Below are 57,671 nucleotides of genomic sequence, written 5' to 3'. Positions count from 1 at the left end.
CCGTCCCGGGATCCGCGCACTCCCAATACCGGCGGGCCATCCAGCCGTTTGTTCACGCATGCCCGGCGCGGCGCCACGCCAAACTGGCGAAAAAGTCATGTTCGCGTCAGGGTCTCAACGGGATGCACGCGCCATCATGACGTACCGGACTGCGCTACCGGTCCATCGCCACCCCGCCCGCGTTCGATCCCTGCGGGCACCTCCGTCCCCCGGCGATGGGCTCCGTGACTGGGCGAGCAGACACGGCGCGCAGGCCGATTTCCCGCCCCGGACTTCATGTCCGGGGCGTTTTTGTCTGTGGTTTTCCCAAGAAAATAAGCGTGGATTGTTTCTAAATCGGCAAAAGGTAATTTGAGCCAGACAGGATGTTTTTTCCGGTCACAGACGCTTACATTTAGCGCACCACTCATGGAAACCGCTACGGATTCGCCATCGGGTAGTGACATCCACTGCCACGGACGAACCGCACGAGCTTTAGGAAACGGCAAAATGAAGGCCTCCAAATCCCTGCCTGTGCTCGATCCCGCCGACGTCCACGTCGAAATCCTCGAACGTTCCGATACGCTGCTCGTCGTCCGCTGGGTCGAGCCCGGCCGCTGTCACTACGGTGAACAGCGCTGGCGCCGCCGCTTCGCGCAACGCACCGGCACGTGCGCGCTGTCGCGCCAGGTCATCCAGCGCGGCGACGAAGTCTTCCGCCCGGCCGAACGCCCGGCGCCCGCGAACGCGGCGGCGATGATCTCCGCCGCCGAAGTGCTCGCGCTGGCCGGCGGCAGGTAAATCCTGCCGGCCGCGCATCGCGGCACGCGGTGCCGCACGACGATGCGCGAGCCCTAGAAGCGCCGGTCTAATTCCCCTGCTTGCCTGCCACGACCACGCGCACTATCGTTACACCACTCGATGTAACGATTACGTGCCGCGGCCACCCGGTCGCGCCGATGGAGGCAGACATGCATGCATGGAGCGCGCGCCACGTCCCGGCGCAGGGCGGCAAGGTCGCGGTCGTGACCGGTGCCAACAGCGGGCTCGGCTGGCAACTCGCGGAAACGCTGGCCGCGAAAGGCGCGACCGTCGTGATGGGTTGCCGCGACGCGGCCCGCGCCGCGCAGGCCGCCGATGCGATCCGCCGGCTCCATCCCGATGCCCGCGTCGAAGCCGACGCGCTCGACCTCGCCGATCTCGCCTCGATCGCACGCTTCGCGGCCGATGTGGCCGAACGCCATGGCCGCGTCGATATCCTCTGCAACAACGCCGGCGTGATGTTCCTGCCGCTGCGCCATACGCGCGACGGCTTCGAGATGCAGTTCGGCACCAACCACCTCGGCCATTTCGCGCTGACCGGCCATCTGCTGCCCGCGCTGCGCGCGGCGCGCCGGCCGCGGGTCGTGACGATGTCGAGCGGCCTCAACCGCGGCGGCCGGATCCGCGTCGACGACCTGCGCGCCGAGCGCCGCTACAACCGTTATCTCGCCTATTGCGACAGCAAGCTCGCGAACCTCGTGTTCGCGATCGAACTTCAGCGCCGTTTCGAGCGCGCGGCGTTCGCCGGGATCAGCGTGGCCGCGCACCCGGGCTACGCGGCAACCAACCTGCAGTTCGCGGGCCCGGCGATGGACAGCTCGCCCGCGCGCGCCGCGCTGATGCGGGCCGCGAACCGTTATCTCGCGCAGCCGGCCGACCAGGGGGCGCTGCCCGCGATTCATGCGGCGACCGCGCCCGATCTCGCGGGCGGCGCGTATATCGGGCCGTCCGGCTGGTTCGAGTCGCGCGGGCTGCCGGCGCCCGCGAGCGTGCCACGCGCGGCCCGCGACGCGGGATCGGCGGCGTTGCTGTGGGAGGCCTCGGAAGCCGCGACGGGCGTGCGCTTCCTCAGCTCGGGCGCGCCGGCCGGACGTTCGCCGGGCCGGCCGTTCGACACGGCGGCCGAGGCGCGCTGAAAGGCGTGTCGGCCTCCGCAACATTCTTCATACTTGTTGCACCAACCGATAAGAAAGCCCGTTGAAAGCCTGAGTCGGCGCGCCACTGTTACTGCCCAGGAAACAATCTATCGTCAAAATCAGCGTTTACCCTGAACCTTCCGATGACTAAGATTCGATCAATCGCTTAAGACATGGTGTCAAGAGCGAACTCAATAAAACACCGGAGGTCATCATGAAATCGCTCGTTTCCGCAGTCGTTGCCGCTGCCGCCCTGTCCGCTTCGTTCGGCGCATTCGCCCAAAGCACCGTGACCCGCGCGCAAGTGAAGAACGAACTGGTTCAGCTCGAAAAAGCCGGCTACAAGCCGGGCCTGTCGAGCCCGTACTACCCGAACGACATCCAGAGCGCCGAAGCGCGTGTTCATGGTGCCGACACCAGCGGCTACGGCGCGCAACCGGCTCCGGCCGTCCACTCGGGCGCCCCGGCCGCAACGTCGTCGAACGCTCGCGACTCGATCTTCTTCGGCCAGTAAGCCGATGCGCCCCCGACGGGCGCCGCGCGCAGCGCGATGAAGAAACATCAGGACGAGCCCCCTTGCGGGGCTCGTCCATTTTTATGAAACGCATACCTCCGCCGCCCGGCAGCGGGTGGCTTCGCCCGGGCGCCTCGCGTCCGGGCGCTTTTTCATCCCGCGCGGCAGGTGTGCAGGCAGGATGAAGCCGCGCTTGCCCGTCAGTGCGGTGCAGCCGCGGCGGGCGCCGAACGCGACAGCACGCGCCACCGCGACAGCAATTCGTCGCGATCGACGTAGCAGCCCTGCAGATGCCGGCGGCCGGTCGACGGATCGAACTCGGTGCGCGCATGCAGCACGCGCCGGTTGTCGAACGCCCACATGTCGCCCGCCCGCAGCCGGCGCTGCACGCGAAAGCGCGGCTCGCGCGCAAGCGCGAGGAACCGCCGGTACGCGCGATAGACGGCCGCGACCGAGCCGGCCGGCGCATCGAGCGGCCCGCGCAGGAAGTTCGCGACGCGCACCTCGGTCACGTTGCCGCGTGCATCGAGCCCGATCACCGGCGCCGAGCAGCGATAGTCGCTGTTCGCACTCTTGTTCCAGAACTCGAACGGCGTCGACGCGAGTTGCTCGAAATCGGCCGGATGCTCGCGCCGCAGCGCATCCGCCAGCGCGAAGCCGTCGAGGAACACGCTGTCGCCGCCGGTCGCATCGTTCGCCAGGCAATGCAGGAACTGCACGCCCGGCTGCAGCTCGCGGGTCGGCAGATCGGTATGCGGCGGCAGGTTCAGCGACGTATACGCATTGCTGTCCGGGCGCGGCTTCGATTCGACGTCGAACAGCACACCGAAATTGCTCTCGCGGATCAGGCCGATGCGGCGCGCGATCTCGTCGACGCGGCCACGCTCGGCCGGCACGCCTTCGACAAGCGTCAGCCCGGTGCGCTGCAACGCGGCGAGCCACGCGAGCAATGCACCGTCGTCCTCCATCACGTCGCGCCACGCGAACACGCCGATGGCCGTCGCATCGTCGCCGGCCCACACGTGCCGCCCGTGCGCGGCCTGGCGCTCGGCGCGCGACGCGTCGTCGTACGCATGCGCGCGCAACCATCCCGGCGACCACGCGCTGCGATGTCCGTCGTTCCACTCGACATGCAGCGCGCCGTCGGCTTCGATGTGCACCGCGCGCGCGGCGAGATCCTCGCGCGCGTCGGCGATCTCGAATACCTGTTCACGCGTGACGGCATGCACGCATGCGGAGCACGCGCAGTTGTCGCGCAGCCAGTCGAAATGAAACGGCGATCGTCGCGTGTCGCTCCACTCGACGTCCACCGCTGAGTCGCCAATCGCGACCGCTGCAATGGTCGCGTCGACCGAAAACGTCCGCCAGTCCTCGATACGGTGTTGCGCTGCCTGCATCGTTTCCTCCCGGAAACGCCCGCTACGCGTGTGGTGCGAGCAGAAACCCGCCGACCGTCCGGTGCATCCGCGCCGCCTGCGGGCTCGTTCCGAGCGCGCGCCAGCAGCCGTGCACCAGCCCCTCTCCCATCCAGTAGTGCGCGGCACCGCCGGCCGCGCGAATCCGTTCGACGTACACGCGCGCATCGTCGCGCAGCGGATCGTGTTCGGCGCCGATCGCGAGGACGGGCGGCAGGCCGTCGAAACGCGCAGCCGCGAGCGGCACCGACGCGCGCAACAGCGGATTGCCGTCTCCCAGCGCATCGGACAGGCCGCCGTTCCAGTACAGCGCGCGATAGCGATGGACGTCGTCGAGCGTCAGCATCGGCGCGTGCGCTTCCGTTTCGCGCGCGGGCGATTGCGGTTCGAACCCGAGCATCGGATAGACGAGCGCGATGCCGTCGACACCGCTTTCGCCCGCATCGCGCAACGCGGTGGCCACGGCCGCCGCGAGCATGCCGCCCGCGCTGTCGCCCGCGAGCGTCAGCGGATGCGCGCACGGCCCGAACGGCCAGCGCGCGTCGCGTGCGGCGCGCGTGACGGCCAGGCAATCTTCGAGCGCGGCCGGCGCGCGATGCTCGGGCGCCAGCCGGTAGTCGACCGCGATCACGTCGAGCCCCGTATCGGCCGCCAGTTGCGCGGTGATCAGCGCATGACTGTCGAGCGAGCCGACGACGAAGCCGCCGCCATGAAAGAACAGCACCGTGCCACGCGGCGCGCCCTGCGCGGACGTGTAGCGCCGCAGCGCGATCGCGCGGCCGTCGGGCGCCTGCCAGACGGCGTCCTGCTGCACGATGCCGGCCGGCGGCGCGGCCGGCGTCCACTCGGCCGCGAAGCGGTCGTAGAGGCGGCGCTGCTCGACGGGCGAGCGTACGGCCGCGTCGGCCGGATACCACGCGTCGACGGCAGCGACGAACGCCGCGATTTCCGGTTCGAGCATCGTGTGCGCTCCGCGCTTGAAGGTTCGCGCCCGCTATCGGCGCGGCGGCAGCGCGATCACGCGGCCCGCATACGCGGGTGCCGCGCAATCGCGCTGCAATGCATGCAGCCCGGCCACGCGTGCGGCCACGTCGTCGTCGAACGGCGCCGATTTCGCGCCGTCGCGCGTATCGACGTGCAGCAGCATCTGCTCGCTCGCCGATACCGCGTCGTCGTGCCCGTCCGCGAACAGCTCGAGATACAGGTGCAGCCGCTTCGCGTCATGCGCCAGCACGCGCGCATCGACACGCACCTGCGTGCCCTCCTTGATCTCGTGCAGGTAGTTCACGTGCGCTTCGAGCGTGTAGACCGAGCGGCCCCGCTCGCGACGCGCGGCGTCGTCGAGGCCGATGCGATCCAGCAGCGCATCGGTCGCGAAGCTGAAGATCAGCAGGTAGAACGCATCGCGCAGGTGGCCGTTGTAGTCGACCCATTCGGGCCGCACCACGTCGCGGTATATCGTCAGCGGGGTATCGCCGGTCATCGCCTTCAGTCCTTTAGTCCCTTAGTCCTCGAATCGCATCCCGTGCCGCGCCTTCACCGCGGCGATCGACTTCAGCACCTCGGTGATGCACTCGTCGCGATAGCGTTCGAGTTCCTTGATGCTGCGCGTGCCCTGCTGTTCGGTCGTGCCTTCGACGACGCTGTCGATCAGCGCATCGGTGAGCGTGGGCGCGACCAGCTTCGTCCACGGCAGTTCGAGCGCGGGGCCGAACTGCTGCATGAAGTGTCGCATGCCCGCGTCGCCGCCGGCGAGCGTGTAGGTCAGGAAGGTGCCCATGAACGACCAGCGGATGCCCGCGCCGAAGCGGATCGCGTCGTCGATCTCGCCGGTCGTCGCGACGCCTTCGTTGACGAGGTGCAGCGCCTCGCGCCACAACGCCTCGAGCAGCCGGTCCGCGATGAAGCCCGGCACTTCCTTTCGCACGTGCAACGGCCGCATGCCGAGCTTGCGATAGATCTCCATCGCGCCTTCGACCGCTTCCGGCGACGTGCGCGCGCCGCCGAGCACCTCGACGAGCGGCAGCAGGTAGACGGGATTGAACGGGTGGCCGACCACGCAGCGCTCCGGATGCGTCGCCCGCGCGTAGAAATCCGTCGGAAGCAGCCCGGACGTCGACGACGCGATGATCGCGTCGGGTTTCGCCGCGCGGCTGATCTGCTCGTGCAGTTCGAGCTTCAGCGCCTCGCGCTCGGGCGCGCTTTCCTGGATGAAATCGGCATCGGCGACGCACGCTTCGATCGTCTCCACGAAACGCAGCCGCGCGGGATCGGCGCCGGGCGCGAGGCCGACGCGCTCGAGCGCGGGCCACGCATTCGCGACGTTCGCGCGCAGCCGTTCCTCCGCGCCCGGCGCGGGGTCCCAGACGACCACGTCGAGACCATGCGCGAGCGCGCGGGAAATCCATCCGCTGCCGATCACGCCGGTGCCGATGGCGGCGAACGTCTTGATGTCGGTCTTCACAGCCATGTCAACGCATCCTTCAAATCAGGGGAAATCGGTGGGCGGCCGCGCTGGGCGTGCCGCCGCGTCATGTCGGTCAGTCGGCGCAACCGCTCACGCGAACTCGGCGACCGCTCGGCGTTCGAGCAGACGCTCGCCCCGTGCGGGCAAGCCGAGCTTGCGGCGGCCTTCGGCCGGCGTCAGCACCCGGCCGCCGAGCCGTTCGACGATCTCTCGCGCGCGCTCGACGAGCGTGCCGTTGGTCGCATGCACGCCGCGATCGAGCCAGATGTTGTCTTCGAGGCCGACGCGCACGTGGCCGCCGAGCAGCATCGCCTGCGCGACCATCGGCATCTGCATGCGGCCGATCCCGAAGCCCGCCCAGTGCGCACCCGGCGGCAGGTTGTCGACCATCGCCTTCATCGTGCCCGTATCGGCCGGCGCGCCCCATGGAATGCCGAGGCACAGCTGGAACAGCGGCGGATCGTCGAGCAGCCCTTCCTTCAGCAACTGCTTCGCGAACCACAGATGGCCCGTGTCGAAGATTTCCAGCTCCGGCTTCACGCCGAGTTCCTGGATGCGCTTCGCGCCGGCGCGCAATTGCGCGGGCGTCGACACGTAGATGTAGTCGCCGTCGCCGAAATTCAGCGTGCCGCAGTCGAGCGTGCAGATTTCGGGCAGCAGCTCCTCGACATGCGCGAGGCGCGTGAGGCCGCCGACCAGGTCGGTGCCCTTGCCGAAACGCATCGGGTCCTCGCCCGGGCCGATCTCGAGATCGCCGCCCATGCCGGCCGTCAGGTTGATGATCACGTCGACGTCGGCCGAGCGGATGCGGTCGACCACTTCGCGGTACAGGTTCGGGTCGCGGCTGCCGCGCCCCGTCTGCGGATCGCGCACGTGGCAGTGCGCAACGGTCGCGCCGGCCTTCGCGGCCTCGATCGCGGCGGCCGCGATCTCCTTCGGCGTGACCGGAATCGCCGGATGCTTGCCGACCGTATCGCCCGCGCCGGTGACGGCGCAGGTGATGATGACTTCATGGTTCATGCTGGTTGCCTCGCTTGACTCGGGTTGTGTCGCATTGCGGGTGTTTCGTCAGGGCGCGCGGGCCGTCACAGGCCGAGATACGCCTTCACGGCCGGCAGCCCGTCCTTGCCGTCGAACGTCTTGACGCCCGCGAGCCACGGATCGAGCACCTGCGGGTTCTTCTTCAGGTACGCCTTCGCGGCTTCGGCCGGCTTCGTCTTGTTCATCACCGACTGCATCAGCTGGTTCTCGAGCTGCGTCGAGAAGCGCAGGTTCGTGACGAGCTTGCCCGCGTTCGGGCAGCGCGCGATGAAGTCGGGCGCCGTCAGCGTGTACACGCGCGCTTCGCCGTAGTTCGGGCCGAACGCCGCGTCGCCGCCGGACAGGTAGTTCATGCTCAGCTGGATGTTCATCGGATGCGGTTCCCAGCCGAGGAACACGACCCACTTCTTCTCGCGGATCGCGCGCTCGACCGTCACCAGCATCCCGGCCTCGCTCGATTCGACGAGCTTGAAGCCGCCGAGCCCGTACTGGTTCGTGTCGATCATCTTCTGGATCGTCGCGTTCGCGCTGCTGCCCGGCTCGATCCCGTAGATCTTGCCGTCGAGTTCCGCACGGTGCTTCGCGATGTCCTCGAAGGTCTTCAGGCCGGCCTGGTATTCATAACTCGGCACCGCGAGCGTCGCCTTCGCGCCGGACAGGTTCGGCGGTTCGACGACGTTGATCGACTTGCTGTCGAGGAACGGCTGGAGCTGCTTCTGCTGCACGGGCCACCAGTAGCCGAGCGACACGTCGAGCTGCTTGCTCTTCAGGCCGGCGAACGAGATCGGCACCGACGCGATCGTCGTGGTCGGCTTGTAGCCGAGCGCCTCGAACACGGTCGACGCGAGCGCCGTGGTCGACGTGATGTCGGTCCAGCCGATATCCGCGAAACGCACGGTGCGGCAGGTCGCGGCATCCGTTTCGGCCCATGCCTCATGCGTGAACGCGCCGGTCGCCAGCACGGCCGCGGCAAGCGCGGCAATCTTCGTCGACTTCATGGTTCGGTTCCTCCCTGTTGGACTCGTGGCAGCCGGTGCGCGGGGTGTGCGCCGACCTGCATCGTGGGAGTAAAAGTAACGAGCCATATTGGTCGCGAGAAGACCGGCGGCGACCTGTTCTTGACTGTTTGCGACTATGAGTGGAAACCACTAGGTTTCTTGAAAGGCTTGTTGGACGGGGTTCTTGCGCGTATTGCGGGGGAATTCAGCTTGTCCACATGCGGCGCGCCGCTCAGGGCTCCGCCAGGACGAAACGGAGCGCCGGTGCGGCTTCTGGCGCGGCACGCGCACGCCGCACCGACGAACGGATGTCACGGACGCATGTGAAGCTGGCCCGGCCTCCAGCAGCCGAAAGCGCGTTTCGTATTGCGGAATCCACGCCGATTTCCCGCGCCGCCGCGTTTTCGCCGCTTGAAAACTTGTTTTGCATCGCAAAAACAGCAACGTAACTCATTGAAAAACAACAAAAAATAATGTCTTATGTCTTATATAAGACATCACCAAAAGCTCAACGGGCGGCGTTACTATTTATCCCATGCAGTTCGCTGCGACAGACGTAGCGGGCACGCTCAACCAGTTACTCAAACGCGCTTTGCTCCCAGGAGATTGACATGGCCCAGTATCAAGACGACATCAAGGCAGTTGCCGGTTTGAAGGAAAACCACGGCAGCGCGTGGAATGCGATCAGCCCCGAGTACGCCGCCCGCATGCGTGCCCAGAACAAGTTCAAGACGGGCCTGGACATCGCCAAGTACACCGCGAAGATCATGCGTGCCGACATGGCCGCCTACGACGCCGACCCGTCCAAGTACACGCAGTCGCTGGGTTGCTGGCACGGCTTCATCGGCCAGCAGAAGATGATCTCCATCAAGAAGCACTTCAACAGCACCGAACGCCGCTACCTGTACCTGTCCGGCTGGATGGTCGCCGCGCTGCGCTCCGAGTTCGGCCCGCTGCCGGACCAGTCGATGCACGAAAAGACCTCGGTCAGCGCGCTGATTCGCGAGCTCTACACGTTCCTGCGCCAGGCCGACGCCCGTGAACTGGGCGGCCTGTTCCGCGAACTCGATGCCGCCAAGGACGCTGCCGCGAAGGCCGCGATCCAGGACAAGATCGACAACCACGTCACGCACGTCGTGCCGATCATCGCCGACATCGACGCCGGTTTCGGCAACGCGGAAGCCACGTACCTGCTGGCCAAGCAGTTCATCGAAGCGGGCGCATGCTGTATCCAGATCGAAAACCAGGTGTCCGACGAGAAGCAGTGCGGCCACCAGGACGGCAAGGTCACCGTGCCGCACGAGGACTTCCTGGCCAAGATCCGCGCGATCCGCTACGCGTTCCTGGAACTGGGCGTGGACGACGGCATCATCGTGGCCCGTACCGACTCGCTGGGCGCCGGCCTGACCAAGCAGATCGCCGTGACCAACACGCCGGGCGACCTGGGCGACCAGTACAACGCGTTCCTCGACTGCGAAGAACTGTCGGCCGACCAGCTGGGCAACGGTGACGTGGTCATCAAGCGCGACGGCAAGCTGCTGCGTCCGAAGCGCCTGCCGAGCAACCTGTTCCAGTTCCGCGCCGGCACGGGCGAAGCGCGCTGCGTGCTCGACTGCATCACGTCGCTGCAGAACGGCGCCGACCTGCTGTGGATCGAAACCGAAAAACCGCATATCGCGCAGATCGGCGGCATGGTCAGCGAGATCCGCAAGGTCATCCCGAACGCGAAGCTGGTGTACAACAACAGCCCGTCGTTCAACTGGACGCTGAACTTCCGTCAGCAGGCGTACGACGCGATGAAGGCGGCAGGCAAGGACGTGTCGGCATACGACCGTGCGCAGCTGATGAGCGTGGAGTACGACGAGACGGAACTGGCCACGCTGGCCGACGAGAAGATCCGCACGTTCCAGGCGGACGCATCGCGCGAAGCAGGTATCTTCCACCACCTGATCACGCTGCCGACATACCACACCGCCGCGCTGTCGACCGACAACCTGGCCAAGGAATACTTCGGCGACCAGGGCATGCTGGGCTACGTGGCCGGCGTGCAGCGCAAGGAAATCCGTCAGGGCATCGCCTGCGTGAAGCACCAGAACATGTCCGGCTCGGACATCGGCGACGACCACAAGGAATACTTCAGCGGCGAAGCAGCGCTGAAGGCGGCAGGCAAGGACAACACGATGAACCAGTTCTGATCGTCGCCATACCGGAAGCACGACGCCAGCCCGTTTCGACGGGTTGGCGTTTTTTTTATCCGGCGGGATGACGCACGGGATGCCCTTCAGGCATCGTCCCGTGTGCTTCCCGCTGCGATCACGCGCACGAACGCGTCCGCCAGCGCCGTCGGCTCGACCGGCAGCACCAGCGCGCACGCCGATTTTGCGTCGTCATCCGAGATCGGCACGAAGACGACTCCCTCGATGCCGAGGCTCGCCATCCGTTCCGGCACGATCGCCACGCCCTGCCCGGCCGCGACGAGATTCAGCATCGACGTCTTCGGCGACACGATCCGGGCGGTCGCGGGCACGAATCCCCGTTTCAGGCAAAGGTCGATCACGACGCGCGCCAGCCCGCCCCGCTCCCGATGCACGGCCGATACGAACGGCTCGTGCCGCAGCCGCGAGATCGCGGTGCGCCGGCGGCCCGCCGGCGGGTGATCGGCCGGCACCGCCACGCACAAGCGCTCGGCCGCGAGCTCGACGAAACGGACGCGCGGATCGCGGCGCAGCACCGGCACACGAACGATCCCGATATCGGCGTTGCCGTTCGCGATCTCCAGCACCTGATCCTCGGACGACGCGCGGTCGAGATCGATCCGCGCACCCGGGCACGCGCCCATGAAACGCTCGAGCACCGGCATCAGGCTGCCGACGGGAACGGTGCTCGAATGCAGGAGCCGCAATACGCCCCCCTCACCGCGCGACAACCGTGCGCCCTCCTCGGCCGCGGCAGCCAGGGTCGCCGGAATCGACGCGACACGATCGCGATAGATCGCGCCGGCCGCCGTGAGCCGCACGCCCCTCGGCTCCCGGTCGAACAGCGGGAACCCCAGTTCGTCTTCCAGTTGACCGATCTGCCGGCTCAGCGCCGACTGCGCGACATGGAGCGCGCTCGCGGCCGGCGTGAAGCCGCCGAGATCGGCCACGGTCAGGAAGTACTGAATTTGCTTCAGGGATGGCATGCCGAAACGAGATGGATAAGCGCCCGATTTGATATTTGCGTTATACCGTCGCGCTTCCCAGAATGGAAGCCTGCCGTGCCGGAACCGCCGTCGCGGCCACATCGCCGGAGCCGCCCTCTTCGTGACTACTCTCCTGTCGTATCTGCTGGCCGTCGCCGCCGGCATCAGCGTGGCGTTGCAACAGGTGCTCAACGCCAACCTCCGCGCGCAGCTCGGCTCGCCGTGGTGGGCCGGGTCGGTCAGCTACCTCGTCGGCCTGGCCGCGATGCTCGCCGTCGCGCTCCTGTCCCCGCATCCTCGCCTGAGCGGCACCGTCGCCGATGCGGGGTCGTGGTTCAGCTGGACCGGCGGATTCTTCGGCGCGGTGTTCGTCGGCATCGCGATCCTGATGGTGCCGCGACTAGGCGCCGCGACGACGCTCGCGCTGATCGTCGTCGGGCAGATGACCGGCGCGCTCGTGTTCGACCATTTCGGTGTGCTCGGCATCCAGCAGCATTCGGCCAGCCCGATCCGCCTGGCCGGCGCGGCGTGTCTCATTCTCGGCGTGGTGCTGGTTCGTGCGTGATGCGTTCGTGGCGTTCGTGGCGTTCGCGCGTGCGCTCGGATGTCGTGCTTCGACCCGGCCGGCTGGCCTTGCGCACCGCCTGGCGCCGCATCGAGCGGATGCCTCAGGTCGAGCGCGCCTGCGCCGAACGGGATCGGTGCGTGACTGCAGCCCGCCGCCGGCGCCCGGCCGCGATGCCGCGATCCGGATGGGCCCGCCTGCGGCATGCGCGCGCGGCCGACATGGCGGCAACGCACGCACCCGCCGCTACGCTCATGCGTAGTTCATCATCACCGACTTGCTTTCCGTGTACTGGTCGATCACCGCGCGACCGAGTTCGCGGCCGAAACCCGACTGCTTCATCCCGCCGAACGGCATCGCGTTGTCGAGCAGCGAGTGGCAGTTGACCCACACCGTGCCCGCGGCGATGCGCGGGATCAGCTTGTGAATCGCGGAAAGGTCGTTCGACCAGATGCTCGCGCCGAGGCCGTACGGCGTGTCGTTGGCGAGCTGCACGGCCGTGTCGACGTCGTCGAACGGCATCGCGACGAGCACCGGCCCGAAGATCTCCTCGCGCACGACGCGCATCGCCTGCGTCGTATCGACCAGCACGGTCGGCTCGACGAAGAAGCCCGGGCCCTCGATCGCGCGGCCGCCCGCCGCGGCGCGCGCGCCCTCGCCGAATCCCGAATCGATATAACCGCACACGCGCTCGCGCTGCTTCGCCGAGACGAGCGGGCCGATCTGCGTCGACGGATCCATCCCCGGGCCGATCTTCAGGCTCGAGGCGATCTTCGCGACACGCCCGATCACGTCGTCGAACACCTTCGCGTGGATGTACGCGCGCGACCCGGCTGTGCACACCTGCCCCTGGTTGAAGAAGATCGCGTTCGCCACACCCAGTGCGGCCTTGTCCGGATCGACGTCGGGCAGCACGATCACCGGCGACTTGCCGCCGAGTTCCAGCGACATCCGCGTCATGTTGTCGAGCGCCGCGTGGCCGATCGTCTTGCCCGTCTGCGTCGAGCCCGTGAACGCGATCTTGTCGATGCGCGGATCGCGCGACAGCGCGGCGCCGGCCGTATGACCGTAGCCGGTGACGATATTGACGACGCCGTCCGGGAAACCGGCCGCCTGGATCAGCTCGCCCAGGCGCAACGCACTCAGCGGCGTATCTTCCGCGAGTTTCAACACCACGGTGCAGCCCGTGGCCAGCGCGGGCGCGAGCTTCCACGCCGCCATCAGCAGCGGGAAATTCCACGGAATGATCGCGCCGACCACACCGACCGGCTCCTTGCGCGTGTAGGTGAAGATCTCGCTGTCGGGCATGTACGGCATGCCCGCGTCGATCACGCTGCCTTCGATCTTCGTCGCCCAGCCGGCCATGTAGCGGAAGCACTGCGCGGCCATCGCGACATCGAGCCCCTGCGCCACCATCACGGGCTTGCCGTTGTCGAGCGACTCGATCTCGGCCAGCTCGCGCGCATTCGCTTCGATCAGGTCGGCGAGCGCCAGCAGCAGATGCTCGCGGTCGGTGGTCTTCGCGGTACGCCACGGCCCCGCATCGAATGCGCGCCGCGCGGCCGCGACGGCCCGTTGCACATCGTGCTCGTCCGCTTCGGGCACACGCGCGAGCACGGTGCCGTCGGCCGGATTCACGACGTCGAGCCGGCGGCCCGACGCAGCGTCGCTCCACTCGGCGCCGATCAGCATCTTCTTCGGCTTCGCGAGAAACGCGCGCGTGGCGTCGAGCAGCGGAAAGTTCTGGTTTGTCTCCATCTTCGTTCTTCCTCGATTTCCTGAATGGGTCGGTCAGTAGCGATCCACGACGCCGTCGACCCCGCGTGCCTGCAACGCGCGAACGAGGCCGGCGCGCACGGTCGCGACGTCGGAATAGGCAGGACGGCGGTGCGCGGCGACTTCGGCGGCCGTATAGGGCTTGAAGTCGCGCGGCAGCGCGTCGCGGTTCATGGTCGTGAGTACCCAGTTGAGCACGTCGGCCAGGTCCTGGTCCGACAGTGCCGAGTTCGATGCGCCGGGCACGCGCATCACGTACTCGCGCCCGGCCGGCAGATGCGTGAAATAGCCGAGCGAGTTCGCGAGCGGCGGCACCTTGCCGGCGATACCGCCGCCGGTGGCCGTGTGGCAGCCCATGCAGTTGAGCACCCAGTGCTGCCGCGCGAGCGCCGCGTCGGCCGCGCCTTCCGCATACGCGGGTGCTGCCGTCAGGCCGACGACCGCCCCGGCAAGTATCAGCAGCGACGACAGGTGGCGCGACAGGTTGCCGAGCCATGAAGCCGCCGCGCACCGCGCGCGCGGCGCGACGTCGCAAACGCGGGATGCACGGGCAACCTTCACAGGCCGAGCCCCTTGATGACGACGTCGCGTTGCGCATGAACGGCCGTGCCGTCCATCGCCTTCGCGCGCGCCGCGCGGATGTCGGCCGCCGTGAACGGCTTCGCATCGCCGTGCTGCGCGTTGAGATCGAACACGACGTAGTTGAGCACGTGCGCGATGTCGTCGTCGCTGGCGCTCGCAAACGACGGCATCTTGAAGTTGTAACGCTTGTCGTGCACCTTGATCTCGCCGAACATCCCGTGCAGCAGTGTCGCGACCAGCTGCGCACGCCCCGCCTCGGCCGTCGCATACTTGCCCGGATACTCGGTCAGCGGCGGCGCGAGGCCGTCCTGCCCTTTCCCGCCCGCCTGGTGGCACACCGCGCACTGCGCGTCGAACAGGCTCTTGCCGGCCGGGTAATGCACGGCGTCCTGCGCGCGGGCGGCGCCCGGCAACGCGAAGGCTGCCACGGCCGTCATGCACGCGACTGCGATCTTTCCTGCTTGCGTCACTTTCATTGCTTCGCTGCCCCCAACAGAACCGAAACCGAACAGTGGTAATTCGAATTGCCGTTCGCCATGCACCAGTTGATGTCGTTGTTCAACGACAGCTTGTACAGCGGCTTCTCGCGCTCGTTGCGGTTGCAGAAGCACTTGCCGCACGACGTCTTGCCGCAGCAATCGTTGTACGACACGATGTAGTCCGAACCGTCGTGCGGATTGCGGCAGGTGCCGATCCACGTGATCGGCGAAGGCGTCGTGCCCGGCGGGCAACTGCTCGACGTGCCGCCGCAGCAACTGCACAGCCAGCCGTCGATCGCGCAGTATTTCCAGTAGTCGCAGCTCATCGGGTCGTCGCTCGCTCCCGAGGCGGCGGCACCGGATGCGCCCGACGCCGCATCGGCCGCATACGCGGTGCGATCGACGGGCAGCAGCGGCAGCATCGCCGATCCCACCAGCACCTTGCCGAGCTTCGCCATCGCGCTGCGCCGCGAACTGTGCTGCGCGACGCCGCGCGCCGACCGCTCGAACCATGAATCAAACAGGCCCATGTCGTTGTTCTCCCTTGACGTTGAAAGAGGGTCGGCCGGTCATGCGTGCTGCGCGTGCGCGTCGTGGCTGTGATCGCCGTGCACGAACTGCTGCAGCGATGCGACGCCGCGCTCCTTCGCTTCGAACAGGCTCTCGAGATGCTCGCGCGTATTGACGAGGCCCTTCGCACGCACCGTGCCGGTTTCGTCGAGCAGCACCGCATACGGCAGCTTGCCGATCTGGTACGCGAGGCCGAGCTCCTGCGACAGCACGTACGGGAAACGCCCGAGGTCATGCTTGCGCGCGAAGCGCGTGTGTTCGTCGATATCGCCGTCGCTCGCGAGCACGATGTTCACCGGCGTCGATTCGCTCGCCTGCAGCGACGGCAGCAGCGGCAACAGCTTCTTGCAGACGGGGCACGTCGGCGACAGGAAGAACAGCAGCGTCGCCTTGCCCGACGCATCGATGCCGCCGACCTTCACCTGCGAGCCGCGAATGTCGGTCAGTTCGAACGCCGGCGCGATCGCGCCGACCGCCGGCCCCTTGTCGATCATCAATGCACCGGCCGGCATGATGCGTTCGTACAGGATGCCGATCTGGCGCACGAGCGCGAGACAGATCGCGCCGAGCGCGAGGACGGCCACCCACAGCAGGGCGGTGGAAACGGTGAGAGCGGTTTGCATCATGAATTCCTCAGGTGGGAAAGGCGCGGTACGTTGACGAGCAGCACGTCGACGGTGAGCAGCGCGCAGACGATCAGCAGCACGGAGAAGAACAGCGTCAGGTAGTCGAACCACACGACCGCGCGCGCGCCCGGCTCGACGAGCGCGGTCGCGGCCAGCGCGGCGAGCAGCAGCGCGCGACCGACGTGCAGCCAGCCGATGCCGCGCGGCGCATCCGCTCGCGCGGCCGCGAAGCCGGAACAGCCGCAGTCGATGTCGGTGTGGCCGCGCAGGAGATTGATCGCGATCGCCGCCGCGAAGGCGACGAGCAGCGCGATCAGGCCGATCGCGCCGGCCGTGCGCGTATCGGGAAACAGCAGTGCCGCCGCGCCGACGGCTTCTGCGGACGGAATCGCGAACGCGACGGGCGCGGTCAGCGCGTCGGGCAGCAGCCGGTAGCCGGCGAGTGCCTGGCTGAACGCGGCGGGCCGGCGCATCTTCGCGAAGGCGCCGAGCAGCACGACGACGGCAGCGCCGGCCTGCGCGCTGGTGGCAAGTACGGGATCGAGCGTCATCGCGGCCTCACGGGTTGACGAGCAGCGACGACGTATTGCCGATCTGCTTCTCGACGTGCTGCAGCTTGCCCGTGCGCGCATCCATCACGACGAGGTCGGAGGTCGCCGTCAGCCCGTAGAACAGCGGCTTGTCGTCCTCGCTGACCTGGATCGACACGAGAGGATCGATCTTCTGCTGCGCGAGATCCCAGCGCGCGACACGCTGCTTCGACTTCAGGTCGACCACCCACACCTGCGTGCCGGGGTCCTTGTGCGAGCCGTCGGTACCCTTGTGCATCAGCACGTAGTAGCGGTTCTGCTTCGCCTGCACGGCCGTCTGCTGCATGCCGCCCGGGCGCCAGCCTTCGGCGCGCTCGGCGTCCGTCAGCAGCGGCCACGGCTTGCCGAACACGGGCTTGTCGCCGCTGAAATCCGCGCTGCGCACGTTGCCGCCGTAGGTCGTAAACAGGTAGTCGCCCTTGTAGCGCGACGCGTTCACGTACGCCGGATCCTTGTCGACGTCGATGAACGCATCCGACATCGTGCGCTTCGTTTCCTTGCCGTTCGCGTCGAGCGCGACGGTCAGCGCCTTGCCGCTTTCACACAGCGCCGTGAAGCGGTCGTTGCCCGACGGATACGCGAGCACGCAGGCCGCCGTGTCGATCTCCGACAGCACCTTCTTCGAGACCGCGTCGATCACCGTCACCGATGCGGCCGGCGTGATGTTCGCGACGTACAGCCGCTTGCCGTCCGCGCTGAACGCGGTGTTGTACGGCGACGGCACGTGCTGCGCATGCTTCGCCGGAATCACGATCTCGCCCGCATGATCGAGCGTCGTGTTGTCGGTGATCTCGACGACGTCGGTGCGCGTGCCGTGCGAGCCGCGCGAGAAGTACGTCGTCGCGACGAAGCTCGTCTTGCGGTCCGGCGAGATCGCGAGGCCCGGGCCGAAGCCGCCGTCGATCTGGCCGAGCAGTTTCTTCGCATCGGCGTCGTACACGTAGATGCGTCCGTCGGTCATCGACGGCATCGAGATGTCGACGATATAGACCTCGTGCGAATGCCAGGGCGGCATCTTCTGCACGACCAGTTCTTCCGGTTTTTCCGTCGCATTCGCGCCGCCGGCCCATGCCGCCGCGAACGCCAGCGTCGCCGCGAGCACCGCGGTTCGTCGCCTTGTCCTCATGTCGCCTCCAGTTGGGGAATCACGTAACGTGGGGCGACTGTAGTTCGACAATAAATCCGGTCAGCACCCGGACCGGCACCGCGTGCGTGCCGATTCGGGATATTGGAAAACCGCCTGAAAGGCACGCCGGCCGAAGGCTTCCGACCCTCTGGCAGATACGCCCGGAATAGCGCTGCCCCTTATTGCGCCGACCGCGCGGCCGGTTTAATCTTGCGCGGTCCTGATCGACGCACCCGGAGGCGCTGTGTTCGTGTTTCACGAGAGGTTCGACAACGCGGACCGGCATGCCGAGGCGCTGCGCGGCTGGAACCAGCGCTACGACCAGATCGGCTCCGGCGCGTATCGCAGCGCGGTCAAGCATGCGGTGCTGGACAGCGTGCAGCTGTTCCAGGAAGCCGCCAACGTTCGCATCATCCAGCGCGGAAGATTGCCGCACGACCAGACGGTGTTCGGCATGCCGCTCACCGGCTCGGGTGCGTTCGCATTCGGCGGGACGCGCATCGAACGCGGCACGATGGTGCTGGCGCGCGGCGGTACCCCGTTCGAGCTGCACTCGCCCGACGACATGTCGCTGATCGGTGTCGTCGCCAACGGCGAACTGATGCAGCAGATCGAGGATGCGGCCGACGTCCGCCTCGACGAAGCCACGTTGCGGCGCGGCGTCGTCGACATGCCCACCGCGGTGCTGATGCGCGCGAGCGTGCAGATCGCGACGCACCTCGAGCGTGTATTGTCGGCACCCGATACCTTCCGCGACGCACGCGCGCAGCGCGAACTGTGCGGCGCTATCGGCAACGTGCTCGTCGATCTCCTCACGTACCGGATTCCCGAGCCGTCGAACCGTCTCACGCATGCATGCCGCGCCGACATCGTGCGCCGCGTGCACGACTACGTGATCGACCATCCCGAAGCACCGGTCGACGTGCTGAGCCTGTGCACGCAATTGCGCGTGAGCCGGCGCACGATGCAGAACAGTTTCCAGTCGGTCGTGCAGACCAGCCCGTTGCATTACGTGCGATCGCTGCGCCTGTCGCAAGTGAGGCGGATGCTGCTCGACACGCGGCAGGCCGACCTGCCGATCAGCGACGCGGCCGCACGCTGGGGCTTCATCCACCTCGGGCATTTCGCGAACGCCTACAAGGCGCAGTTCGGCGAGTTGCCGTCGACCACCGCGCGCCGTTCCGCGCGCGGCGCAAAAACGCGCTGAGGCCGCGCAAAACCCGCGATAATCTCCGGCTGACCGTTCGCCGCCCCGCGCGACACGCGACGACCACCGGATTCCATTGCCTGCCCCGATGCCCGAGGATTTCCACTTCCTGCTGCTGCCTGGCTTTTCCGCGCTCGGCTTCATGTCCGCGGTCGAACCGCTGCGCGTCGCGAACCGCTTTCGCACGGAGCTCTATCGCTGGCACGTGATCAGCGCCGACGGCGCGCCCGTCGCCGCGAGCAACGGCATTCCGGTCGCCGCCGAAGCCGCGTGCGCGGAGGTCGAAACGGTCGATACGGTGTTCGTCGTCGCCGGCTTCGATCCGCTCGTGTGCTACACGCGCGCGATCGGCGACTGGCTGCGCCGCCAGCACCGTCATGGTGCAACGCTCGGCGGCATCGACACGGGCAGCTTCGTGCTCGCGGAAGCCGGGCTGTTCGACGCATCGCAGACGCTCACGCTGCACTGGGAAGCGCTGGCCGCGTTCCGGGAACGCTACCCCGGCCTGAACGCGACGCAGGAGCTGTTCGAGATCGACGACCGGCGCATCACGTGCGCGGGCGGCACCGCGTCGATCGACATGATGCTCGACCTGATCGGGCGGCGGCACGGTGCCGATCTCGCGGCGGCGATCTCCGAGCAGTTCGTGGTCAGCCGGATCCGGCAGCGCTCGGACAGCCAGCGGCTCGAGATCGCCGCGCGCTACGGCGTGCACAACCGCAAGCTGATCCAGGTGATCGGCACGATGCAGCGGCACATGGAAAACCCGCTCGGCTCCGATGCGCTCGCGCAGGAGGTGTCGATCACGCGGCGCCAGCTCGAACGGCTGTTCAGCGCGACGCTGAACGACACGCCGACGCATTTCTACCTGAACCTGCGACTCGACCGCGCGCGTGAACTGCTGCAGCAGACCGACATGAGCATCACGTCGGTGTGCGTCGCGTGCGGGTTCGAATCGCCGTCGCATTTCTCGCGCACGTATCGCGCGCGATTCGGCCTGAGCCCGCGCAGCGACCGCCGCGCGACGCGCTGATCGTCACAGGTTTCAAGCACAATCCAGCACGGAATTGCGCGTTTCGGCAACGTTTCCCGCCGCTCGCTGAACAATGCCGGCGATTGATCGACGGACTGAAGAGGTCATCGAAAATAAACTGGAATGTCGTTGAAAATATTCTGTAACATACCAAAAAAAGTTAGATAGGCAGCCTAACGACATGCATGCCGCATCTCGGCAGGCTGCCACCGATATCGATTCGATCCGAGGGGTATGACATGACGATGCTCGATTCGCCGTCGCCGCACCTGCCTGCCGTTCGATTCTTCGCTCGCCGCTTCGCGCGCGCCTCCTCCCGCGTTTCACCCGCTACTCCCGCCGGTTTCTTTTCGACCTGACATTTAGGTTTCCTTAGTCAGTCGACGCTCCCAACACCGCTTCGCCGCACCGGCTCCATCGAGCCGGCGCGCGGGCCGTGTCGTGCCTGCGCGCCACGAACGCGCGGGCGTGTCCAACCGTTGAGATGAGGATCACGTATGCAGACATCACGCAAAGCACTGCCGCTCGCCCTGGGTCTCGCGCTCGGTTTCGGCATCGTCGGCGGCACCGCGGCCGATACGAAAGTCTCGAATCCGCAGGCAACGAGCCTGCGCGAAAGCCTGACACGCGGCGTCGCGCCGCCGGCCGCCAGGTCGGATACGGCCGCCGGACAGTTCCGCGCGGACGGCGTCGCCGTCACGCTGTACAACCCCGCCTATCGCGCGAAGAAGGCCGCCGCGACGCCCGCCGCCACCGCGCGCGACTTCGTCGCGTCGCAGGCCGCACAACTCGGGCTCGACGCGACCGCGCTCGCGAGCCTCGTCGTCACGTCGGAGCGCAGCGACGCCGAGTTCACCGTCGTGCGCCTGCAGCAGCAGGCAGCCGGATTGCCCGTGTACGGCAGCGAAATCGCGGTGACGGTCGCGAAGGACGGCCGCATCCTGTACGTCGCGAGCAACACGATCAACGGCGTGGTCGCGAAGTCGGGCAAGGCGCAGGCCGTCGACCAGCAGCAGGCGCTCGACCGCGCACGCGCGTATCTCGGCGTGAGCGGCTTCACGAACCAGGATGCGCAGCTCGTCGCCTTCGTCGACAAGGCCGGCACGCATACCGCGTGGAAAGTGCGCGGCCGCCCGAACGACGGCCCGAAAGGCGACTGGGAACTGCTGATCGACTCGGGCAGCGGCGAAGTGCTGCGCGCCGAGGACAAGGCGTTCTACGCGACCGACGGCACGGGCTTCGTGTTCCGGCCCGACCCGCTGTCGCCGACCAAAAGCAGCTACGGCAGCACGGGCTACAAGGACAGCAACGACGTCGATTCGTCGCAACTCACCGCCGCGCGCGTGCGCGTGACGCTGAAGGATCTCGCGCAGTCGGGTGCGCGTTATTCATTGTCGGGCCCGTATGCGGCATGCGTCGATTTCGACGCGCCGCGCGACAACGCGTGCCCCGTGCAGTCGACCCCCGCATTCGAATTCACGCGCGGCAACCTGTATTTCGAGGCGGTGAACGTGTACTACCACATCGACACGTTCCTGCGTTACGTGAACCAGACGCTCGGCATCAAGGCGCTGCCGTACCAGTACACGGGCGGCGTGCAGTACGACCCGCACGGCGAATCGGGCGACGACAACTCGTCGTATTCGTCGAGCAGCGGCCGGCTGACCTTCGGGCAAGGCGGCGTCGACGACGCGGAGGACGCGGACGTCGTGATCCACGAACTCGGCCACGGCATCCACGACTGGGTGACGAACGGCGGCCTGTCGCAGCAGGAAGGGTTGTCGGAAGGCACCGGCGACTATCTCGCCGCCGCGTACAGCCGCGACTTCAACCAGTGGAGCCCGTCGGATGCGCAGTACCACTGGGTCTACAACTGGGACGGCCACAACGAATTCTGGGGCGGCCGCGTGACCAACTGGAACGTCGGGCGCACCTATGCGCAGGCACGCGGCGCGGAGATCCATACGGCCGGCCAGTACTGGGCCTCGTGCAACCTCGTCGCGCGCGACGCGATCGGTGCGCAGGCGATGGACAAGGCGTTCCTGAAAGGGTTGTCGATGACCAACGGCTCGACCAACCAGAAGGCCGCCGCGCAGGCGGTGCTGACGGCCGCGTCCGCGCTCGGCTACAGCAGCGCGCAGCTGACCGCGATCGGCAATGCGTACAACCAGAGTTGCACGTACGGCGTGACCGTACCGAAGAAGTCGTAATCCCGCAGCAGGCGGGGGCGCATCGCACGACCTGTGACGCGCTCCCTTCATCGACATCGCCATCCTCACGAGATCGAACATGCCTACTCTGAAACTCACCCGCCTGAGCGCCGCGCTGGGCGCCATGCTGCTGACCGCCGCCGCGCACGCGACGCCGGTATGGATCACGCTCGGCGACGCGGCGTTCCGCCAGTTGCAACGCATCGACGCAAGCGCCACCGCGCAATACAGCACGACCCTCGACGCCGGCAAGGCGGCCGACGGCGCGTCGCGCCGCGAGACCGTGCACGTCGTCGAGATCGACGATTCGCGGCTCGGCGAGCTGGCCCACGCCGTCCACCATACGCGCGGCCACGGGCCCGGCTATGTCGTGCACGACTCGTTCGACGACGCGCGCCAGGCACTTCAGCCGTTGCCGACGCCGCTCGCGAAGCAGGCCGCGGCTTCCACGTACAAGGTTTCGAACGCGCCGCAGATCGGCACGTGGATCCAGCAGCTGCAGGCCAGCAACATCGTCGGCACGATCACGTCGCTGTCCGGCTTCACGAACCGCTACTACACGACGTCGCACGGCGTCGCCGCGTCGGACTGGCTCGCGCTGCAGTGGAAGCAGCTGGCCGGCTCGCGCGCCGACATCACCGTCGAGCAGTTCGCGCACACGGGCTTTCCGCAGAAATCCGTGATCCTGACGATCCGCGGCAGCGATCCGGCCGCGGGCACCGTCGTGCTGGGCGGCCACCTCGATTCGACGGTCGGGCGCACGACGGAAAACACGCGCTCGCCCGGCGCGGACGACGATGCGTCGGGCATCGCCAGCCTCACCGAAGCGCTGCGCGTGCTGCTGGCGAACAACTACCGGCCGAAGCGGACGATCAAGTTCGTCGGGTACGCGGCCGAGGAAGCCGGCCTGCTCGGCTCGAAGGCGATCGCGAAGCAGTTTCGTGCGCAAAACGTGAACGTAGTCGGCGTGCTGCAGCTCGACATGACGAACTACAAGGGCGACCCGAAGGACATCTACCTGATCACCGACTACACGAACGCGTCGCAGAACACCTACCTGACGAATCTGGCGAAGACCTACCTGCCGGAACTCGCGATCGGCACGTCGCAGTGCGGGTATGCGTGCTCGGATCATGCGTCGTGGAATGCGCAAGGGTATCCGGCGTCGTTCCCGTTCGAGGCCGATCAGAACGACAGTCCGTATATCCATACCGTGAACGACACGCTGGAGAATTCGGATCGGCAGGCGAACCATGCATTGAAGTTCGGCAAGCTGGCGCTGGCCTACGCGGTCGATCTCGGCGGCAACGGCAGTGCGACCGTGACGCCCTGACGGCGTGCGGCCGGGCTGTTCGTCCGGAAATGACGGAAGCGTGTGCTCGCGGTTTGCACACGCTTCCGTCGCGAAGCGTTCTCCGCAGTCGCGGCGTTGCCCCGTCGTCGAGCCGGGTACGCCGCCCCGTCCGGATAGAATCCCCGTTCGACCACTTCGCTACACGCTTCCCGCCATGACCGATTTCTCCCGCTCCATCGACGATCTGTCGCCCGCCCGTGTCACGACCGCGTTCGACCTGCCCGGCCACACGACCGTTCGCTCGCTCGGCGTCGCCCAGGGCATCGTCGTGCGCTCGCGCTCGATCGTCGGTTCGTTCGGCGCATCGCTGCAGACGATCTTCGGCGGCAACATCACGCTCTACACGTCGCTGTGCGAAAAAGCCCGCCAGCAGGCCTTCGACAAGATGCTCGCCGACGCCCGCAAGCTCGGCGCGAACGCGATCGTCGCGATGCGTTACGACTCGACCGAGATCGGTTCGGGTGTCACGGAAGTCCTCTGCTACGGCACGGCCGTGCGCGTGACGCAGGACGCGTGACGTCCGTCACGCGTCGCGCTCGAGCGACTTCATGGTCGCGAGCTGCGGGAACAGCCGCATCCACGTGAGTGCAACGGCGATCGTCGCCGCGCCGCCGACGACAATCGCGGCCGGCGCGCCCCACCATGCGGCCGTCACACCCGATTCGAATTCGCCGAGTTGATTCGACGTGCCGATGAACAGCGAGTTGACGGCACTGACACGGCCGAGCATGTCGTCGGGCGTGCGCAGCTGCACGAGCGACAGGCGCACGACGACGCTCACCACGTCCGATGCGCCGAGCGCTGCCAGCGCGACGAGCGACAACACGAAATTCCTCGACAGCCCGAACACGATCGTCGCGATGCCGAATGCGATCACGCCGCCGAACATCGCGCGGCCGGGCCGGCCCCTGAGCGGAAAGCGCGTGAGCCACAGCGTGCCCGCGAGCGCGCCGACCGCCGGCGCCGCGCGCAACGCTCCGAGCCCCCATGGCCCGACCTGCAGGATGTCGCGCGCGTAGATCGGCAGCAGCGCGGTCGTGCCGCCGAACAGCACCGCGAACAGGTCGAGCGACAGCGCGCCGAGGATCGCCGGTTCGCGCCGGATGAATGCGATGCCTGAAAACACCGAACGGAGCGTCACCGGTTCGCGCGCGGGCGGCGCGCTGCGCAGCGGAATCGTGCCGCTCAACACCGCCGCGACCGCGAACGCGACGACGCTCGTGCCGAACGCGACGGGCGCGCCGACGCCATACAGCAGCCCGCCGAACGCCGGCCCGAGAATCTGCGCGGCCTGGTTCGCCGAGGTCGACAACGCGGTCGCGCGCGGCAGGTCGCTGCGCGGCACGACGGCCGGCAGCAGCGACGACACCGACGGCGACTCGAACGCGCGGGCCGTGCCGACGATCGCCGCGAGCGCATACACGGCCGGCGCGGCCAGCCACCCTTGCGCGGCACCGAGCAGGAACACGCCGGCGGCCAGCGCCTCGACGGCCTGGCAGATCGTCGCGATGCGCCGGCGGTCATAGCGGTCGGCCACCTGCCCGACGACGAGCGTCAGCGCGAACATCGGCACGAACTGCGCGAGGCCGACGAGGCCGAGTGCGAACGCGCTGTGCGTGAGCGCGTAGACGTACCACCCGATTGCAACCGACAGGATCTGGAAAGCCAGGGAAGACATTACGCGCGTGCCCCAGAAGCGCTGGAACGGTGCGTGACGGAACAGGTTGACGGGCAACGGGGATAAAGGACTGGGATCGGGCACGGAGTCGGTCATCGAGGTCTCGGCGGTCGGCGCGGCAAGCCGGCACCGTTCGGGAAAGCGACTGCGCACGCCGATGCATGCGCGCGACAATGGTACGGACGCGGCGAAATCGCGATGATATGCCAAGCGCGCAAAACGGGCCGGGGACGCGGCCCGCAACATCGCGCGGACTGGGGGAGCGACGCATCCGGCGGCCGCGTCGATCGCGGCCGCCGGATGGCGGCTCGGGCACGGGATCTTCCGATGCAGGCGGCCACGGGCTTCAGCGGGGCGGAACGCCCTCGTCGGTCGCGCCGCCGGCGATGCCGAACAGGCGTTGACCTTCCGGAGTGTCCTCGACTCGCCAACCCTGCGCGCTCAACGCTTCCCGTATCCGGTCGGCCTGCACCCAGTCCTTGTCCGCTCTCGCGCGCTCGCGTTCGGCGAGCAACCCGCGAACGTGTTCCGGAATGTCGGGCGCAACCGGCCGCCATGCGCGCAGACCGAGGCCCAGCACGGCGTCGAAGCTGTCCACGGTCGCTTTCAGCGTCGCGGGTGGCAGGTTGCTCCTGACCAGATCCCAGAGCACCGCGAGCGCCCTGGGCAGATTCAGGTCCTCGTTCACTTCCGCGTCGAATCGCGCGGCGAAATCCGCATCGACGCGCCCTCCGTCCGGCCAGCCGGCATACAGGTGCCGAAGCCGGGTCAGCGCGGTGTGAGCGGCATCGAGCGACGCCCACGTGAAATGCAGCTTGCTCCGGTAATGGGCCGTCAGGCACAGGTAACGGTACGCGAGCGGGTCGATATTCCGGCTCTGCAAGGTCTGCAGACGAACGAAATCGCCGCTCGACTTCGACATCTTCGTATCGGCGTCGAGCGTCAGGAAGTGCCCGTGCATCCAGTAATTCGCGAGGTTCGTGCCGTGGGCCGCCCGCGTCTGCGCGATCTCGTTGCTGTGGTGCACGGCGATGTGATCCTCGCCGCCGCAATGGATATCGAACAACGTCCCGAGATACTTCGCCGACATCGCCGAGCATTCGATATGCCAGCCCGGAAAGCCGCGCCCCCACGGGCTGTCCCATTCCATCTGCCGCTTGACGCCGGCCGGGCTGAACTTCCACAGCGCAAAATCCGTGATGCTCCGCTTGTCGCCCAGCGCGACCCGCTTGCCCGCCTGCAACCCCGCGCGGTCTAGCCGCGCGAGATAACCGTAGTCATCCTGCCGACTGGTGTCGAAGTAGAGGCCGTCGTCCGTGCGATAGACGTAGCCGCCCCGGTCGAGCGTATCGATGAACGCGATCTGTTCGGCGATGTGATCCGTGGCGCGGCACCAGACCGTCGGCTCGAGCAGGTGGAGCGCGCGCCAGTCCCGCACGAAAGCGTCGGTGTAGCGCCGGGCGATGGCCCACGCCGATTCGCCGGTCCGGCGGCTGCCCTTTTCCATCTTGTCTTCGCCTTCGTCCGCATCCGAAGTCAGGTGGCCGACGTCGGTGATGTTGACGACGTGCCGCACCTCGTATCCGTTGCGCACCAGTACGCGGCGCAGCAGATCCTCGAACACGTAGGTTCTCAGGTTGCCGATGTGGGCGTCGTCGTAGACCGTGGGGCCGCAGCAGTACATGCCGACCTGCCCGGCCCGGATTGGCGTGAACGGGCGTACGGTACGCGACCAGGTGTCATACAGCGCAAGCGGCATCGAGTTTCTCCGTCCGAAGGTGTCGGCTCAAAAAACAAAAAGGCCGCCTGTCTTGCATCACAGGCGGCCGGAAGGCGATTGCTTGAATGTTCAGCGAGTTCGCTGGACGCAACTTCCCCCTGGCATGTTCTGACAACATGCGCGGAGCAGCGAAGAGAGGAAATGGGCGCGATCAAGCATGGGGACGATGCTAGCGTCTATAGACGGCACCGGTCAATACCGTCGGGCAGTCGCCCGGCAGCGGGCCGTGACCGGACGGCTCTCGTGCCCGCTCACCCCAGTCGGGCAAAAAAAAAGCGCGAACCTCGGTTCGCGCCAAAGAGAGACCTCGCTGAAGACGTCACAACCTCACACCACCCCGCTCAGAACGAATGGCGCATCCCGATCCGCACGTCGGCCTGCGTCTGCGTCGTCGACGGCGTGAAGCTGTAGCCGACCACCGCATCGACGCCTTGCGACGCGCGCAGGTAATCGCCGGAGATATACACGTCGGTACGCTTCGACAGCAGGTAATGCAGGCCCGCCGTGCCCTGGTTCCAGTGATGGCCTTCGAAGCGCGTGTGCTGGTAGCCCGCGATCAGGCTCAGCGCCGGCGTGAACTGGTACAGGCCGCCGCCTTCATACACCTGCATGTGCGACGACTGGCCGAAACCCTTGATCGTCGTGTACGAGAAGTTGGCGTCGAGCGTCAGCTTGCCGATCGTGTAGCTCGAGCCGATGCCGAACGTGCCCTGGCTGTCGACGTTCATCGGCGTGTTCGCGAACAGGTCGGTGCGTGCGCCGGTCGCCGGATCGACGGTGACGGTCTGCTGGCCGAGGAACGTGTGCGTGCCGATCATCGCGTACGGGTCGAACGCATAGATGCCGTTCGGGTTGTTCAGGCGCGTGTACGCGGCGCCGATCGAGAAGTCGCCCTTCGTGAAGCTCGCACCCGCGCTCCATGCGCTGTTGCGGTGGAAGTTGCCGGCGACGTTGCCGAACGAGTACATCGCGCCGAACTTGAAGCCGCTGAGGTCGTTCGACAGGAACTTCACCGAATTCGGCAGGCGATCGCCGTTGAAGCGGTCGAAGTCGCCCTGGTGGATCGCATAACCGCTGCCCCACGCGGAGATGTTGTAGATCGACACGAGTTCGTTCGTGATGTCGAGCTGGTTGCCGAACGACAGCGTGCCCCAGTCGTTCTGCAGGCCGACATACGCCTGCCGGCCGAATTCGGCGCCGCCGAAGCCGAGCTGCCCGGTGCCGAGGCGGAAGCCGCTCTCGAGGGTGAACACGGCCTTCAGGCCGCCGCCGAGGTCTTCCGTGCCCTTCAGGCCGAAACGGTTTCCGTACGCGACGCCGTCGTCGAACTTGACCACGTGCGAGCCGCCCGTGTTGTTCACGTACGTGATGCCCGCGTCGAGAATCCCGTACAGCGTCACACTGCTCTGCGCATGCCCGATGGCAGGCACGCAGGCCGCGCATGCAAGCGCGGCGGCTACGGCAACTTTGGTGTGCTTCATTGTCGACCACCCTCCCTGAACCGTTCGATGGAAAGAATCTCGTCCCGGCGCGTACCGCGATGCGCCGGTGGATTCGAATTCGGTACGCCCGCTGGCTTCGGCATTTCGTTTTCCGCAATAACGCAGCCATTGGCGAAAAATACAAACCCATATTTCGCGTCACCCGTCTGAAGGCGACACCAAATGGTCACGATGCGACCCGCTCGGGAAAACACGTAGACGGGCGGCGCGGTCGAAACCGGCCGCCCGGAAGGAGGGAATCAGTGCCCGTCGAGGGCCGCGCGCACCGCCGGCAGGCCCGGAGCGCCGGCCGCCGTCGTCACGCCGTCCAGCCAGCCGGCAACCAGCGCCGGGTCGGATTTCAGCGCACGCTGCGCCGCGAGCGCGGGCGACGTCTTGTGGTCGAGCATGTCGGCGATCATCCGGTTCTCGACGTCGACGGAGAACGTCATCTGCCGGAACAGCCGCGCCAGGTTCGCGCACTGGCCGGCGAACCCGGCGCGCGTGACCGTATTGACCGTCGCGCCGCCGTAGTTCGGGCCGAAATACGCATCGCCGCCCGACAGGTAGGTCAGGTGGAACTTCGTGTTCATCAGATGCGGCTCCCAGGCCAGGAACACGATCCACCGCTTGTCGCGCACCGCGCGCTCGACCTGCGTGAGCATGCCCGTCTCGCTCGATTCGACGAGCGACCAGTTCGCGGACCCTAGCGCGTGGTCGGACAGCAGCCGCTTGATGTTCTGGTTCGCGGGCGCGCCGGGCTCGATCCCGTAGATCTTGCCGCCGAAGCGGTCCGCATGGCGCGCGAGATCGGCGAACGTATGCACGCCGGCGGCGGCCACGTAGTCGGGCACCGCGAGCGTGAACTTCGCGCCGCTCAGGTTCGCGTGCAGCACGTCGATCGACTTCTCGTCGACGAACGGCTTCACGAGCGGCGCCTGCGCGGGCATCCAGTTGCCGAGGAACACGTCGACCTGCCCTTTCTTGAGCCCCTGGTACGTGATCGGCACCGACAGGTTCGCCACGTCCTGCCGATAGCCGAGCGCCTTCAGCACGACGCCCGCCATCGCGTTCGTCGCATCGATGTCGGTCCAGCCGGGCGCCGCCATCTTCACGTCGCCGCACGTCTGCGGGTCGGCCGCGTGCGCAGGCTGCGTCGCCGCCACGCACGCGGCGGCGGCGAGCGCCGCGCCGATCCTTCGGATTGCTGCATTGCGTTGCCGTTTCATGGTTCGCTTCCTCCGTCGTTCTTCAATGATCGCGATGTGGTCCGTTCAACGCCCGATGCGCGGAAAGCGCGCCATCGCCTCGAGCGTGTCGAGTTCGATGTGATTGCGCATGTAGCGCTGGCTCGCGTCGGTGAACGGCTGCCAGTCCCACGCATGGATGCGGCCCTGCGTCGTCGCCGCGTAATGGAAGCGCCGGCGCCGCTGGCTCGCGCGCACCTGCCGGTCCAGTTCGGGCAGGTTCCAGCGCCGCGCGGCTTGCGCACGGAACGCGGCCAGCACGTCCGCGGCTTCCGGCGCGCCGGCGAGGTTCGTCAGCTCGCGCGGGTCGTCGCCAAGGTGATAGAGCTGGTCGGGATCGGCCGGGCAATGCACGTACTTCCAGTCGCCGCTGCGGATCATCACGACCGGCGCGACCGCACCTTCCGCAAGGTATTCGCCGAGCGCAACTTCGTGCGCCGGCGTGCCGTTCAGGTGCGGCACGAGGCTTGCACCGTCGACGGGGTCCGGCCAGCCGCCGGCGGGGGCGGCGCCGGCCAGGTCGACGAGCGTCGGCAGCAGGTCGACGTGCGACACCGGCCCGCGCACGCGCGCGGCGCCGAAGCGGCCCGGCGCATGCACGATCAGCGGCACGCGGCAGCCGCCCTCGAAGAACGTCATCTTGTACCAGAGCCCGCGTTCGCCGAGCATGTCGCCGTGGTCGGACGTGACGATCACGATCGTGTCGTCGGCGAATCCGCACTGTTCGAGCGCGGCCAGCACGCTGCCGAACTGCGTGTCGACGTACGAGGTTGCGCCGTAGTACGCGCGACGTGCGGCGCGGATCTGCTCGTCGGTGGGCGGCGTGCGGTCGTTCTCGCAGACGAAGCGCAGCCGCTGCGAATGCGGGTCGCTTTCCGCCGCGTCGAGGCGCACGGCGGGCAGGTCGATCTCGTCGTCGCGATAGAGATCCCAGTATTCGCGCGTGATCGCATACGGGTCGTGCGGATGGGTCAGCGACACGACCATGCAGAACGGCCGCGCATCGTGCCCGGCCGCCCGCTCGCGCGCGACGTCGTACAGCTTCTGCTTCGCGGCAAACGTGACCTCGTCGTCGAAATCGAGCTGGTTGGTACGCACGCACGGGCCCGCGTCGAGTACCGAACTCATGTTGTGATACCAGCTCGGCCGCTCCGCCGGGCTGTCCCAGTCGGGCACCCAGCCGAAATCGGCCGGATAGATGTCGGTCGTGAGCCGCTCCTCGAAGCCGTGCAACTGGTCGGGCCCGCAGAAATGCATCTTGCCGGACAGCATCGTCCGGTAGCCGCCCGCGCGCAGATAGTGCGCGAACGTCAGCGTTTGCGCCGGCAATTCGGCGGCGTTATCGTAGGCGCCGATCCCCGACGGCAGCTTGCCGGTCAGCAGCGAAAAACGCGACGGCGCGCACAGCGGGCTCGCGCAATAGGCGGCGTCGAACACCACGCCTTGCGCGGCGAGACGGTCCAGCGTCGGCGTGCGCGCGACGCGATTGCCGTAGGCCGGCAGCGCGAACGGCGTGAGCTGGTCGGCCATCAGGATCAGGATGTTGGGTGTCGGGTTCGTCATCGGCAGTCGTGGGGAAAACGGTGTTCGAATGGAACGGCGCGCCGCTCGCGCAGCGAGACGTCCGGCATGACGGAAGCGGCCCGACGAAAGTGCCGCGCGGGCACGCCGCGCTGGCTAGAATCGCGGAATGTGTTGCGTGCCACCCGTGGAGTGGAATGTGAAGCGGGCCGTGAAGCAGCCTTTGAAGCAGCCCGTGAAGCACGTGTGCCGCACCGTCCGATGCACTATCGCCCGCCCGAATTCGCGCGGGAAGGCGTCCGGCCCTTATGGGGCCATTAGAGGGACTTATGTCGAAATCCGAACCGTTACCGTCGATGCAGGCGCTGCGCGCGTTCGAATCGGCGGCCCGGCTCGCGAGCTTCACGGCCGCCGCGCGCGAGCTCGGCTCCACCCAGCCGGCCGTGAGCCAGCAGGTGTTCCAGCTCGAGGCCGAACTGGGCGCGCCGCTGTTCGAGCGCAGCCCGCGCGGCGTCACGCTGACGGCCGACGGCGAGTGCCTGTACGAAGCGGTGCGGCTGAGCCTCGACACGCTGCGCGGCGCCACCGCGACACTGCGGGCGCGCCGCGAGCACGGCGCGCTCACGATCGTCACCGACTTCGGCTTCGCCACCTACTGGTTGATGCCGCGCCTGGCCGGGCTGAAGTGCGTGATGCCGGATGTCGACGTGCGGGTCGTCACGTCGCAGGATTACGACGCGCAGCGCGACCACGGCGACATCGCGATCCTGTTCGGCGACGGCCACTGGCCGTCGTGCACGGCCGCGCGGCTCTTTCCGGAATCGGTCACGCCCGTGTGCTCGCCCGCGTTCCGCGACGCGCACCCGCACGTCGCCCGGGCCGATCACCTGCTCGCGTTGCCGCTGCTGCACGTGCAGCCGACGCGCCCCGAGCGCTGGCTGTCGTGGTCCGGCTGGTTCGACGCGCACGGCCTCGACACGGCAGCCGCCGCGCGCGGCGTGACCTTCAACAGCTATGCGCTCGTGATCCATGCGGCGCTGCTCGGCGAAGGCGTTGCGCTCGGCTGGGCGCCGCTCGTCGACGAACTCGTCGCGTCCGGGCAGCTCGTGAAGCTCCTCGACGCGCCGGTCGTCACGTCGCGCGGCTACTTCCTCGTACGGCCGCCGCAGCGGCCCGAGCCGGACGCGACCCACGTGTTCCGGCGCTGGCTGCTCGACGCGTGCGCGCCGGCCTGAACGGCCTTCCGGCCGGCCTCCGGCTACGGGCCTGACGCGCGCCCGACGCCCGCTGGACCGGCCGCGCCCGCCCCGCCCGACGCCTCCCCCGGCGCCTGCCTGAAGCCCAGCCGCCGCCCGGCCGCGCTGGCGTGCCGATACCAGCCACACGGCGGGTTGGTTCTATCCGCGCCCGAATCGTCCTGATTTACTTGAGCCTCCCGCTACCCGCGTAGCGTGGCGCCCCGTCGCGCCGCCGCGCGGGTTGCGTTCCATGACATCCGAGGAATCTCATGACCGCCGACTCACGCCCCGATCAATTCGTCCTGACGCTGTCGTGCCCGAGCGCGGCCGGCCAGGTCGCCGCCGTCGTCGGCTTTCTCGAGCGCCATCGCTGCTACGTCGATGCGCTGAACGTGTTCGACGACGATCTCAGCAATCACTTCTTCGTGCGCTGCGTGTTTCATCCGACCGATGAAACGCTGCAGATCGACGCGCTGCGCCAGGAATTCGGGCCGATCGCGACCGCGCTCGGCGGCGGCGAAGGCGACACGCAATGGGCGATTCACGACGTGAATGCGCGGCCGAAGGTGCTGATCATGGTGTCGAAGCTCGAGCACTGCCTCGCGGACCTGCTGTTCCGCTGGCGGATGGGCGAGCTGAAGATGGATATCGTCGGCATCGTGTCGAACCATCCCGACTTCGAGCCGCTCGCCGCGCAACACGGCCTGCCGTTCCGCCATTTCCGGATCACCGCCGATACGAAGGCGCAGCAGGAAGCGCAATGGCTCGACTTCTTCGAGTCGAGCGGCGCCGAACTCGTGATCCTCGCGCGCTACATGCAGGTGCTGTCGCAGGAAACGAGCGCGAAGCTCGCGAACCGCGCGATCAACATCCATCATTCGTTCCTGCCCGGTTTCAAGGGCGCGAAGCCGTATCACCAGGCGCATGCGCGCGGCGTGAAGCTGATCGGCGCGACCGCGCACTTCGTCACCGACGATCTCGACGAAGGCCCGATCATCGAGCAGGTCGTCGAGCGCGTCGATCATGCGCTGCGTCCGGAGCAGTTGCTCGCAGTGGGGCGCGACGTCGAATGCATCACGCTCGCGCGTGCGGTAAAGGCGTTCATCGAGCGCAGGGTGTTCCTGAACGGCGACCGGACGGTGGTGTTTTCGTAAGCGGGCGGGCTTCGCCGCCCGTCATGCGGAAGCCGAAGGCACGCGCGCACGCGTCGTGCCGATTCGTCGCGCCCGGTGTCGCAGATAGAGGTTGTTGAGGATCAGCGTCACACCCGTCAACGCGGCGCCCAGAATCTGCGCGCGGTTGGGCACGATGCCCGTGACCGCGGATACGATGAATGCCGTGAGGGGCACGATGTCCATGAACAGCACGCCGTTCATCGGCCCCAGGTTCCGGTTGCCCGTCATCCACTGCAGGATCGCGCCGAAGCCGGCCACCGGCAATGGTGCCGGCCCTGAACGACAAAAGCCCGACCGGTTGCAAGCCGGTCGGGCTTCGTTGCATGCCGCAAGCTCGATCGCGCCACCCGTGTGCGGTTTCCGGGCGGCGCGCACTGTTACACGGCCTGACGCGTCACTTCACCCACGCAAAGTAATACGACAACCAGATCGTCAATCCTGCCCCGACCAGCGCCGCATACGGCATCAGGTTCAGCCACATCGCGCGCTTCGGCACTTCGAGTTCCATGTCGCGCTGCATCTGCGTGGGGAACCGGCCGCGATCCTGCCAGTAATGGCGGAACAGGAATACCGGCACGATCAGCAGCATCGCGATCAGCCCGTTGCGCAGCGTGCCTTCGCCCTGCAGGTTCGCGCCCGCGCCGACATAGACGAGGTTCGCGTAGCCGCAGATCGAGCCGGCGACGAGCAGCCACGTCGGGCAGCGGAACGGTCGATCCCAGTTGCCGCGATCCATCCGGTGGATCCAGCCCGACTGAAGATTCAGGAATACGAACAGCATGTAGCAGACATTCGAGATCGACAGCACCGTCATGTAGTCCGACATCATCAGCAACACGAGGTTGAAGCCGAGATCGGTCCACATCGCGCGCGTGGGCGAGCCGTGCTCGTTCACGTGCGACAGGTACTTCGGCAGCCAGCCGTCGACCGATGCCTGGTACAGCGTGCGCGACGAGCCCATCATCGATGTCATCACGATCAGCAGGATCGACAGCATCAGCATCACGACGACCGCATTCGCGACCCACGCGCCGCCGCCGACGATCTTCGCCATCGCGGCCGCGACGCCGGTGCCGTCGCCGATCGACGGATCGAGCATCGCCTGCGTGCCGAGCGCCCCCTGGAACGCCATCGGCACGAGCGTCATCACGACGAGGCACAGCGCGCCCGACCAGAAGATCGCCTTGGCGGTATCGCGGCGCGGGTCGCGGAATTCGCGCGTGTAGCAGACGGCCGTCTCGAAGCCGTACGATGCCCAGCCGGCCATGAACATCGCGCCGAGCGCCATCGTGACGCCCTGCCCGTTCCACGAGCCGAACGTCGCGGTCGTGAGATTGCCGTGTGCGTCGTGACCGAGCGGCAGCAGCGGGAGCAGGTTCGACATCGGCACGTCGCCCGTGACGAACGGCACGATGCCGACGATCAACAGCGGCGTGAGCGACGCGATGCCGAGAATGCGCTGCGTGCGCGCCGCCTTCGATGCACCGCTGTGTTGAAGCTTGAACGTGATGAGAAGCAGGATCGTCGCGATGATGAACGTCGCATTGATCCGCAGGGACAGACCCGGCTTGATGAACCCGAGATCCGCAACCTTGAGCTGCCAGTGCAGCACCGCCGCGTTGGCGGGAAAGAGACTCGTGAGCGCATAGCTCGCCGCGAGGCCGCAGCCGAGCGCGAGCATCGGCGACCATGCGAGCCAGTTGCACCACACGGAAACCGGGGCAATCAGCTTGCTGTAACGGACCCAGCCGATCGCGCCATATACGGACGCGCCGCCCGATTTATGGGGAAATAGCCCCGATATTTCCGCATAAGTCGCGCTCTGAATCAGCCCCATCGTGATCGCGGCGATCCAGATCGCCCACGCGGGCTGGCCGATCGTCGCGCATACGCCGCCGATCGTGAACAGCACGCCTGCCGGCACGCCGCTCGTTACCCAAAAAGCGTCTTTCCAAGTCAGGCCACGATGCAGCGTGTGGCCCGTCGAATCATGTGAGATGGTTGCCTCAACATCACTGGTGCTGTTCGCACGCAGTCCTGCCTGACTCATCCAATTCCTCCTGTGATGACTCCGCACAAGGGCCGTAGTGTAACAACTTACCGGCTTTTTTGCAGAACCAAAAAAATAATTCCGGGATATGATCGCATCGCAGTGCAATTATTTCGCTATCCTGCTGATCAATCCCGGACTGTCTCTTCGTCTATTTATTGCGGCGAATCGTCGCGGCTTACTGCACGCCTTCCGTCCACGAATTCACGCGATCCGCATGCGCTGCAATCCATGCATCGGCAGCCGCTTCCGGCTTCGAGCCGTTCTGGATCGCAAGCATCACGCTGTCGATCTCGCCCGGCTTCCACTGGAATTTTTTCAGGAACGCGACGACCGGCTTGGCCTTCGTTTCGAGCTGCGGGTTCACGACACTGTCGACGTGCTCCGCGCCGCCGAACACCTTCTTCGGATCCTCGAGGAAGCGCAGCTTCCACTTCGCGAACATCCAGTGCGGCGCCCAGCCGGTCACGATCACCGGCTTGTTCGCGCCGACCGAGCGCGACAGCTCGGCCGTCATCGCGCTGCCCGAGCTCGGCATCAGCGTGTAGTTCAGGCCGTAGTTCTTGATCGCTTCGTCGGTCTTGCGCATCACGCCCGCGCCCGCATCGATGCCGACGATCCGGCCGCCGAAGCTGCCTTTTTCGGCATTCAGGTCGTCGATGCTCTTCGCCTTCACGTAGTCGGGGACGATCAGGCCGATCTTCGCGTCGGGAAAGTTCGCGCCGAGGTCGACGACCTTGGTCTTGTACTCGCCCCAGTAGGAACCGTGCGTGACGGGCAGCCACGCGGACAGCGTCGCGTCGAGATCGCCGCGCGCGACGCCTTGCCACATGATGCCGGCAGCGACCGGCACGAGCTTCACCTCATAACCGAGTTTCTTCTCGATCACGCGCGCCGCGACGTTCGACGTCGCAACGCTGTCGTCCCAGCCTTCGACGTAACCGATCTTCAGCGTGGGCTTCGTATCGGCGAGCGCCGATGCGCTCAGTGCCACCATCGCCGACAGTGCGCCGGTCCACATCAGTTTTCCGAACAGCTTCATGGTCGATCTCCTTGAAATGCGCACCGTGCGCGTTGTCTCTCTAGGTTCTTCAACCACAAATCCGCGGTATCGTTGTTTTCCGACGGATGCTTGTCCGGACGCGACGCGCCCGGACAGCCGATGGCGAGTTTCGACTACTTGTCGATCACGAGATCCGACAGCGGCTTGCTGCAGCACAGCAGCACCATCCCCTGGTCGATCTCGCGCTGGCGGATGCCGCCGTTGTGCTTCATTTCAACCTGCCCCGACACGAGCTTCACCTTGCAGGTGCCGCACATGCCCTGCGTGCACGAGGCCGGCAGCCGCACGCCGGACTGGCGCGCCGCGTCCAGCACGTGCTGCTCCGAGCCGCATGAAATCTCGCGATTGCTCTTTGCGAAGCTGACCGTGTACTGCTTCGTATCGGTGTCGGCGCCTTCGGCCGGCGGGGCGAGATCGGCGAGCAGCTCGTCGCTTGCGGTCTGCGCGAGCGTTTCGAACGAGAAGCTCTCTTCGTGATACTGCTTGCGATCGAAACCGGCTTCGTCGAGCAGGTCGCGCACGGCCTTCATGTACGGCGCGGGGCCGCACGTGAAGATCTCGCGCTCCATGAAATCCGGTGCGATCAGCTTCAGCAGCGGCAGCGTCAGGAAGCCCGTGACGCCCGGCCAGTTGGTGCGCGCGCCGACGCGCTCGACGACGAACGACGTGCGGAAATTCGTGTGGTTCGACGCGATCAGGTCGAGCTCGCGCGCGAAGATGATGTCGTCCGGCGTGCGTGCGCTGTGCACGAACAGGATGTCGCGATCCTCGGCGAGATCGTGGTGCGCGCGGCTCATCGACATCAGCGGCGTGACGCCCGAGCCCGCCGACAGGAACAGGTACTTGCGCGCCGGATGTCGTGCGCACGTGAATTCGCCGGCCGGGCCGAGCACGCGCACCGGTGCGCCCGGCTGCAGGTTGTCGTGCAGCCAGTTCGACACCTTGCCGCCCGGCACGCGCTTCACCGTGATCGACACCGTGTGCGGCCGCGCGGGCGACGACGAGATCGTGTAGCAGCGGTTGATCGTTTCGCCGTCGATGTCGAGTTCGAGCGTGAGGAACTGCCCGGGCTCGAACGAGAACGAGCGGCCCTGCGGCGAACGGAAGAAGAAACTCTTCACGTCGTGCGTTTCCTGCCGCACGTGGCAGCACACCAGCGTTTCCTCGACGTCGCTCGTCCAGCGCTCGGGAAGGGCGCTCCAGAACGCCGGGCGTGTGACCCGGCTGTCCGTCGGCTCGAAGTTGGCCGCATCTCGCATCATCTGTAACTCCGCTTCAGTGCTGGGTACTACGCGCCGGTTTTTTCGGCGAGCCGGCCGATGTACCAGGCCGAGAATTTTTCGACGAGACCTTCCGTGAACGGCGAATACGGGCCCGGCTCGTACGCGCTGCTGGCCGCGCCGCGCTGCGAGAACTCGACGAGCGCGCGATCCTGGTCGTTCGTGGCGTTCCACACGGCCGTGAGGTTCTTCACGTCGTAGTCGATGCCTTCCTTCGCGTCCTTGTGCACGAGCCACTTCGTGCGCACGAGCGTCTTGCCGGCCGACAGCGGGATCACCGAGAACGTCACGATGTGATCGCTCATGAAGTGGTGCCACGAGTTCGGCTGCGTCCAGAACGACAGCCCGCCGAGGTCGGCCTTATCGAAGCCGCCGAGCAGCTTCTTCGACGCGACCTTCGCATCGAGCGTCTGCGATTCGCCGTGGCGATCGAGCGGCAGGCGCTGCGTGCGGAAACCCGTCACGTCGAGCAGCTTCTCGATCTCGGCGGACGGCAGGCCCATCTCGGCCCACTCCTTGCCGCGCCGCACGCAGGTTTCCGCAAACGCATCCATGCCTTCCGCGTTGGCGTCGGAACGCTGGTAGCCGAAACCGTATTCGTACAGCGAGATGGTGAGCTCCGGATGGTTCGCGACGCAGTGATAGCACTCGCGGTTGTTCTCCATCGTGAGCTTCCAGTTGCCTTCCTCGATGATGTCGATCTGCGCGGCGATCTTCGTGTTCGGCAGGTCGTGCGGCAGCAGGTACGGCTCCATCTCGGCGCGCAGCTGCGCGAAATCGACCGGCGGCTCTTCGGCGAGGCAGATGAAGATCAGGCCGGCGAGGTTCTCGACGTGGACCGACTTCAGGCTGTGCTTGCAGCGGTCGAACTTCTCGCCCATGTGCTCGGCGAACATCAGCTGGCCCGTCAGGTTGTAGGTCCAGCTGTGGTACGGGCACACGATGTTGCCGACCGAGCCCTTGTCCTCGTTGCACAGGCGCGCGCCGCGGTGACGGCACACGTTGTGGAACGCGCGGATCGCCATGTCGTCGTCACGCACGATCAGGATCGAATCGCTTCCCAGTTCCACGGTCACGTAGTCGCCCGGCTCGGGAATGTCCGGCTCGACCGCCACCTGGATCCAGTGCTGGCGGAAAATCGCCTCCATGTCGAGCGCGAAGATGTCCTCGCTCGTGTAGAACGGCGCTTCGAGGCTATAACCTTCCTTGCGCCGCTCGATCAATGCACGAATGTCTGCCGATACTTTCATCGTTTGCTCCGGATTCCTTGCATCCCTGGGTTCTTGCCGACAGGCATCAAAATCAGTAGTCGATGAGCTGATGCTCGCGCAAATACGCGAGGATCACTTGTGCTTTTTCGACCGAACTCCCTTCATTTACGACGTTGCCGCCACGGCTTTCGGTCGTCGTCGCGGACAGCATCCGGGCATGCCCGGAGCGCTTCTCGGCGGCGACCAGCTTTACGGGTTTACGCTCGACCGGGCCGACCGTCCACGCGGCCGCGTCGGCGTCCGCGCCGGGCGCCGCGAGCGCGGGCCGGATCGCGCCGGCGCGCAGCCGCGCATACGCATAACGCGGCTCGGCATTCGCGAGCGGATGGACGGCGACGACGGCCGGCAGTGCCGCGTCCACGCGGCGTCGCAGCCCTTTCGGCAAAAATTGCCGGACCGCCGCACGGCCGCCTTCGACCGTCACGTCGACGGCCGAGCCGACCAGCGGATAGCCGAGCGCCGCGGCGATGCGATACGGCAGCATGCCGGTGTCGTACGCGCCCTCGGCGCGTGTGCCGGTCAGCACGAGGTCGTAGCCGTCGATACGCGCGGCGAGCGCATGCACGGCATCGTCGCCGTCGCGGCAGGCCAGCACCTCGACCTCCCGCGCGCCGAGCGCGAGATATTCGGCAAGCGCCGCGTTCGCGGGATCGCCCGCATGGATCACGTCGAGCTTCGCGCGATGCCGCTCGGCGAGCTGGCGGCCGGTTTCGAGCGCGGCCGCGTCATTGCGGCTGTAGCGCGCGACGCCGCTGACCGGATGACGGCCGACGGACACGAGCACCGCGATGCGTTGCAAGGGGCGGGGGGCGTTCATGCGGCGACTCCTTCCGGTTCACGGGTGCCGACCGCGGCCGGCGATTCTCCACGCGCGGCGCGCGCGGCCTGCACCTGCTCGATCAGCGCGGCGATCGTCGCCTGCGCATCGCCCACCACCGTCAGGTTCGCGCGTTTCGCGATCGGTGCGCTGCCGTCGAGGTTCACCGCGATCACGTGGCGGCAGTCCTTGATCCCCTGCAGGTGCTGCACCGCGCCCGAGATGCCGAACGCGATGTACACGCTCGCCTCGACCGTCTTGCCGGTCGCGCCGACCTGCTTGTCGCGCGTGAAGTGACCGTTGTCGACCGCGACGCGGCTCGCGCCGATCGCCGCACCGAACACGCCGGCCAGCCGCTCGAACGCGCCGATGTCGGATACGCCGTTGCCGGCCGACACGATGAAATCGGCTTCCTCGAGCGCGACCTGGGCCGCGTCGATTTCATCGAGGCCGAGATCGCGATACGGCTGCGCGGCGTCATGGGCCGAGTGGATGAAGTCGGCGGCGAGACGCTCGCCCGCGCCGACGAACGGCAGCTTCGCGTCGACCGCGTTCTGCGCGAGCAGGATCACGTCGGGCAGCGCACGGGTGGCAAAGGCGCGCCCGGCCTGCGCATACGCGCCGACATGCTTCGCGTCGATCTCGACGACATGGGTCGCGACGCTCGCGCCGGCGGCCGCCGCGTAGCGCCGGCCGAGATCGCCGTCGCCCGTCGCGTTGTCGGGCACGAACACGTGTTTCGGCGCGAGCGCGGCCACACAGGCCTGCAATGCTTGCAGTTCGCTTTCGGGATCGAACGTGCGGCGATCGAAGCCGGTCAACTCGAGCAGCTTGTCGACGCCCAGTTCGGCCACGTCGTCCTTCAGTTCGCCGAACGCGAGCAGCGCGACTTCGGTCCGCGCATCGGCGAGCAATGCGGCGGCGGCGATCGCCTGCCGCGAATGATCGTCGAGCGCGCCACGTTCACCGTGCGCCACCACCAGCATCACGTGCTTCGGGTCCTGCACCGCGCGGCGCGGCTTCGCGGCCGCTGCGCCGTGACCGTGCGCCGACCAGTGCGCGGCGCTCGCATCGGCGCTGCCTTCCTCGCCGAGCGTGATGCGCTTCAGGCCCGCGGCCGTGATGATGAACGGCCGGCGCGGATCGATTCGTTTGATCGTGTTCATCGATTCACTCCAGCGAGGCGGCGACGAGTTCGGCCACGTCGAGCACGTCGGGGCGCGGGCCCACGACGCCTTCGAGCATCGCCGTGCAGTTCGGGCATGCAACCGCGACCACGTCTGCGCCGATCGTGCGCGCGTCGGCGATGCGGATGTCGGGAATGCGCTGCTTGCCGGGTATGTCGGTCAGCGGCGCACCGCCGCCACCGCCGCAGCAGCGGCCGCGCATGCCGTTGCGCTCCATCTCGACGACCTGGATGCCGATCGTCTTCAGCAGCTTGCGCGGCGCTTCCGTCTCGCCGTTGTAGCGGCCGAGGTAGCACGGGTCGTGATACGTGGTGCGCTTCTCGCTCAATGCTTCGACGGCCTTCGGCGCGATCTTGCCGCTGTCGGCCAGTTCGGCGAGATACGTCGTGTGATGCTTGACCGTCACGCGCAGCCCGAGCGCACGGTATTCGTTGCGCAGGCTGTGCATCACGTGCGGGTCGGCCGTCACGATCTGCTTGTACGACAGCGTGCCGAGCGTGCCGATCAGGCGCTTCGCCATCTGCTGGAACGTCGCTTCGTCGCCGAGCCGGCGGGCAACGTCGCCCGTGTCGGTCTCGGTCGAGCCGAGCACCGCGTAGTCGACGCCCGCCTTGTTCAGCACCTTGACGAACGCGCGCAGCGTGCGCTGGTAGCGCATGTCGAACGCGCCCTCACCCGCGACGAACAGCACGTCGACCGGCTTGCCGGGCTGCGCGACGGGCGCGCTCAGGTCGACCGACCAGTCGTAGCGCGCGGCCGTGTCGTAGCCGCCCATCGTGCCCGTCTCGCGCAGGTTCGCGAGCACTTCCTGGCCCTTGCCGGGCACCGTGCCGTGCACCAGCGTGCGGTTGCGGCGCATGTCGACGATCGCGTCGACGTGCTCGATCAGCATCGGGCATTCCTGCACGCATGCGCGGCAGGTCGTGCACGACCACAGCGTCTGCTCCTCGATCAGGCCGGACACGATCGGGCCGTTCGGCTCGCCGCGATGCTGGCCGACCGCGAGGCCCGGCGAAGGACTGCCCGCGTACGCCGCATCGGTGCCGCCCGCCATCCCGACCACGAGATCCTGGATCAGCTTCTTCGGGTTCAGCGGCTGGCCCGACGCAAACGCGGGGCACGCGGCTTCGCACTTGCCGCACTGCACGCACGCGTCGAAGCTCAGCAGCTGGTTCCAGCGGAATTCGACCGGCTTCTCGACGCCGTACTCCTGATGCTCGATGTCCGGCAGCTTCAGCGCGGTCGGCGGCGTGGCCGTGCCGTTGCCCGTGAACGATTCACGGGTGGCCGCGAAGCGCTCCTGGCGCGGGTGGAAGGCAAGGTGCAGCAGGCCGGCGATCGCATGCTTCATCGGGCCGCCCTTCGCGGCGCCGACCGTCATCGTGAATGCGCCGACGCCGATCAGCAGCGCGCAGAGCACCGCGAACGCGCCCGACATCGCGCCGGTCGGCACCAGCATGAACAGCACGAGGCCGAGCGCGAACGAGCCGAGCAGCCAGGGCAGCGTATTCCACGGGCCTTTCGACAACCGTGCGGGCACGTCCTTCGCCGCGCGCCGGCGCCACACGAACACCGCACCGACCAGCATCGCGAGCGCCGCGAGGAAGATCAGCTTGTCGAGCCACGGCGAGTAGATCGCGAGGCCGTAGTTGATGAACACCAGCGCAAGCGCGCCGATCGCGCCGCCGGCCGTCGCGACGTGGGTCTTCGCGATGTACGGATCGCGGGCGACCACGTGGTGCAGGTCGACGAAATAACGCTTCGGGATCGCGAACAGGTTCGCGACACCGAATGCGCCGGGCGCCGTGGCGCGGCCGAGCCGCCAGTAGGACGAACGCTTCGCGACCGCGAACGCGAGCCCCGCCACCGACAGCCACAACAGGGCGGTAATGAGGAAGGACGGGTTCATCTTTTAGAAATCCTTCACGAGACGCAGCGAGTCGTAGATCGCACCGTGGACGTTGTGCATCGAGATGCAGTCGCCGACACGGAACAGCAGGAAACGGCCGTTGCCGAGTTCTTCCGACAGGCACGGCTGCGGCTCGGCCGCGAACAGCGTGTGCGGATCGATCTGGCCGCGGTTCACCGATTCCGGCTTGAGCTTCCAGTACAGCTCGTCGTTCGGCGACGAACCGTTCTCGATCACCACCTGGTCGACGGCACGCTCTTCGAGTTCTTCCGTGTACTCGTTGCGCAGCACGGCGATCAGCTTGCCGTCCTCTTCATAGACGCGATCGAGCATCGTGTTCGGCGTCGGGATCACGCCGAACGCATACAGGCGGCGATAGAAGATCGGGAACGTCGTGCCGCCGCAATCGTCGGCGACCTTCACGTCCGGCGTGACGACCTCGACCTTCGAGCCGCGGCTCGCCATGAAGTCGGCCACGCCCGCACCGGCATGCGTGCTCACGCCGTCGAACAGCAGCACGTTCTGCTTCGGCTCGACCTTGCCGGTCAGGATGTCCCACGAGCTGACGGCGAGGCCCTCGGCCACGCCCCAGCCCGGCACCTGCCACGTGAAGCTCGACCCGCCCGTCGCGAGCACGACGATGTCCGGCTTCTCGGCCATGATCATCTTCTCGTCGGCGGCCACGCCGAGGCGGCGATCGACGCCGAGGCGCTTCGTTTCCATGTCGAACCAGCGGATGATCCCCGACATCTGTTCGCGCTGCGGCGCCTTCGCGGCGATCATCACCTGGCCGCCCACTTCGGCATTCTTCTCGAACAGCACCACGTCGTGGCCGCGCAGCTTCGCGACACGCGCTGCCTCGAGGCCCGCCGGGCCCGCGCCGACCACCACGACCTTGCGCTTCGGGCCGCGCGACTTCTCGATGATGTGCGGCATCGTCGCTTCGCGCGACGTCGCGGCGTTTTGAATACACAGCACGTCGAGGCCGTTGTACTGGCGGTCGATGCAGTAGTTCGCGCCGACGCACTGCTTGATTTCGTCTTCACGACCGTCGCGGATCTTGATCACCATGTGCGGATCGGCGATCTGCGCGCGCGTCATGCCGACCAGGTCGATCATGCCGGTCGCGAGCAGTCGCTCGGCCTGGCCCGCGTCGCGGATGCTCTGCGCGTGCATCACCGGAATCTTCACGACCGACTTGATGCCGGCCGCGAGGTGCACGAACGGCTCCGGCGGCAGTGCCATCGGCGGCATGCAGTTGGCGATCGTGTTGTGCGTATCGCCGCCCGATCCGACCACGCTCAGGTAGTCGATCAGGCCCGTCTCCGACATCGCCTGCGCGATTTCCTTCAGCGCTTCGTGATCGAGGCCGTCCTCGTGGAATTCGTCGCCGCACATGCGCAGGCCGACGCAGAAATCCTTGCCGACCGCCTCGCGCACGGCCGTCAGCACCTCGATGCCGAAGCGCAGGCGGTTTTCCAGGCTGCCGCCCCATTCGTCGGTACGGTGGTTCGAACGCTTGCTCCAGAACTGGTCGATCAGGTGCTGGTGGGCGGCCGAGATTTCGATGCCATCCATGCCGGCCGCCTTCACGCGCTTCGCGGCCGCCGCGAAATCGCCGATGATGCGGCGGATTTCCTCGATCTCGATGATCTTCGCGTTACCGCGGTGCACGGGTTCGCGCACGCCTGACGGCGACATCAGGTGCGGCCAGTGCTCGCCGTGGAACGACGAGCGGCGGCCCATGTGCGTCGCCTGGATCATGATCTTCGCGCCGTGCTTGTGCATCGTGTCGGCAAGACGCGTGAGCGGATCGATGATCTTGTCGGTCGACAGGTTCACCGATTTCCACCAGCCTTGCGGGCTGTCGATCGACACCGGGCTCGACCCGCCGCAGATCGCGAGGCCGACGCCACCCTTCGCCTTCTCTTCGTAGTAGCGGATATAGCGGTCGCCCGGCAGGCCGCCCGGCTCGGCATACACCTCCGCATGCGCGGTGCTGACGATCCGGTTGCGCAGCGTCAGCTGGTTCAGCTGCATGGGTTTGAACAGGTGGGGATAACGCATCGCTGGCGACCTCTGGCGTTCGAATGTCTCGTGTTGCGGGTGTTGTTCTGTAGCGGTGAATCAGTGCGCGATCGGCGACACTTCGAAGACGCAGTGGTCGTGATGCTCGGCCGCGCACTGCACTTCCTTCGATTGCGCACGCGGTGCGCCCTTGCCTTCCTGCGTCGTGTCGTTGACCCAGTCCATCGCGCCGGCGAACCAGCCCGCGAACATGTAGCAGAGCTTGCCTTCCTTGCCCGGCTGCTGGAGCACGAACGACGAGTGGCGCAGCTCGATCTTCGCGCGCGCGCCGGCCGGATCGGCCTCGATGATCGAGAACAGGCCCCAGCCGCGCTGCGACAGGCGCTTCAGGTAGTGCTCGAACACGGCCATGCCGGTCAGGCCGTGCAGCTTCGCTTCCTTGTCGCACCAGTGGTAAGCGGACTTGTAGCCGGCCTTGTAGAGGATCTCGGCATAGGCTTCGACGCCGAGCGCTTCCTCGACCGCGACGTGGTTGTTCGTGAAGAAGTGACGCGGCACGTACAGCATCGGCAGCGCGTCGGTGGTCCAGACGCCGGTATCGGGATCGACGTTGATCGGCAGTTGCGGTTGCATCGTGGTGACTCCGTGAGGAAATGGGTCGCGCGGCTCAATGCGCGGGCGCGACATCGTCCGCGTGCCCGCGCGGCTTGCGCGGGCACGTCCCGATTTTTGTTGTTGAATCGCTGCGGGTGAGGCGGTCCGGCGTTCGCGGCGCTTACGCGCCCCACACGTCCTTGAACACGCGCACCCAGTTCTCGCCCATGATCTTGCGGATGCGCGACTCCTTCCAGCCGTGGCGTTCCATCGCGGCAGTCAGGTTCGGGAATTCGCCGATCGTGCGGATGCCGTCGGGGTTGATCACCTTGCCGAAGTTCGTCAGCTGGCGATAACGGCCCTTGTCATGCGTCAGCATGTCGAAGAATTCCTTCGCGTAGTCCTGCGTGAAATCCGTGCCGATGCCGACCGCGTCCTCGCCGATCAGGTTCACGACGTAGTCGATCGCCTCGATGTAGTCGTCGATGTTCGCCTCGATCCCGCGCTTCAGGAACGGCGCGAACATCGTCACGCCGACGAAGCCGCCCGCGTCGGCGATCTCCTTCAGCTGTTCGTCGCTCTTGTTGCGCGGATGCTCCTTCAGGCCCGACGGCAGGCAGTGCGAATAGCACACCGGCTTCTTCGAGAAGGCGATCGCTTCCGACGACGTGTTGCCGCCCACATGCGACAGGTCGACCATGATGCCGACGCGGTTCATCTCGGTGATCACTTCGCGGCCGAAGTCCGACAGGCCGCCGTCACGCTCGTAGCAGCCGGTGCCGACCAGGTTCTGCGTGTTGTAGCAGAGCTGCACGACGCGCACGCCCATGTCGGCGAACGCCTCGATGTAGCCGATGTTGTCCTCGAACGCATGCGCGTTCTGGAAGCCGAGGATCACGCCGGTCTTGTCTTCCTTCTTCGCGCGGAAGATGTCTTCCGTCGTGCGCACCAGCGTCAGCAGCTCGCTGTTGTCGCGGATCTTCTTCTTCATCACGCCGATGTTGTCGACGGTCTTCGTGAAGTTCTCCCAGACCGACACCGTGCAGTTCGCGGCCGTGATGCCGCCGCGGCGCATGTCTTCGAACACCGGCTTCTCGAACTTCGAGATGTTCAGACCGTCGATGATGATGCTGTCTTGATGCAGCGTGCCCATGAGTGGCTCCAGTATTGTCGGGTCGGTCGGATCAGTAGATCGGGAAGCGTTCGCACAACGCGAAGATCTCGCGGCGCACGCGCTGTTCGGTGGCGTGGTCGCCTTCCGGGTTCGCGCGCAGCGCGTCGAACACTTCCAGGATCAGGCGGCCCACCTCGCGGAACTCCGCGACGCCGAAGCCGCGCGTCGTGCCGGCCGGCGTGCCGAGGCGGATGCCCGACGTGACGGTCGGCTTCTCGGTGTCGAACGGAATGCCGTTCTTGTTGCAGGTGATGCCCGCGCGCTCCAGCGCCTGTTCGACCGGCGCACCCTTCAGGCCCTTCGGGCGCAGGTCGACCAGCAGCAGGTGGTTGTCGGTGCCGCCGGTGACGAGATCGACGCCGCCCGCCTTCAGCACTTCGCCGAGCGCCTGGGCGTTCGCGAGCACGTTGTCGATGTAGGTCTTGAAGTCCGCATGCAGTACTTCGCCGAACGCCACCGCCTTGCCGGCGATCACGTGCATCAGCGGGCCGCCCTGCAGGCCGGGGAACACGGCCGAGTTGATCTTCTTCGCGATGTCCTCGTCGTTGGTCAGCACGAAGCCGCCGCGCGGGCCGCGCAGCGTCTTGTGGGTGGTCGACGTGACGACGTGCGCATGCTCGACCGGGTTCGCGTGGCGGCCCGCGGCGATCACGCCGGCGATGTGCGCCATGTCGACCATCAGCTTCGCGCCGACGCTGTCGGCGATCGCGCGGAAGCGCGCGAAGTCGAGCGCGCGCGGGTATGCCGAGAAGCCGGCGATGATCAGGTTCGGCTTGTGTTCGTGTGCGAGCGCTTCGACCTGGTCGTAGTCGATCAGCATCGTGTCGCGGTTCACGCCGTACTGGACCGCGTTGAACCACTTGCCCGACAGCGCCGGCTTCGCGCCGTGCGTCAGGTGGCCGCCGGCATCCAGCGACATGCCGAGCACCGTGTCACCCGGCTTGGCCAGCGCGAGCATGACCGAACCGTTCGCCTGCGCGCCCGAGTGCGGCTGCACGTTCGCATAACCGGCATTGAAGATCTTCTTGACGCGCTCGATCGCCAGCGCCTCGACTTCGTCCGCGAACTCGCAGCCACCGTAGTAGCGCTTGCCGGGATAACCTTCCGCGTACTTGTTGGTCAGCACCGAGCCCTGCACCTCGAGCACGGCACGCGACACGATGTTTTCCGACGCGATCAGCTCGACCTGCGACTGCTGACGCTCGAGTTCCTTCAGGATGGCGCTGCGCACCGGCGCGTCGCGCTCGGCAAGGGACTGCGAGAAGAAAGGCTGGGTGTTCGACATAGTGCGTCCGTGACGAAGAATAAGGGGCTGAAACCGAAGCTCAAGGCCCGCCCTGCCTGGGTTTCCCGCTCGTCCCGTACAAGGCTGCCGACGGCTCTATTCTTGTCGTTCGGATTTTCGGCGGATTGATGAATTTAGACGCGTTCTTTGCCTTTTCCGCCATCCGCGTCCGTTTTATACAAGTGACCGGTCGTGCTTTTTCGGATGACCAAGCAAATCGCCGTCGGCGGTTCACCTGTGAACAGGCACGCCGGCGGTGCGATTGCCGCCCGGTCGGGGTGCACTGCCTCACGAATACGGTGCAGTGCAGCATGCGGCTTTCAGCCATACAACGTATGGAGCTAGGGTTTAGCCGTATGGCACGCTTGTTGCGCTGGCTCACACAATACCGCAGCCCGATCCGTGCCCCGGGCCTATAGCTATTAGAGATTTCAGGAAGCTCCCCATGTCCCCCGACCGCACAGCGTCGCTGTCCCACTTCGCGTTCATGCCGTTACCGAATTTCACGATGATCGCGTTCACCAATGCGATCGAGGTGCTTCGGATGGCGAACTACCTGAGCGGCCAGCCGCTCTACCGCTGGTCGGTCATCAGCCCGGAAGGCGGCCCGGTCACCGCGAGCAACGGCCTGACGGTCGATACGGGCCCGGCCGAATGCGTGGGGCAGCCCGACATCGTGTTCGTGTGCGGCGGCGTCGACGTGCAACGCGCGACCACGCCCGCCCATCTGTCGACGCTGCGCCGCTTCGCACGCGCGGGCATCCCGCTCGGCAGCCTGTGCACGGGCACCTATGCGCTCGCGAAGTCGGGGCTGCTCGCGGGCTACGCATGCGCGATCCACTGGGAGAACATGTCGGCGCTGAAGGAGGAGTTTCCGGATACGCGCTTCCTGAAGGAACTGTTCGTGATCGACCGCGACCGCATCACGTGCACGGGCGGCGTCGCGCCGCTCGACATGATGCTGAACCTGATCGCCGCACGCGTGGGCACCGCGCGCGTCACGCAGATCGCCGAGCAGTTCATCGTCGAACACGTGCGCGACACGAGCGCGCAGCAACGCATGCCGCTCGTCGCGCGCCTCGGCTCGGCGAACAAGTCGCTGTTCGAAGTGATCTCGCTGATGGAGAACAACATCGAGGAGCCGCTGTCGCGCGAGGAGCTCGCGCGGCTCGCGAACATGTCGCAGCGGCAACTGCAGCGCCTGTTCCGCGAACACCTCGGCATGACGCCGACGCACTACTACCTGACGCTGCGGCTGCGCCGCGCGCGCGAACTGCTGCTGCAGACCGACATGTCGATCATGCACATCACGATGGCGTGCGGGTTCCAGTCGGCGTGCCATTTCAGCAAGAGCTATCGCGACGCGTTCGGCGTCGCGCCGACAAGGGAGCGCCGCAAGCAGGTCGCGCCGCTCGCGCAAGGCGCGGCGAGCGCCGGCCCGGCCTTCCCGGCGCATGTACTGCATGCGTGAGCGTCGCTATGATCGACGCATGAAAAAAACGGCCTCGAAGGCCGTTTTTTCTTATGCGCTTACGATCCCCACACCTGCATTTCGTACAGCGAGTAACCCCACTGCGTCGCGCGCTTCGTGCCGAGCATCCGCACGTAACGACCGCTGCCGTTGAGATTCGGCAGCGTGACGTGGGTATATGAACCGCCGTTGCTCGTCGAATAGATCGTCGTCCAGTTGGCGTTGTCGTTCGACGTCTGGATCTGATAAGCGAGCGCGCCCGCATCCCAGTACAGATCGACGTGATCGATGCGCTTCACCGCGCCGAGATCCACGGAGATCCATTGCGAACCGACACCGGCGCCTTCCGGCGAATCCCAGCGCGTGCCCGTGGTGTTGCCGTCGAACGCCTTGTCCGGCGTGAGCGACGCGTTGTAGCTCGCCGACGCAGCGGCCGGATGCCCCTGCGACAGCAGCACCGGCTGCGCGGCGGCCGGGCCGCCGTAATAGCTCGCCCCGAGCTTGGCCTTCGTCGTGTCGGCATTCACGCCGAACTGCGACAGGCTCCAGCGCTGGCCGGTCGTCACGTCACCGACGTAGAGCTGATAACCGCCCGCCGTCGTCGACGAGAAGAACACGTAGTTCGTGCCGTTCACCGGTGCCGGATCCGAGTTGTTGCTCACGCAGTCGTTGATCGGCAACGCGTTCGGCGTCGACGCCGGGTCCGCGGTCTTCGTATAGATCTGGTCGGCCTGGCCGCTGTCTTTCCAGCGCGCGTAGAACACCATGCCGTCCGCACGCACGATCGGGTAGTACGTCTGCAGCCCGGCCGGATTGTCGAACGTCGCGGTCGCGCCGGTCGCGAGCGTGCGCTTCATCAGCCCCATGTTCGCGCCGGTGCCCGTCGCGTAGTACACGGCGCTCGAATCGGGCGCGAGATACGGCATCGAGTATTCGGCGCCTGCCGGCGCGTTCGTCAGGCTCACGACCGACGTGAACGCCGGGCCCGCGCTCGTGTACGACAGCGTCGCCTGCTTGACGTCGCCGTTCTGCTTGAACACGAGCGTCTTGCCGTCGGCGCTGAACTTCGGATCCTCGTTGCGCGTGGCGCCCGTGCTGTTCGTGAGGTTGACGGGCGGCGTGCCGGCGCCGAGCTGCAGCATGAACACGTTCCATGCGCCGTTGCTGATGCCCATGAACGCGAGCCACTTGCCGTCGGGGCTGAACACGCCGTTCATCGGATCGGTGATACCCCACGTGCTCTTGCTCAGTTGCGTCAGCGTATGGGCCGAAAAGTCGTAGAGGAACAGCTGGCTCGTGCCGTCGCCGTACTTCACGTAGCTGTGGTAGACGAGCTTGCCGGTCAGTGCGGCGGGGAACGTCGCGTTCGGCTGGGCGGCGGGATTGCTGATGCAGGCGGCCGTTGCGATGCCGCTCGACAGGTTGAGGGCGATGCCGGCCATGAGGCCGGCGACGAGAGTCTTCAATTTCACGCTGAATGATTCCGGGCAAGGTTGTGACGCCGCAGAAAAGGTCCCGCGCAGGATGTGCGCGGGCCAGGAATCCGCCGTCGGGCAGCGTCGATTCCGGTCGGTCGGACATCGGGAACGCAGATTGCTCGAGAGCATGCCGGCTTGTCAGACGAAAGAAAAGAATCAGAGCCCGGCAAAAACATGCGGATCAGCAATTGGGGGCGCGCTTGCACGCGACGGGTGCCGTGCTACTCTTTTTCGGCAAGGCCCCGATCGGGCGGAGGGCTGGCATGAAGCGATACGCTGTGCTCGCACGAACGATCGCCGACGCAATCCACCGCGGCGACCTGCCGCCCGGTGCGCGCATCCCCACCGTGCGCATGGCCTGCCGCGTGTATGGCGTGAGCCCGTCCACCGTGTTTCGCGCGTACTACGCGCTCGAAGGCGAGGGTCTGATCGTCGCGCGGGCCCGATCCGGTTATTTCGTTGCGAACCTCGAAGACAAACGCGTGCGGTTCGCCCACGATCCGCCGCGCAAGCCGGCCGCCGAACCAACCGGCGACGACGATGTGCTGTTCCGCCTGCTCGACTCGCTCAAACGCGACGAGATCGTTCCGCTCGGCTCGGCCTTCGCCAGCTATTCCCTGTTTCCGATGAGCAGCCTGTGGCGCGCGATGGCGTCGGCGGCCCGCAACATGGATCGCACGACGCTGCTGTCCGGCTTGCCGCCCGGCTACGACACGCTGCGCCGCCAGATCGCGCTGCGCTACCTGAACGCAGGCGCGGCGTTGCCGATGGACGAGATCGTCATCACGACCGGCGCGCTCGACGCGCTGACGCTCAGCCTGCAGGCACTGACCCGCCCGGGCGATATCGTCGCGATCGAGCGACCGGCATTCCACGCGGCCCTCGAGGCCGTGCAGCGCCTGCACCTGAAGGCCGTCGAGATTCCGGTCGATCCGCGCACCGGCCTCGATCTCGATGCGCTCGAAACGGCGCTCGATACGCATCCGGTGCGGGCATGCTGGTTCATGACGTCGTTCCACAACCCGACCGGCGCGACGCTGACCGACGAGCGCAAGCGCGAGCTGATCGACCTGCTCACCGCGCGCGGCGTGCCGCTGATCGAGGATGACGTCTATGGCGAGCTGCATTTCGGAACGGCACCCACGCGCCCGGCCAAACTGTATGACGACAGCGGGCTCGTCCTGCATTGCGGTTCGTTCTCGAAATGCCTCGCGCCCGGGTTCCGGATCGGCTGGGTCGCGGCCGGACGCTACGTGCGGCAGATCCGTCAGGCAAGAGGCGCGAGCGCGCCGGCGGCCGACGTGCCCGCGCAGATGGCGATTTCGAACTACCTGCGCGACGGTGCGTACGACCGCTTCCTGCGCAAGCTGCGCCGCAATCTCGCCGCGCACCAGGCGCAGATGCTGGCGGCCGTGCAGACGTATTTCCCGGACGGCACCGAAGTGTTCGCGCCGCACGGCGGGTATTTCCTGTGGATCGAACTGCCGCCGCGCGTCGATACGATGCACCTGTTCGACGATGCGATGGAAAACGGCGTCAGCATCGCGCCGGGGCCGATCTTTTCCGCAACCGGCGGATTCCGCCGCTATCTTCGGCTCAATTACGGCCGGCCGTGGACACCGGCCGTCGAGCACGCGATGGAGACCATCGGGACGCTCGCGGCCCGGCAGCGGCAGGACGGTTAGCACGAAACGTGCACGTCGCGATGCTCCTTTTTGCGCATTGCGTTTCACACGCAGGCGACCAAGAATGAAGCGGAAGGTAACCGCGGAAGAACGTGCTCCGCTCACCCGACGTCACGGAGAATCCCATGAGCACCGCATGTGCACGACCGTCGACGATGCACGCGCCGCCGGATTCCGGCACGGGCCGATCGGTTGCCTTGCAGGAAAGCATCATGTCGACCGGCGAACGTTCGCCTCGTTGACGGCGCCTGCCCGCTTCCGGCGATGCGAGTCCTGCCCAATCGGACGTTCCGCGCACGCGACGACTGGCGCGCGATCCTGAACGCGCGAGCCGACGCGCGGCGCACTGCCGGCTGCCGCTGCAGGGAATGCGGCTTCGTGGCCTTCCGCGCGCTCGAGCACTGCCCCGTTTGCGGCCAGTGGAACTGGCCGTTCGATCCGGTTCGCCGCACGCCGGACGACGCGCGCACCACGCACGCGGTGCAGCGCTTCGATACGTGGTCGTCGCGCGTCGCGCGGACGCTTCGCAACGCGGCGTTCCGGCGGCCGCGCGCATCGAGCGCGCCGATCCTGAGCATCCTGACGCTCGTGCTGCTGGTCGGCGGCTACGTGATGGTCGACCGGACGTGCAATGCCGATCCGGTCTGTCGCGGCTCGAACATATCGGGCGCGACGGCGAGCGATGCGGGTGCGTACGTGTCGAACGATCCCGTGCTGCCGGTCCTGCCGGCGCCCGCCTATCCGTTTCATTCGACTGATGGAACCCAGGTGGCGGCCGCGCGACAGCGCAGCCCGGATGTCGGCGAAGCCGCCCAGACCACAGTCGCGCGCGCCGCGCCGGCCATCCGTGCACCCGATCGGCCGCGTGCCGCCACCACGGTTCGGGTCGCCGACCTGAAAGCCGGTCGCAATGCCGCGCATCGCGCCCGCGCATTCCACCGAGTGAGCGCGCACACCGCACACACCGCGCGGGCGCGACGCACCACCACCGCCAGCAATACGCAACTCGCCCAGCTCTATCGCGGCCACTGAGTGCGCACGCTTGCGTCGATTCATTTTTCTAAACCGCCCCTCGCAAAACCTCGTTTGCGCCGCGACGCACGCGTGACGTTCAATGGGTCATTCGCCCGCGCCGGCGCGTATCGCGTTCCGGCCGCTCACTCGATCCACCGAACGGAGTCGTCGATGAATGCACTACAGCTCGTGACCCTTGCTGCCATCTGGGGCGCGTCCTTCCTGTTCATGCGCATGGGTGCACCGGAATTCGGCGTGGTCCCGCTGATCGCGCTGCGCGTCGCGATCGCGGCCGTGCTGTTGTCGCCGGTGCTGCGCAACGCGCAGGCGCGACAGGAATTCCGCTCGCACGTCGTGCCGCTGTTCGTCGTCGGCATCACGAACTCGGCGCTGCCGTTCTGCCTGCTGACCTACGCGGCGCTGTTCGTGACGGCCGGCACCGATTCGATCCTGAATGCGACGACACCGTTGTGGACCGCGATCGTCGCATTCGCATGGCTGCGTACACCGCTGACGAAACCCCAGGCGATCGGCCTCGCGCTGGGCTTCGCCGGTGTCGTCGTGCTCGCCGGCTCCGCGGTCGGCGCCGGCACGCCCGGCGCACCGCGTGCGATCGCCGCCGCGATGCTTGCGACGCTGTCGTACGGGTTCGCCGCGCATTACTCGAAGCGCAAGCTGGCGAATGTCAGGCCGTTCGTGTCGGCGTTCGGCAGCCAGTTGTTCGCGGCGGTCGCGCTCGTGCCGCTCGCGCTGCCGATGTGGCCGCACGGCCCCGTTCACGCGTCCGCGTGGATCGCGGTGGTGCTGCTCGGCGCGATCTGCACGGCCGTCGCCTACCTGCTGTATTTCGGGCTGATCCGCAATGCGGGCGCGCAATATGCGGCGTCGGTCACGTTCCTGATCCCGATCTTCGGTGTCGTATGGGGCGCGATCTTCCTGCACGAGACGATCACCGCGCAGACGGTCGCCGGGTGCGCGATCATCCTGCTCGGCACCGCGCTCGCAACCGGCAAGCTCAAGGGGTTCGCGGCCGCCGCCGTGCGCGGGTCACGCCAGTAGATCGCGCGGGCCGTCGCCGCCACCGCCGATCTCGCTCGCGAGCCAGTCGCGGAACGCGGCGATCTTCCACTCGTGCCGGCGCGCTTCGCTGCACACGACGTAATAGGACAACTCGGTCGGCCAGGGCCGCGCGAGCACGCGCACCAGCCGGCCGGCCGCGACTTCGTCCCGCGCGTAGATGTCGCGCACCAGCGCCATGCCCTGCCCGGCGACCGCCGCCTTGATCAGCAGCGCATCCTCGCTGAAGCTCGCGCCGCGCGGCGCACGGGCATCCTCGATTCCCTGCGCGCGCAGCCACAGCGCCCAGTCGGCGCGGTCCGCGTCCTGCAACAGCGGATACGACAGGCAGTCGGCCGGCGTGGCGATCGGGCGGGCGGGATCGAGCAGTTGCGGGCTGCAGACGGGCCACAGCTCGGGTGTCCAGATGCGGAACGATGCATGCCCGGGATAATGGCCCAACCCGTGCCGGATCGCGACGTCGACATAGTCGCGACGCAGGTCGACCAGTTGCGCGCGTGTTTCGACGGTGATTTCGATTTCGGGGTATGCGGCATTGAACGCGCCGAGGCGCTGCACGAGCCACGTGTTCGCGAAGGAGGCGGTGGTCGTCACGGCGAGGCGGACGATGCGCCGATTGGCACCGTGCACGTTCGCCCACGCGGCCTCGATCTCGTTGAAGCCGCCGGCGAGCTGATCGAACAGCGCGCGACCCGTGCCGGTCAGCTCGAGCTCGCGGCCGGTGCGCTCGAACAGGCGCACGGCAAGGCGATCCTCGAGATTGCGGACATGCTGGCTGACGGCGCCCGGCGAAATGCAGAGCTGGTCGGCCGCCTGCTTCATGCTGGCGCAGCGCGCCACTTCGACGAACGTGTGCAACGCGGCGAGGGGAAGTGACTTGGCCATTCGTGGATTCGGCGCCGGGCGGCCGCGATGGAGTCGGGAACGGGCGACGATTATCGCAGCAATTCCGTGCGGCCGGGATCGGCGGTGCGCAGGCGTTCCGGCCCGCGCGATACCTGCGCGCGGCCTGCTCTTCCCCACGCTTCCTCAGCAAAAACGGGCGACCCGTTTCCGGTGCCGCCCGTTTCGCGTGACGCGCTGCGCGCGTCGAACGCTAGCGCATCACGCCGCCAGCAACCCGTGCGGGTCGATGACGAATTTGCGCGGCGCGCCGCCGTCGAACTTCTTGTAGCCTTCCGGCGCCTGGTCGAGCGAAATCACTTCGACGTTGACGATCTTCGCGATCGGCAGACGGTCGAACAGGATCGCCTGCATCAGGTTGCGGTTGTACTTCAGCACCGGCGTCTGGCCCGTGAAGAACGAGTGCGACTTCGCCCAGCCGAGGCCGAAGCGGATGCTCAGGCTGCCGTGCTGCGCGGCCTTGTCCTTCGCGCCCGGATCGTCCGTCACGTACAGGCCCGGGATGCCGATCGCACCGGCCGGCCGCGTGATTTCCATCAGCGAGTTCAGCACCGTGGCCGGTGCCTCTTCCGCGTGGCCCGACGAGCCGTGGCCGTGCGCCTCGAAGCCGACGCAGTCGACCGCGCAGTCGATCTCGGGGACACCGAGAATCTGCTCGATCTGCTCGCCGAGCGACGCGTCCTTCGACAGGTCGACCGTCTCGAAACCCATCGCCTTCGCGTGCGCGAGGCGTTCCGCGTTCATGTCGCCGACGATCGTCACGGCCGCGCCGAGCAGGCGTGCCGATGCGGCCGCCGCCATCCCGACCGGGCCCGCGCCCGCGATATAGACCGTCGAGCCCGGCTTCACGCCCGCGCTCACAGCGCCGTGATAGCCGGTCGGCAGAATGTCGGACAGGCAAGTCAGGTCGCGGATCTTCGCCATCGCCTGGTCGCGGTCGGGGAATTTCAGCAGGTTGAAATCGGCATACGGCACGAGCACGTACTCGGCCTGGCCGCCGATCCAGCCGCCCATGTCGACGTAACCGTAGGCGCCGCCGGCACGCGACGGGTTCACGTTCAGGCACACGCCCGTATGCGTGTCCTTGCACATCGCGCAGCGGCCGCAAGCGACGTTGAACGGCACCGATACGAGATCGCCGAGCTTCAGCGTTTCGACGTCGCGGCCGATCTCGACCACCTCGCCCGTGATTTCGTGACCGAGCACGAGGCCGACCGGCGCGGTCGTGCGGCCGCGCACCATGTGCTGGTCGGAACCGCAGATGTTCGTGCTGACCACTTTCAGGATCACACCGTGGCCGATCGCGCGGCCGCTCGGATCGACCATCTTCGGATAATCGATTTTCTGGACTTCGACCTGGCCCGGTCCAAGATAGACGACACCTCGATTGCTGCTCATCGTATTGTCTCCATGTCTCGTTGGTGGCGCCGCGGCGCGCCGGCGCCATCCGGCGCACGCGCAACGTGCTGTTCGAGAGTAGTCCCGGAGGCAGGGGCGCCGATGTCTCAAACGCGACACGCGTTTGAACGGCGCCGACATCGATGGCGGAAATGCGAAAGTCGGGCGGGAACCGATGGAAAGGTTTCGGGGGCGG

At 66.9% G+C, this 57,671-nt stretch carries 50 protein-coding genes; 16 read left to right on the top strand and 34 right to left on the bottom strand.

Annotated features, from left to right (window positions below):
- Positions 1-489: 489 nt before the first annotated feature.
- The 3 genes from ABIC51_RS31010 to ABIC51_RS31000 all read left to right on the top strand — a co-directional run bounded on the left by ABIC51_RS31010 (position 490) and on the right by ABIC51_RS31000 (position 2,451).
- Positions 490-780, top strand: a complete 291-nt coding sequence (locus ABIC51_RS31010) for a DUF3331 domain-containing protein (protein ID WP_021161446.1) — start codon at positions 490-492, stop codon at positions 778-780.
- A 170-nt stretch (positions 781-950) separates the two neighbouring features.
- On the top strand, positions 951-1,937 hold the full coding sequence (locus ABIC51_RS31005) for an oxidoreductase (protein WP_060349694.1): 987 nt from the start codon (positions 951-953) through the stop codon (positions 1,935-1,937).
- Between the two features lie 214 nt (positions 1,938-2,151).
- On the top strand, positions 2,152-2,451 hold the full coding sequence (locus ABIC51_RS31000; RefSeq protein WP_027789696.1) for a DUF4148 domain-containing protein: 300 nt from the start codon (positions 2,152-2,154) through the stop codon (positions 2,449-2,451).
- 200 nt (positions 2,452-2,651) lie between these two features.
- Here ABIC51_RS31000 and ABIC51_RS30995 read toward each other — a convergent pair whose 3' ends face one another.
- The 6 genes from ABIC51_RS30995 to ABIC51_RS30970 form a co-directional block, all read right to left on the bottom strand.
- A complete protein-coding gene (locus tag ABIC51_RS30995) occupies positions 2,652-3,848 on the bottom strand; it encodes a TauD/TfdA family dioxygenase (protein WP_027789697.1) in 1,197 nt (398 codons plus the stop codon).
- A 22-nt stretch (positions 3,849-3,870) separates the two neighbouring features.
- On the bottom strand, positions 3,871-4,827 hold the full coding sequence (locus ABIC51_RS30990) for an alpha/beta hydrolase (RefSeq protein ID WP_175897686.1): 957 nt from the start codon (positions 4,825-4,827) through the stop codon (positions 3,871-3,873).
- Between the two features lie 33 nt (positions 4,828-4,860).
- Positions 4,861-5,349: a thioesterase family protein gene (locus ABIC51_RS30985; RefSeq protein WP_021161452.1), complete on the bottom strand. Its 489-nt coding sequence runs from the start codon at positions 5,347-5,349 to the stop codon at positions 4,861-4,863.
- Between the two features lie 21 nt (positions 5,350-5,370).
- The gene (locus ABIC51_RS30980) at positions 5,371-6,336 is read right to left on the bottom strand and encodes an L-carnitine dehydrogenase (protein ID WP_021161453.1); all 966 of its coding nucleotides are present in this window, start codon (positions 6,334-6,336) and stop codon (positions 5,371-5,373) included.
- An 87-nt stretch (positions 6,337-6,423) separates the two neighbouring features.
- The gene (cdhC, locus tag ABIC51_RS30975) at positions 6,424-7,353 is read right to left on the bottom strand and encodes a 3-dehydrocarnitine:acetyl-CoA trimethylamine transferase CdhC (RefSeq protein WP_006484708.1); all 930 of its coding nucleotides are present in this window, start codon (positions 7,351-7,353) and stop codon (positions 6,424-6,426) included.
- A 65-nt stretch (positions 7,354-7,418) separates the two neighbouring features.
- Positions 7,419-8,372, bottom strand: a complete 954-nt coding sequence (locus ABIC51_RS30970; protein ID WP_060173682.1) for a choline ABC transporter substrate-binding protein — start codon at positions 8,370-8,372, stop codon at positions 7,419-7,421.
- Positions 8,373-8,983: 611 nt separating this feature from the next.
- Here ABIC51_RS30970 and ABIC51_RS30965 point away from each other — a divergent pair.
- Positions 8,984-10,567, top strand: coding sequence for an isocitrate lyase (locus tag ABIC51_RS30965; RefSeq protein WP_021161457.1), 1,584 nt, complete (start codon positions 8,984-8,986; stop codon positions 10,565-10,567).
- A gap of 86 nt (positions 10,568-10,653) precedes the next feature.
- On the opposite strand, the gene ABIC51_RS30960 is transcribed toward ABIC51_RS30965, so the two are convergent.
- Positions 10,654-11,553 (bottom strand): LysR family transcriptional regulator, encoded by a 900-nt coding sequence (locus ABIC51_RS30960; RefSeq protein WP_175897687.1) that lies wholly within the window; start codon positions 11,551-11,553, stop codon positions 10,654-10,656.
- Positions 11,554-11,674: 121 nt separating this feature from the next.
- Between ABIC51_RS30960 and ABIC51_RS30955 the strand changes: the two genes are divergently transcribed.
- A complete protein-coding gene (locus ABIC51_RS30955; protein ID WP_059698543.1) occupies positions 11,675-12,118 on the top strand; it encodes a DMT family transporter in 444 nt (147 codons plus the stop codon).
- 252 nt (positions 12,119-12,370) lie between these two features.
- On the opposite strand, the gene ABIC51_RS30950 is transcribed toward ABIC51_RS30955, so the two are convergent.
- The 7 genes from ABIC51_RS30950 to ABIC51_RS30920 are packed head-to-tail and all read right to left on the bottom strand — an operon-like array spanning position 12,371 to position 17,867.
- Positions 12,371-13,876, bottom strand: a complete 1,506-nt coding sequence (locus ABIC51_RS30950; RefSeq protein WP_175897689.1) for an aldehyde dehydrogenase family protein — start codon at positions 13,874-13,876, stop codon at positions 12,371-12,373.
- 33 nt (positions 13,877-13,909) lie between these two features.
- Positions 13,910-14,455, bottom strand: coding sequence for a c-type cytochrome (locus ABIC51_RS30945; protein ID WP_111939281.1), 546 nt, complete (start codon positions 14,453-14,455; stop codon positions 13,910-13,912).
- A complete protein-coding gene (locus tag ABIC51_RS30940; protein WP_334054056.1) occupies positions 14,452-14,952 on the bottom strand; it encodes a c-type cytochrome in 501 nt (166 codons plus the stop codon). The genes ABIC51_RS30945 and ABIC51_RS30940 overlap by 4 nt, the downstream gene beginning before the upstream one ends.
- A complete protein-coding gene (locus ABIC51_RS30935; RefSeq protein ID WP_021161464.1) occupies positions 14,949-15,485 on the bottom strand; it encodes a methylamine dehydrogenase light chain in 537 nt (178 codons plus the stop codon). The genes ABIC51_RS30940 and ABIC51_RS30935 overlap by 4 nt, the downstream gene beginning before the upstream one ends.
- A gap of 39 nt (positions 15,486-15,524) precedes the next feature.
- Positions 15,525-16,151, bottom strand: a complete 627-nt coding sequence (mauD, locus tag ABIC51_RS30930) for a methylamine dehydrogenase accessory protein MauD (RefSeq protein WP_021161465.1) — start codon at positions 16,149-16,151, stop codon at positions 15,525-15,527.
- On the bottom strand, positions 16,148-16,702 hold the full coding sequence (locus tag ABIC51_RS30925; RefSeq protein WP_119337890.1) for a MauE/DoxX family redox-associated membrane protein: 555 nt from the start codon (positions 16,700-16,702) through the stop codon (positions 16,148-16,150). The genes mauD and ABIC51_RS30925 overlap by 4 nt, the downstream gene beginning before the upstream one ends.
- 7 nt (positions 16,703-16,709) lie before the next feature.
- Positions 16,710-17,867: an amine dehydrogenase large subunit gene (locus ABIC51_RS30920; RefSeq protein ID WP_175854210.1), complete on the bottom strand. Its 1,158-nt coding sequence runs from the start codon at positions 17,865-17,867 to the stop codon at positions 16,710-16,712.
- Positions 17,868-18,111: 244 nt separating this feature from the next.
- Between ABIC51_RS30920 and ABIC51_RS30915 the strand changes: the two genes are divergently transcribed.
- From ABIC51_RS30915 to ABIC51_RS30895, 5 genes are all read left to right on the top strand, one after another.
- A complete protein-coding gene (locus ABIC51_RS30915; RefSeq protein WP_175897690.1) occupies positions 18,112-19,074 on the top strand; it encodes a helix-turn-helix domain-containing protein in 963 nt (320 codons plus the stop codon).
- Between the two features lie 88 nt (positions 19,075-19,162).
- On the top strand, positions 19,163-20,107 hold the full coding sequence (locus ABIC51_RS30910; protein ID WP_027789712.1) for a GlxA family transcriptional regulator: 945 nt from the start codon (positions 19,163-19,165) through the stop codon (positions 20,105-20,107).
- 497 nt (positions 20,108-20,604) lie between these two features.
- Complete coding sequence (locus tag ABIC51_RS30905; protein ID WP_027789713.1) at positions 20,605-22,317, top strand: M36 family metallopeptidase; 1,713 nt, start codon at positions 20,605-20,607, stop codon at positions 22,315-22,317.
- Between the two features lie 79 nt (positions 22,318-22,396).
- Positions 22,397-23,650 (top strand): M20/M25/M40 family metallo-hydrolase, encoded by a 1,254-nt coding sequence (locus ABIC51_RS30900; protein WP_175862634.1) that lies wholly within the window; start codon positions 22,397-22,399, stop codon positions 23,648-23,650.
- 175 nt (positions 23,651-23,825) lie between these two features.
- Positions 23,826-24,188 carry a YbjQ family protein gene (locus ABIC51_RS30895; protein WP_027789715.1) on the top strand — a complete coding sequence of 121 codons (363 nt, stop codon included), beginning with the start codon at positions 23,826-23,828 and terminating at the stop codon, positions 24,186-24,188.
- A 6-nt stretch (positions 24,189-24,194) separates the two neighbouring features.
- Here the strand turns inward: ABIC51_RS30895 and ABIC51_RS30890 are convergent, their stop codons facing one another.
- From ABIC51_RS30890 to betC, 5 genes are all read right to left on the bottom strand, one after another.
- Positions 24,195-25,445, bottom strand: a complete 1,251-nt coding sequence (locus tag ABIC51_RS30890) for an MFS transporter (RefSeq protein WP_175862635.1) — start codon at positions 25,443-25,445, stop codon at positions 24,195-24,197.
- Between the two features lie 250 nt (positions 25,446-25,695).
- Entirely contained in the window at positions 25,696-27,108 is a 1,413-nt protein-coding gene (cysS, locus tag ABIC51_RS30885; RefSeq protein WP_060206626.1) for a cysteine--tRNA ligase, read from the bottom strand.
- Positions 27,109-27,470: 362 nt separating this feature from the next.
- Complete coding sequence (locus ABIC51_RS30880) at positions 27,471-28,610, bottom strand: porin (RefSeq protein ID WP_027789718.1); 1,140 nt, start codon at positions 28,608-28,610, stop codon at positions 27,471-27,473.
- 260 nt (positions 28,611-28,870) lie between these two features.
- Entirely contained in the window at positions 28,871-29,839 is a 969-nt protein-coding gene (gene choX / locus ABIC51_RS30875; protein WP_060086162.1) for a choline ABC transporter substrate-binding protein, read from the bottom strand.
- Positions 29,840-29,884: 45 nt separating this feature from the next.
- A complete protein-coding gene (gene betC / locus ABIC51_RS30870; protein WP_175897691.1) occupies positions 29,885-31,420 on the bottom strand; it encodes a choline-sulfatase in 1,536 nt (511 codons plus the stop codon).
- 287 nt (positions 31,421-31,707) lie between these two features.
- Between betC and ABIC51_RS30865 the strand changes: the two genes are divergently transcribed.
- Together ABIC51_RS30865 and purU are read left to right on the top strand one after the other, a co-directional pair.
- Entirely contained in the window at positions 31,708-32,613 is a 906-nt protein-coding gene (locus ABIC51_RS30865) for a choline sulfate utilization transcriptional regulator (protein WP_175897692.1), read from the top strand.
- A 272-nt stretch (positions 32,614-32,885) separates the two neighbouring features.
- The gene (gene purU / locus ABIC51_RS30860) at positions 32,886-33,770 is read left to right on the top strand and encodes a formyltetrahydrofolate deformylase (RefSeq protein WP_027789722.1); all 885 of its coding nucleotides are present in this window, start codon (positions 32,886-32,888) and stop codon (positions 33,768-33,770) included.
- Between the two features lie 21 nt (positions 33,771-33,791).
- Here the strand turns inward: purU and ABIC51_RS30855 are convergent, their stop codons facing one another.
- The 12 genes from ABIC51_RS30855 to ABIC51_RS30800 form a co-directional block, all read right to left on the bottom strand.
- On the bottom strand, positions 33,792-34,049 hold the full coding sequence (locus ABIC51_RS30855; protein WP_354006765.1) for a hypothetical protein: 258 nt from the start codon (positions 34,047-34,049) through the stop codon (positions 33,792-33,794).
- 136 nt (positions 34,050-34,185) lie between these two features.
- The gene (locus tag ABIC51_RS30850) at positions 34,186-35,841 is read right to left on the bottom strand and encodes a trimethylamine N-oxide permease (protein WP_027789724.1); all 1,656 of its coding nucleotides are present in this window, start codon (positions 35,839-35,841) and stop codon (positions 34,186-34,188) included.
- Positions 35,842-36,019: 178 nt separating this feature from the next.
- Complete coding sequence (locus ABIC51_RS30845; RefSeq protein ID WP_027789725.1) at positions 36,020-36,883, bottom strand: glycine betaine ABC transporter substrate-binding protein; 864 nt, start codon at positions 36,881-36,883, stop codon at positions 36,020-36,022.
- A gap of 134 nt (positions 36,884-37,017) precedes the next feature.
- Positions 37,018-38,166, bottom strand: a complete 1,149-nt coding sequence (locus ABIC51_RS30840) for an FAD-binding oxidoreductase (RefSeq protein WP_060349665.1) — start codon at positions 38,164-38,166, stop codon at positions 37,018-37,020.
- Positions 38,167-38,192: 26 nt separating this feature from the next.
- A complete protein-coding gene (locus tag ABIC51_RS30835; RefSeq protein ID WP_146254166.1) occupies positions 38,193-39,434 on the bottom strand; it encodes an aromatic ring-hydroxylating oxygenase subunit alpha in 1,242 nt (413 codons plus the stop codon).
- A 52-nt stretch (positions 39,435-39,486) separates the two neighbouring features.
- Complete coding sequence (locus tag ABIC51_RS30830; protein WP_059525208.1) at positions 39,487-40,272, bottom strand: electron transfer flavoprotein subunit beta/FixA family protein; 786 nt, start codon at positions 40,270-40,272, stop codon at positions 39,487-39,489.
- A complete protein-coding gene (locus ABIC51_RS30825; protein ID WP_175897694.1) occupies positions 40,269-41,438 on the bottom strand; it encodes an electron transfer flavoprotein subunit alpha/FixB family protein in 1,170 nt (389 codons plus the stop codon). Before ABIC51_RS30825 ends, ABIC51_RS30830 begins: the two co-directional genes overlap by 4 nt.
- 4 nt (positions 41,439-41,442) lie before the next feature.
- Complete coding sequence (locus ABIC51_RS30820; RefSeq protein WP_027789729.1) at positions 41,443-43,368, bottom strand: (Fe-S)-binding protein; 1,926 nt, start codon at positions 43,366-43,368, stop codon at positions 41,443-41,445.
- Between the two features lie 3 nt (positions 43,369-43,371).
- Entirely contained in the window at positions 43,372-45,435 is a 2,064-nt protein-coding gene (locus ABIC51_RS30815; RefSeq protein WP_021160633.1) for an NADH:flavin oxidoreductase, read from the bottom strand.
- Positions 45,436-45,495: 60 nt separating this feature from the next.
- Positions 45,496-46,029, bottom strand: coding sequence for a DUF5943 domain-containing protein (locus tag ABIC51_RS30810; protein ID WP_175897695.1), 534 nt, complete (start codon positions 46,027-46,029; stop codon positions 45,496-45,498).
- A gap of 142 nt (positions 46,030-46,171) precedes the next feature.
- Positions 46,172-47,143 carry a dipeptidase gene (locus ABIC51_RS30805; RefSeq protein ID WP_027789731.1) on the bottom strand — a complete coding sequence of 324 codons (972 nt, stop codon included), beginning with the start codon at positions 47,141-47,143 and terminating at the stop codon, positions 46,172-46,174.
- A gap of 31 nt (positions 47,144-47,174) precedes the next feature.
- Positions 47,175-48,449: a serine hydroxymethyltransferase gene (locus tag ABIC51_RS30800; RefSeq protein ID WP_354006764.1), complete on the bottom strand. Its 1,275-nt coding sequence runs from the start codon at positions 48,447-48,449 to the stop codon at positions 47,175-47,177.
- Between the two features lie 445 nt (positions 48,450-48,894).
- On the opposite strand from ABIC51_RS30800, the gene ABIC51_RS30795 reads away from it, so the two are divergent.
- On the top strand, positions 48,895-49,920 hold the full coding sequence (locus ABIC51_RS30795) for a GlxA family transcriptional regulator (protein ID WP_027789733.1): 1,026 nt from the start codon (positions 48,895-48,897) through the stop codon (positions 49,918-49,920).
- Between the two features lie 59 nt (positions 49,921-49,979).
- On the opposite strand, the gene ABIC51_RS30790 is transcribed toward ABIC51_RS30795, so the two are convergent.
- Positions 49,980-51,392 (bottom strand): discoidin domain-containing protein, encoded by a 1,413-nt coding sequence (locus ABIC51_RS30790; RefSeq protein ID WP_060358261.1) that lies wholly within the window; start codon positions 51,390-51,392, stop codon positions 49,980-49,982.
- Between the two features lie 269 nt (positions 51,393-51,661).
- On the opposite strand from ABIC51_RS30790, the gene ABIC51_RS30785 reads away from it, so the two are divergent.
- The 3 genes from ABIC51_RS30785 to ABIC51_RS30775 all read left to right on the top strand — a co-directional run bounded on the left by ABIC51_RS30785 (position 51,662) and on the right by ABIC51_RS30775 (position 55,156).
- A complete protein-coding gene (locus ABIC51_RS30785; RefSeq protein WP_301764840.1) occupies positions 51,662-53,083 on the top strand; it encodes an aminotransferase-like domain-containing protein in 1,422 nt (473 codons plus the stop codon).
- Between the two features lie 264 nt (positions 53,084-53,347).
- Entirely contained in the window at positions 53,348-54,115 is a 768-nt protein-coding gene (locus ABIC51_RS30780; protein ID WP_354006763.1) for a hypothetical protein, read from the top strand.
- Positions 54,116-54,268: 153 nt separating this feature from the next.
- A complete protein-coding gene (locus ABIC51_RS30775) occupies positions 54,269-55,156 on the top strand; it encodes a DMT family transporter (protein WP_321907751.1) in 888 nt (295 codons plus the stop codon).
- Here ABIC51_RS30775 and ABIC51_RS30770 read toward each other — a convergent pair.
- Entirely contained in the window at positions 55,145-56,059 is a 915-nt protein-coding gene (locus ABIC51_RS30770; RefSeq protein WP_354006762.1) for a LysR substrate-binding domain-containing protein, read from the bottom strand. The genes ABIC51_RS30775 and ABIC51_RS30770 overlap by 12 nt on opposite strands.
- Positions 56,060-56,278: 219 nt before the next feature.
- Positions 56,279-57,475, bottom strand: a complete 1,197-nt coding sequence (fdhA, locus tag ABIC51_RS30765; protein WP_027789739.1) for a formaldehyde dehydrogenase, glutathione-independent — start codon at positions 57,473-57,475, stop codon at positions 56,279-56,281.
- Between the last annotated feature and the right edge of the window lie 196 nt (positions 57,476-57,671).

The sequence above is a fragment of the Burkholderia sp. 572 genome (genome assembly GCF_040545135.1).
Taxonomy (GTDB): domain Bacteria; phylum Pseudomonadota; class Gammaproteobacteria; order Burkholderiales; family Burkholderiaceae; genus Burkholderia; species Burkholderia cepacia.
This window is presented reverse-complemented; position numbering and strand designations above follow the sequence as displayed.

Coding starts and splice junctions, on each gene's coding strand:
- ABIC51_RS31010 (WP_021161446.1), top strand. CDS start 490: ATGAAGGCCTCCAAATCCCTGCCTGTGCTCGATCCCGCCGACGTCCAC.
- ABIC51_RS31005 (WP_060349694.1), top strand. CDS start 951: ATGCATGCATGGAGCGCGCGCCACGTCCCGGCGCAGGGCGGCAAGGTC.
- ABIC51_RS31000 (WP_027789696.1), top strand. CDS start 2,152: ATGAAATCGCTCGTTTCCGCAGTCGTTGCCGCTGCCGCCCTGTCCGCT.
- ABIC51_RS30995 (WP_027789697.1), bottom strand. CDS start 3,848: ATGCAGGCAGCGCAACACCGTATCGAGGACTGGCGGACGTTTTCGGTC.
- ABIC51_RS30990 (WP_175897686.1), bottom strand. CDS start 4,827: ATGCTCGAACCGGAAATCGCGGCGTTCGTCGCTGCCGTCGACGCGTGG.
- ABIC51_RS30985 (WP_021161452.1), bottom strand. CDS start 5,349: ATGACCGGCGATACCCCGCTGACGATATACCGCGACGTGGTGCGGCCC.
- ABIC51_RS30980 (WP_021161453.1), bottom strand. CDS start 6,336: ATGGCTGTGAAGACCGACATCAAGACGTTCGCCGCCATCGGCACCGGC.
- cdhC (WP_006484708.1), bottom strand. CDS start 7,353: ATGAACCATGAAGTCATCATCACCTGCGCCGTCACCGGCGCGGGCGAT.
- ABIC51_RS30970 (WP_060173682.1), bottom strand. CDS start 8,372: ATGAAGTCGACGAAGATTGCCGCGCTTGCCGCGGCCGTGCTGGCGACC.
- ABIC51_RS30965 (WP_021161457.1), top strand. CDS start 8,984: ATGGCCCAGTATCAAGACGACATCAAGGCAGTTGCCGGTTTGAAGGAA.
- ABIC51_RS30960 (WP_175897687.1), bottom strand. CDS start 11,553: ATGCCATCCCTGAAGCAAATTCAGTACTTCCTGACCGTGGCCGATCTC.
- ABIC51_RS30950 (WP_175897689.1), bottom strand. CDS start 13,876: ATGGAGACAAACCAGAACTTTCCGCTGCTCGACGCCACGCGCGCGTTT.
- ABIC51_RS30940 (WP_334054056.1), bottom strand. CDS start 14,952: ATGAAAGTGACGCAAGCAGGAAAGATCGCAGTCGCGTGCATGACGGCC.
- ABIC51_RS30935 (WP_021161464.1), bottom strand. CDS start 15,485: ATGGGCCTGTTTGATTCATGGTTCGAGCGGTCGGCGCGCGGCGTCGCG.
- mauD (WP_021161465.1), bottom strand. CDS start 16,151: ATGATGCAAACCGCTCTCACCGTTTCCACCGCCCTGCTGTGGGTGGCC.
- ABIC51_RS30925 (WP_119337890.1), bottom strand. CDS start 16,702: ATGACGCTCGATCCCGTACTTGCCACCAGCGCGCAGGCCGGCGCTGCC.
- ABIC51_RS30920 (WP_175854210.1), bottom strand. CDS start 17,867: ATGAGGACAAGGCGACGAACCGCGGTGCTCGCGGCGACGCTGGCGTTC.
- ABIC51_RS30910 (WP_027789712.1), top strand. CDS start 19,163: ATGCCCGAGGATTTCCACTTCCTGCTGCTGCCTGGCTTTTCCGCGCTC.
- ABIC51_RS30905 (WP_027789713.1), top strand. CDS start 20,605: ATGCAGACATCACGCAAAGCACTGCCGCTCGCCCTGGGTCTCGCGCTC.
- ABIC51_RS30900 (WP_175862634.1), top strand. CDS start 22,397: ATGCCTACTCTGAAACTCACCCGCCTGAGCGCCGCGCTGGGCGCCATG.
- ABIC51_RS30895 (WP_027789715.1), top strand. CDS start 23,826: ATGACCGATTTCTCCCGCTCCATCGACGATCTGTCGCCCGCCCGTGTC.
- ABIC51_RS30890 (WP_175862635.1), bottom strand. CDS start 25,445: ATGACCGACTCCGTGCCCGATCCCAGTCCTTTATCCCCGTTGCCCGTC.
- cysS (WP_060206626.1), bottom strand. CDS start 27,108: ATGCCGCTTGCGCTGTATGACACCTGGTCGCGTACCGTACGCCCGTTC.
- ABIC51_RS30880 (WP_027789718.1), bottom strand. CDS start 28,610: ATGAAGCACACCAAAGTTGCCGTAGCCGCCGCGCTTGCATGCGCGGCC.
- choX (WP_060086162.1), bottom strand. CDS start 29,839: ATGAAACGGCAACGCAATGCAGCAATCCGAAGGATCGGCGCGGCGCTC.
- betC (WP_175897691.1), bottom strand. CDS start 31,420: ATGACGAACCCGACACCCAACATCCTGATCCTGATGGCCGACCAGCTC.
- ABIC51_RS30865 (WP_175897692.1), top strand. CDS start 31,708: ATGTCGAAATCCGAACCGTTACCGTCGATGCAGGCGCTGCGCGCGTTC.
- purU (WP_027789722.1), top strand. CDS start 32,886: ATGACCGCCGACTCACGCCCCGATCAATTCGTCCTGACGCTGTCGTGC.
- ABIC51_RS30850 (WP_027789724.1), bottom strand. CDS start 35,841: ATGAGTCAGGCAGGACTGCGTGCGAACAGCACCAGTGATGTTGAGGCA.
- ABIC51_RS30845 (WP_027789725.1), bottom strand. CDS start 36,883: ATGAAGCTGTTCGGAAAACTGATGTGGACCGGCGCACTGTCGGCGATG.
- ABIC51_RS30840 (WP_060349665.1), bottom strand. CDS start 38,166: ATGATGCGAGATGCGGCCAACTTCGAGCCGACGGACAGCCGGGTCACA.
- ABIC51_RS30835 (WP_146254166.1), bottom strand. CDS start 39,434: ATGAAAGTATCGGCAGACATTCGTGCATTGATCGAGCGGCGCAAGGAA.
- ABIC51_RS30830 (WP_059525208.1), bottom strand. CDS start 40,272: ATGAACGCCCCCCGCCCCTTGCAACGCATCGCGGTGCTCGTGTCCGTC.
- ABIC51_RS30825 (WP_175897694.1), bottom strand. CDS start 41,438: ATGAACACGATCAAACGAATCGATCCGCGCCGGCCGTTCATCATCACG.
- ABIC51_RS30820 (WP_027789729.1), bottom strand. CDS start 43,368: ATGAACCCGTCCTTCCTCATTACCGCCCTGTTGTGGCTGTCGGTGGCG.
- ABIC51_RS30815 (WP_021160633.1), bottom strand. CDS start 45,435: ATGCGTTATCCCCACCTGTTCAAACCCATGCAGCTGAACCAGCTGACG.
- ABIC51_RS30810 (WP_175897695.1), bottom strand. CDS start 46,029: ATGCAACCGCAACTGCCGATCAACGTCGATCCCGATACCGGCGTCTGG.
- ABIC51_RS30805 (WP_027789731.1), bottom strand. CDS start 47,143: ATGGGCACGCTGCATCAAGACAGCATCATCATCGACGGTCTGAACATC.
- ABIC51_RS30800 (WP_354006764.1), bottom strand. CDS start 48,449: ATGTCGAACACCCAGCCTTTCTTCTCGCAGTCCCTTGCCGAGCGCGAC.
- ABIC51_RS30795 (WP_027789733.1), top strand. CDS start 48,895: ATGTCCCCCGACCGCACAGCGTCGCTGTCCCACTTCGCGTTCATGCCG.
- ABIC51_RS30785 (WP_301764840.1), top strand. CDS start 51,662: ATGAAGCGATACGCTGTGCTCGCACGAACGATCGCCGACGCAATCCAC.
- ABIC51_RS30780 (WP_354006763.1), top strand. CDS start 53,348: ATGCGAGTCCTGCCCAATCGGACGTTCCGCGCACGCGACGACTGGCGC.
- ABIC51_RS30775 (WP_321907751.1), top strand. CDS start 54,269: ATGAATGCACTACAGCTCGTGACCCTTGCTGCCATCTGGGGCGCGTCC.
- ABIC51_RS30770 (WP_354006762.1), bottom strand. CDS start 56,059: ATGGCCAAGTCACTTCCCCTCGCCGCGTTGCACACGTTCGTCGAAGTG.
- fdhA (WP_027789739.1), bottom strand. CDS start 57,475: ATGAGCAGCAATCGAGGTGTCGTCTATCTTGGACCGGGCCAGGTCGAA.